The organism is uncultured Mucilaginibacter sp. (assembly GCF_903893715.1).
In the GTDB taxonomy this organism is placed as follows: Bacteria; Bacteroidota; Bacteroidia; order Sphingobacteriales; family Sphingobacteriaceae; genus Mucilaginibacter.
Window position 1 is genome coordinate 1 of the sequence record NZ_CAITNG010000112.1, and the last position, 57,671, is coordinate 57,671.

The 57,671-nt window shown below is 44.5% G+C and carries 52 protein-coding genes (1 of these 52 running past the window's edge); 26 read left to right on the forward strand and 26 right to left on the reverse strand.

Features of this window, described 5'->3' with window-relative positions; all coding sequences use genetic code 11:
- The first annotated feature begins 339 nt into the window (after positions 1 to 339).
- Together QZX97_RS12375 and QZX97_RS12380 are read left to right on the forward strand one after the other, a co-directional pair.
- On the forward strand, positions 340 to 597 hold the full coding sequence (locus tag QZX97_RS12375; protein WP_295650464.1) for a hypothetical protein: 258 nt from the start codon (positions 340 to 342) through the stop codon (positions 595 to 597).
- Positions 598 to 844: 247 nt separating this feature from the next.
- Entirely contained in the window at positions 845 to 2,146 is a 1,302-nt protein-coding gene (locus QZX97_RS12380) for a reverse transcriptase domain-containing protein (protein ID WP_295650461.1), read from the forward strand.
- A 7-nt stretch (positions 2,147 to 2,153) separates the two neighbouring features.
- Here QZX97_RS12380 and QZX97_RS12385 read toward each other — a convergent pair whose 3' ends face one another.
- Together QZX97_RS12385 and QZX97_RS12390 are read right to left on the reverse strand one after the other, a co-directional pair.
- Positions 2,154 to 4,715, reverse strand: a complete 2,562-nt coding sequence (locus QZX97_RS12385; RefSeq protein ID WP_295664686.1) for an FtsX-like permease family protein — start codon at positions 4,713 to 4,715, stop codon at positions 2,154 to 2,156.
- Between the two features lie 51 nt (positions 4,716 to 4,766).
- A complete protein-coding gene (locus QZX97_RS12390) occupies positions 4,767 to 5,468 on the reverse strand; it encodes an ABC transporter ATP-binding protein (protein WP_295650456.1) in 702 nt (233 codons plus the stop codon).
- Between the two features lie 106 nt (positions 5,469 to 5,574).
- On the opposite strand from QZX97_RS12390, the gene QZX97_RS12395 reads away from it, so the two are divergent.
- The 3 genes from QZX97_RS12395 (at position 5,575) to QZX97_RS12405 (ending at position 7,938) form a co-directional block, all read left to right on the forward strand.
- The gene (locus tag QZX97_RS12395) at positions 5,575 to 6,258 is read left to right on the forward strand and encodes an arylesterase (RefSeq protein ID WP_295650453.1); all 684 of its coding nucleotides are present in this window, start codon (positions 5,575 to 5,577) and stop codon (positions 6,256 to 6,258) included.
- Between the two features lie 170 nt (positions 6,259 to 6,428).
- Positions 6,429 to 6,623, forward strand: a complete 195-nt coding sequence (locus tag QZX97_RS12400) for a hypothetical protein (RefSeq protein WP_295650449.1) — start codon at positions 6,429 to 6,431, stop codon at positions 6,621 to 6,623.
- A 58-nt stretch (positions 6,624 to 6,681) separates the two neighbouring features.
- Positions 6,682 to 7,938, forward strand: a complete 1,257-nt coding sequence (locus tag QZX97_RS12405; protein ID WP_295650446.1) for a glycoside hydrolase family 88 protein — start codon at positions 6,682 to 6,684, stop codon at positions 7,936 to 7,938.
- A gap of 28 nt (positions 7,939 to 7,966) precedes the next feature.
- Here QZX97_RS12405 and lspA read toward each other — a convergent pair whose 3' ends face one another.
- From lspA to QZX97_RS12425, 4 genes are all read right to left on the reverse strand, one after another.
- Entirely contained in the window at positions 7,967 to 8,476 is a 510-nt protein-coding gene (lspA, locus tag QZX97_RS12410) for a signal peptidase II (protein ID WP_295650444.1), read from the reverse strand.
- An 84-nt stretch (positions 8,477 to 8,560) separates the two neighbouring features.
- Positions 8,561 to 8,947 carry a hypothetical protein gene (locus QZX97_RS12415; protein WP_295650441.1) on the reverse strand — a complete coding sequence of 129 codons (387 nt, stop codon included), beginning with the start codon at positions 8,945 to 8,947 and terminating at the stop codon, positions 8,561 to 8,563.
- Positions 8,948 to 8,963: 16 nt separating this feature from the next.
- On the reverse strand, positions 8,964 to 10,301 hold the full coding sequence (locus tag QZX97_RS12420) for a TldD/PmbA family protein (RefSeq protein WP_295650438.1): 1,338 nt from the start codon (positions 10,299 to 10,301) through the stop codon (positions 8,964 to 8,966).
- A 14-nt stretch (positions 10,302 to 10,315) separates the two neighbouring features.
- The gene (locus tag QZX97_RS12425; protein ID WP_295650434.1) at positions 10,316 to 11,953 is read right to left on the reverse strand and encodes a TldD/PmbA family protein; all 1,638 of its coding nucleotides are present in this window, start codon (positions 11,951 to 11,953) and stop codon (positions 10,316 to 10,318) included.
- A gap of 281 nt (positions 11,954 to 12,234) precedes the next feature.
- Between QZX97_RS12425 and QZX97_RS12430 the strand changes: the two genes are divergently transcribed.
- The 3 genes from QZX97_RS12430 (at position 12,235) to QZX97_RS12440 (ending at position 16,202) form a co-directional block, all read left to right on the forward strand.
- Positions 12,235 to 13,824: a flavin monoamine oxidase family protein gene (locus QZX97_RS12430; RefSeq protein WP_295664687.1), complete on the forward strand. Its 1,590-nt coding sequence runs from the start codon at positions 12,235 to 12,237 to the stop codon at positions 13,822 to 13,824.
- Positions 13,825 to 13,873: 49 nt separating this feature from the next.
- Positions 13,874 to 15,055: a histidinol-phosphate transaminase gene (locus QZX97_RS12435; RefSeq protein WP_295650429.1), complete on the forward strand. Its 1,182-nt coding sequence runs from the start codon at positions 13,874 to 13,876 to the stop codon at positions 15,053 to 15,055.
- Positions 15,056 to 15,206: 151 nt separating this feature from the next.
- Complete coding sequence (locus QZX97_RS12440) at positions 15,207 to 16,202, forward strand: Hint domain-containing protein (RefSeq protein ID WP_295650427.1); 996 nt, start codon at positions 15,207 to 15,209, stop codon at positions 16,200 to 16,202.
- A 77-nt stretch (positions 16,203 to 16,279) separates the two neighbouring features.
- On the opposite strand, the gene QZX97_RS12445 is transcribed toward QZX97_RS12440, so the two are convergent.
- The gene (locus QZX97_RS12445; RefSeq protein WP_295650424.1) at positions 16,280 to 18,514 is read right to left on the reverse strand and encodes a transferrin receptor-like dimerization domain-containing protein; all 2,235 of its coding nucleotides are present in this window, start codon (positions 18,512 to 18,514) and stop codon (positions 16,280 to 16,282) included.
- A gap of 220 nt (positions 18,515 to 18,734) precedes the next feature.
- Between QZX97_RS12445 and QZX97_RS12450 the strand changes: the two genes are divergently transcribed.
- From QZX97_RS12450 to QZX97_RS12460, 3 genes are read left to right on the forward strand one after another with little or no spacing between them, the layout of a single operon-like run.
- A complete protein-coding gene (locus tag QZX97_RS12450; protein WP_295650421.1) occupies positions 18,735 to 19,532 on the forward strand; it encodes a S1/P1 nuclease in 798 nt (265 codons plus the stop codon).
- A gap of 1 nt (position 19,533) precedes the next feature.
- Positions 19,534 to 20,295: a polysaccharide lyase gene (locus QZX97_RS12455; RefSeq protein ID WP_295650418.1), complete on the forward strand. Its 762-nt coding sequence runs from the start codon at positions 19,534 to 19,536 to the stop codon at positions 20,293 to 20,295.
- Between the two features lie 20 nt (positions 20,296 to 20,315).
- Positions 20,316 to 20,969, forward strand: coding sequence for a 4'-phosphopantetheinyl transferase superfamily protein (locus QZX97_RS12460; protein ID WP_295650415.1), 654 nt, complete (start codon positions 20,316 to 20,318; stop codon positions 20,967 to 20,969).
- On the opposite strand, the gene QZX97_RS12465 is transcribed toward QZX97_RS12460, so the two are convergent.
- From QZX97_RS12465 to QZX97_RS12485, 5 genes are all read right to left on the reverse strand, one after another.
- Positions 20,966 to 22,576 carry a glycoside hydrolase 43 family protein gene (locus tag QZX97_RS12465; RefSeq protein ID WP_295650412.1) on the reverse strand — a complete coding sequence of 537 codons (1,611 nt, stop codon included), beginning with the start codon at positions 22,574 to 22,576 and terminating at the stop codon, positions 20,966 to 20,968. The two genes, QZX97_RS12460 and QZX97_RS12465, sit on opposite strands and share 4 nt — an antisense overlap.
- A gap of 16 nt (positions 22,577 to 22,592) precedes the next feature.
- Positions 22,593 to 23,021, reverse strand: a complete 429-nt coding sequence (locus tag QZX97_RS12470) for a c-type cytochrome (RefSeq protein ID WP_295650411.1) — start codon at positions 23,019 to 23,021, stop codon at positions 22,593 to 22,595.
- 9 nt (positions 23,022 to 23,030) lie between these two features.
- The gene (locus QZX97_RS12475) at positions 23,031 to 24,314 is read right to left on the reverse strand and encodes a PQQ-dependent sugar dehydrogenase (protein WP_295650408.1); all 1,284 of its coding nucleotides are present in this window, start codon (positions 24,312 to 24,314) and stop codon (positions 23,031 to 23,033) included.
- A gap of 27 nt (positions 24,315 to 24,341) precedes the next feature.
- The gene (locus QZX97_RS12480; RefSeq protein WP_295650405.1) at positions 24,342 to 26,024 is read right to left on the reverse strand and encodes a beta-xylosidase; all 1,683 of its coding nucleotides are present in this window, start codon (positions 26,022 to 26,024) and stop codon (positions 24,342 to 24,344) included.
- Positions 26,025 to 26,159: 135 nt separating this feature from the next.
- Positions 26,160 to 27,698: a glycosyl hydrolase family 28-related protein gene (locus tag QZX97_RS12485; protein ID WP_295650402.1), complete on the reverse strand. Its 1,539-nt coding sequence runs from the start codon at positions 27,696 to 27,698 to the stop codon at positions 26,160 to 26,162.
- 208 nt (positions 27,699 to 27,906) lie between these two features.
- Between QZX97_RS12485 and QZX97_RS12490 the strand changes: the two genes are divergently transcribed.
- The 3 genes from QZX97_RS12490 to QZX97_RS12500 all read left to right on the forward strand — a co-directional run bounded on the left by QZX97_RS12490 (position 27,907) and on the right by QZX97_RS12500 (position 30,066).
- Positions 27,907 to 28,059 (forward strand): hypothetical protein, encoded by a 153-nt coding sequence (locus tag QZX97_RS12490; protein WP_295650400.1) that lies wholly within the window; start codon positions 27,907 to 27,909, stop codon positions 28,057 to 28,059.
- Positions 28,060 to 28,209: 150 nt separating this feature from the next.
- Positions 28,210 to 29,259, forward strand: a complete 1,050-nt coding sequence (queA, locus tag QZX97_RS12495) for a tRNA preQ1(34) S-adenosylmethionine ribosyltransferase-isomerase QueA (protein ID WP_295650397.1) — start codon at positions 28,210 to 28,212, stop codon at positions 29,257 to 29,259.
- A 114-nt stretch (positions 29,260 to 29,373) separates the two neighbouring features.
- Entirely contained in the window at positions 29,374 to 30,066 is a 693-nt protein-coding gene (locus QZX97_RS12500; RefSeq protein WP_295650394.1) for a 2-C-methyl-D-erythritol 4-phosphate cytidylyltransferase, read from the forward strand.
- 49 nt (positions 30,067 to 30,115) lie between these two features.
- Here the strand turns inward: QZX97_RS12500 and mgtE are convergent, their stop codons facing one another.
- The 3 genes from mgtE to ribD form a co-directional block, all read right to left on the reverse strand.
- Entirely contained in the window at positions 30,116 to 31,465 is a 1,350-nt protein-coding gene (gene mgtE, locus QZX97_RS12505; protein ID WP_295650391.1) for a magnesium transporter, read from the reverse strand.
- Between the two features lie 61 nt (positions 31,466 to 31,526).
- Positions 31,527 to 32,138 carry a YigZ family protein gene (locus QZX97_RS12510; protein WP_295650389.1) on the reverse strand — a complete coding sequence of 204 codons (612 nt, stop codon included), beginning with the start codon at positions 32,136 to 32,138 and terminating at the stop codon, positions 31,527 to 31,529.
- A complete protein-coding gene (gene ribD / locus QZX97_RS12515) occupies positions 32,128 to 33,180 on the reverse strand; it encodes a bifunctional diaminohydroxyphosphoribosylaminopyrimidine deaminase/5-amino-6-(5-phosphoribosylamino)uracil reductase RibD (RefSeq protein WP_295650387.1) in 1,053 nt (350 codons plus the stop codon). The genes QZX97_RS12510 and ribD overlap by 11 nt, the downstream gene beginning before the upstream one ends.
- A 34-nt stretch (positions 33,181 to 33,214) precedes the next feature.
- On the opposite strand from ribD, the gene prmC reads away from it, so the two are divergent.
- Entirely contained in the window at positions 33,215 to 34,087 is an 873-nt protein-coding gene (gene prmC / locus QZX97_RS12520; protein WP_295650384.1) for a peptide chain release factor N(5)-glutamine methyltransferase, read from the forward strand.
- Here prmC and QZX97_RS12525 read toward each other — a convergent pair.
- Genes QZX97_RS12525 through xerD form a run of 3 tightly spaced genes read right to left on the reverse strand, consistent with a single transcriptional unit; the run spans position 34,062 to position 35,602 of the window.
- Positions 34,062 to 34,457 (reverse strand): type II toxin-antitoxin system VapC family toxin, encoded by a 396-nt coding sequence (locus tag QZX97_RS12525; protein WP_295650381.1) that lies wholly within the window; start codon positions 34,455 to 34,457, stop codon positions 34,062 to 34,064. The genes prmC and QZX97_RS12525 overlap by 26 nt on opposite strands.
- Complete coding sequence (locus QZX97_RS12530) at positions 34,439 to 34,639, reverse strand: hypothetical protein (RefSeq protein WP_295650379.1); 201 nt, start codon at positions 34,637 to 34,639, stop codon at positions 34,439 to 34,441. The genes QZX97_RS12525 and QZX97_RS12530 overlap by 19 nt, the downstream gene beginning before the upstream one ends.
- Positions 34,640 to 34,678: 39 nt before the next feature.
- Positions 34,679 to 35,602: a site-specific tyrosine recombinase XerD gene (gene xerD, locus QZX97_RS12535; RefSeq protein WP_295650376.1), complete on the reverse strand. Its 924-nt coding sequence runs from the start codon at positions 35,600 to 35,602 to the stop codon at positions 34,679 to 34,681.
- Between the two features lie 37 nt (positions 35,603 to 35,639).
- Here xerD and aroQ point away from each other — a divergent pair, with 37 nt between their 5' ends.
- From aroQ to QZX97_RS12550, 3 genes are all read left to right on the forward strand, one after another.
- Positions 35,640 to 36,059, forward strand: a complete 420-nt coding sequence (gene aroQ, locus QZX97_RS12540) for a type II 3-dehydroquinate dehydratase (protein ID WP_295650374.1) — start codon at positions 35,640 to 35,642, stop codon at positions 36,057 to 36,059.
- An 11-nt stretch (positions 36,060 to 36,070) separates the two neighbouring features.
- Positions 36,071 to 38,623 carry a mechanosensitive ion channel domain-containing protein gene (locus tag QZX97_RS12545; RefSeq protein WP_295664688.1) on the forward strand — a complete coding sequence of 851 codons (2,553 nt, stop codon included), beginning with the start codon at positions 36,071 to 36,073 and terminating at the stop codon, positions 38,621 to 38,623.
- A 146-nt stretch (positions 38,624 to 38,769) separates the two neighbouring features.
- Positions 38,770 to 39,972, forward strand: a complete 1,203-nt coding sequence (locus QZX97_RS12550) for an iron-containing alcohol dehydrogenase (RefSeq protein WP_295650369.1) — start codon at positions 38,770 to 38,772, stop codon at positions 39,970 to 39,972.
- 62 nt (positions 39,973 to 40,034) lie between these two features.
- Here QZX97_RS12550 and QZX97_RS12555 read toward each other — a convergent pair whose 3' ends face one another.
- Together QZX97_RS12555 and QZX97_RS12560 are read right to left on the reverse strand one after the other, a co-directional pair.
- Positions 40,035 to 41,066, reverse strand: coding sequence for a glycosyltransferase family 2 protein (locus tag QZX97_RS12555; protein ID WP_295650367.1), 1,032 nt, complete (start codon positions 41,064 to 41,066; stop codon positions 40,035 to 40,037).
- Entirely contained in the window at positions 41,063 to 41,947 is an 885-nt protein-coding gene (locus QZX97_RS12560) for a lysophospholipid acyltransferase family protein (RefSeq protein WP_295650364.1), read from the reverse strand. The genes QZX97_RS12555 and QZX97_RS12560 overlap by 4 nt, the downstream gene beginning before the upstream one ends.
- A gap of 42 nt (positions 41,948 to 41,989) precedes the next feature.
- On the opposite strand from QZX97_RS12560, the gene QZX97_RS12565 reads away from it, so the two are divergent.
- Positions 41,990 to 42,601, forward strand: a complete 612-nt coding sequence (locus QZX97_RS12565) for a WbqC family protein (protein WP_295650362.1) — start codon at positions 41,990 to 41,992, stop codon at positions 42,599 to 42,601.
- A gap of 94 nt (positions 42,602 to 42,695) precedes the next feature.
- Here QZX97_RS12565 and msrA read toward each other — a convergent pair whose 3' ends face one another.
- From msrA to QZX97_RS12580, 3 genes are all read right to left on the reverse strand, one after another.
- Complete coding sequence (gene msrA / locus QZX97_RS12570; protein WP_295650359.1) at positions 42,696 to 43,346, reverse strand: peptide-methionine (S)-S-oxide reductase MsrA; 651 nt, start codon at positions 43,344 to 43,346, stop codon at positions 42,696 to 42,698.
- A gap of 97 nt (positions 43,347 to 43,443) precedes the next feature.
- Positions 43,444 to 45,174, reverse strand: coding sequence for a polysaccharide lyase family protein (locus QZX97_RS12575; protein ID WP_295650357.1), 1,731 nt, complete (start codon positions 45,172 to 45,174; stop codon positions 43,444 to 43,446).
- 99 nt (positions 45,175 to 45,273) lie between these two features.
- Positions 45,274 to 45,492 (reverse strand): DUF3820 family protein, encoded by a 219-nt coding sequence (locus tag QZX97_RS12580; RefSeq protein ID WP_295650356.1) that lies wholly within the window; start codon positions 45,490 to 45,492, stop codon positions 45,274 to 45,276.
- Positions 45,493 to 45,602: 110 nt separating this feature from the next.
- Between QZX97_RS12580 and QZX97_RS12585 the strand changes: the two genes are divergently transcribed.
- Entirely contained in the window at positions 45,603 to 45,842 is a 240-nt protein-coding gene (locus QZX97_RS12585; RefSeq protein ID WP_295650353.1) for a hypothetical protein, read from the forward strand.
- 8 nt (positions 45,843 to 45,850) lie between these two features.
- Entirely contained in the window at positions 45,851 to 46,798 is a 948-nt protein-coding gene (locus QZX97_RS12590; protein WP_295650351.1) for an aldo/keto reductase, read from the forward strand.
- On the opposite strand, the gene QZX97_RS12595 is transcribed toward QZX97_RS12590, so the two are convergent.
- On the reverse strand, positions 46,795 to 48,150 hold the full coding sequence (locus QZX97_RS12595) for a GH1 family beta-glucosidase (RefSeq protein ID WP_295650348.1): 1,356 nt from the start codon (positions 48,148 to 48,150) through the stop codon (positions 46,795 to 46,797). The two genes, QZX97_RS12590 and QZX97_RS12595, sit on opposite strands and share 4 nt — an antisense overlap.
- 501 nt (positions 48,151 to 48,651) lie before the next feature.
- On the opposite strand from QZX97_RS12595, the gene QZX97_RS12600 reads away from it, so the two are divergent.
- A complete protein-coding gene (locus QZX97_RS12600; RefSeq protein ID WP_295650346.1) occupies positions 48,652 to 49,362 on the forward strand; it encodes a hypothetical protein in 711 nt (236 codons plus the stop codon).
- Between the two features lie 70 nt (positions 49,363 to 49,432).
- Here QZX97_RS12600 and lysA read toward each other — a convergent pair whose 3' ends face one another.
- The gene (gene lysA / locus QZX97_RS12605; protein WP_295650343.1) at positions 49,433 to 50,653 is read right to left on the reverse strand and encodes a diaminopimelate decarboxylase; all 1,221 of its coding nucleotides are present in this window, start codon (positions 50,651 to 50,653) and stop codon (positions 49,433 to 49,435) included.
- 247 nt (positions 50,654 to 50,900) lie between these two features.
- Between lysA and QZX97_RS12610 the strand changes: the two genes are divergently transcribed.
- A complete protein-coding gene (locus QZX97_RS12610) occupies positions 50,901 to 52,847 on the forward strand; it encodes a redoxin domain-containing protein (RefSeq protein ID WP_295650340.1) in 1,947 nt (648 codons plus the stop codon).
- A gap of 92 nt (positions 52,848 to 52,939) precedes the next feature.
- Here QZX97_RS12610 and QZX97_RS12615 read toward each other — a convergent pair whose 3' ends face one another.
- Complete coding sequence (locus tag QZX97_RS12615) at positions 52,940 to 53,944, reverse strand: LLM class flavin-dependent oxidoreductase (protein ID WP_295650338.1); 1,005 nt, start codon at positions 53,942 to 53,944, stop codon at positions 52,940 to 52,942.
- A gap of 596 nt (positions 53,945 to 54,540) precedes the next feature.
- Here QZX97_RS12615 and QZX97_RS12620 point away from each other — a divergent pair.
- From QZX97_RS12620 to mnmA, 3 genes are all read left to right on the forward strand, one after another.
- Positions 54,541 to 55,908 (forward strand): NAD-dependent succinate-semialdehyde dehydrogenase, encoded by a 1,368-nt coding sequence (locus tag QZX97_RS12620; RefSeq protein WP_295650335.1) that lies wholly within the window; start codon positions 54,541 to 54,543, stop codon positions 55,906 to 55,908.
- A 61-nt stretch (positions 55,909 to 55,969) separates the two neighbouring features.
- Entirely contained in the window at positions 55,970 to 56,572 is a 603-nt protein-coding gene (locus QZX97_RS12625; protein WP_295650333.1) for a TIGR04282 family arsenosugar biosynthesis glycosyltransferase, read from the forward strand.
- A 243-nt stretch (positions 56,573 to 56,815) separates the two neighbouring features.
- A protein-coding gene (gene mnmA / locus QZX97_RS12630; RefSeq protein WP_295650331.1) for a tRNA 2-thiouridine(34) synthase MnmA crosses the window boundary here: on the forward strand, positions 56,816 to 57,671 show its 5' portion. It continues 233 nt past the right edge of the window; the window shows 856 of its 1,089 coding nt (coding positions 1-856); the start codon lies at positions 56,816 to 56,818; the stop codon falls past the right edge of the window.

Here is a 57,671-nt window from a genome sequence, read left to right on the forward strand (position 1 = left end):
CCCCCCCCCCCCCCCCCCCCCCCCCCCCCCCCCCCCCCCCCCCCCCCCCCCCCCCCCCCCCCCCCCCCCCAAAGTAAGACTATTTTCAAACATACTTTTTTACGCTTTGCGCCCCGCTCCATGCGCTTTGCTCAACCCTACAAGGTACGCAAAAAAGCCCATATTTAAAAATCAAACTACAAAATTCAACCCCATCCTGCCGGCAAAGAAGCTTCGGCCAAAAGCGGGCAAAACAATGGTGGGTACGCCGATTGATTTAAAAAATCTTGTTAGTAAGTGTGTATATGTGGAAAAGTATATATGTACAATTCGAAACCCATATATTATTATTTGCTAAATTTGTTAGTTGGCAGTGCGCGGGCGAACAGCCCAACCATAGCCAATGCGATGGAGCGAATGATGCGCAAAGTCTTGACGGTTATCATCAAGATTTGTATCACAGGCTCACTTATCTGCCCTTACGGAACCATTGTATTTAGCAGACTTGCGATTTCCGTTACAGTGGAGTACCGAATTTTAAAGGGCGGGTGGGAAGCGCAAGTCGAGATTATTTTGAAAAAAGTTGCAAAAGTCAGAAAAAACCTTAAATTTGAGTAAGATGGAAAGTACACCTAAAACGATCGTCTCGGCCAGGTCGCAGGTAGCAACCGAGCAGAGTTGCTACTCAACAGGCAGTGCGCGGGCGAACAGCCCAACCATAGCCAATGCGATGGAGCGAATGATGCGCAAAGTCTTGACGGTTATCATCAAGATTTGTATCACAGGCTCACTTATCTGCACTTAATTTTGTTGTCTGCTAAAGCCATGGCATGGTACGGAACCAGCATTACTAACAAAATAAACTTTGACTCCTCAATCACTTTTGCAACAAATTTCATCCCCGTCATACCTTAAGGATGCTTGGGACAAATTAAATAAGTCCAATAAAGATTCCAGGGGAGTTTCTTCTGAAACTATAAAAGAATTTCAAGATTCTTTAGACGCTCATATTAAAGAAATAAGCAAACAGTTACTGAGTAACACCTATAAATTTAATGGAGTAAGAGCGGTATTATTAAAGAAAAAAACTCCGGGAGAATACCGACCTCTTAGAATAGCAGACATTCGAGATAGACTTGTTCAAAAAGCACTATCAGCCAAGTTAGAAGACCTCTTATCAACAAAGTACAAACTAAATAACCAATGTAGTTTTGCATACCAAAAAGACACTGGTGTAGAAAAGGCTATTGTTAAGGTTATTGAGCATTTCAAAAACGGGAATAAAATCATACTGGAAGCCGATATCAAGAAATTCTTTGATAGTGTAAATAGGAAAAAATTACTTGCCAAAGTATTTATCGAATTGCCGGATTCATCAATTAACTCTTTAATAGAAGAATCTTTAGAACAAAGTGTAGAAGGCCTAGACAAATATTCTCAAGACCTTCATTATTATTTTTCAGAGTCTTTAGATGGAATACCACAAGGCAATCCCCTATCTCCATTGTTGGCAAATATATACTTGTCAGAATTTGACCAGCGAATGATTAGGGAGAACATATGTTTAGTGAGATATGCTGATGATTTTATCGTATTATGTAAATCGGCAAAAGAAGCTGAAAATGCGTTAGCGATTGCAAAAGAAGAATTAGAAACAAACTTAGGTTTAGAGCTTCATCCCCTGCCTTCTCCATCATACCTAAGGGGTTCAAAAACTCGTATCATAGATCCCTTTTATCATGAATTTTCTTTTCTTTCTATAAGATTTGATGGAAAAAACGTTTGGGTGAGCGAAAAGAAAGTTAAAGACCTTTTAGAAAAAATTGATAATATAACTGATATCGACAAGTTTACGAATGATAAAGATTTCCAAGGACTTATAACTGTTATTAAGAGACTTAAGAACTTACTTGAAGGTTGGCTATCTTCTTTTAAGTTTGTCGATGTAGATAGAGAGTTCAATGAAATTGACAATTTTATAAATCACAAACTGCTTCAAGTATTTATTAAATTAGATTTCAAAATAAAATCAACTGCGACTGTTGATGTCAGACTTAAAAACAGAAAAGTAGTACAAGGTTTTTCAAAAATACAGCGCAACAACACAGGTGTACTATCATGTGAGGATTTTATTAAAACCTTAGACAGAAAAAAAATTATTATTTAATATCCTCCTACACATCCCTCCTCAACACCTCCAAAGGTGGCTTATTCAACACCCCGCGGCTGTTCAGCAACCCTATCACAACCGTCAGCAAACTGATAAAGGCCAATATGCCCAATACAGGCAATATTTGCGGGTGAAACGCGGTATCAAATACCCTGCTGGCCAAACCCCAGCTCGCGGCTATGGAGAGTACTACGCCCGTAGCAGCAGCCAAAAAGCCTAAAAAGAAGTATTCCAAAGCCGTAATGGCCAGTATCTGTTTACGACTGGCACCCAGTGTGCGCAGCAGTACGCTTTCCTGCATGCGCTGGTATTTACTGATGCGTACCGATGCGATGAGCACAATCAACCCGGTAATAATACTGAACAGTGCCATAAAGCGGATCACAAAGCCAATTTTGTCCATCAGCTCATCCACCACGCTGATGATGAGGCCTAAATCTACCACCGAAACATTCGGGTATTTTTGCACCACCAATTGCTGAAATTTTGCCGATACTTTACTATTAGGCACACGGCTCAGCAACACGTAAAACTGCGGCGCCTGCTCTAACACCCCTTTCGGGAAAACCACCAAAAAATTGGTTTGTATGCGGTTATAGTTTACGGTGCGTATACTTTTGATCACGGTATTAACCGGCAGCCCCTGCACATTGAAAAGCATTTTGTCGCCTATTTTTAACCGCATGCGGGTAGCATATCTATCCTCTACCGAGATAGGCACCACATCGCCCGGTTTGGCCTCGCCCACCCATTCGCCCGATTTGATGCGCTCGGTATTCACCAGCGTGTCACGGTAAGTAACCCGGTATTCATTCCTGAATGCTCGTTTGGATGGCCCTTTGCCCAAACTATCTGCCTTTAGTTGCGCTCCGGTTTTGCCGTTTATTTCGAGCAAACTCATGGTAACAATAGGTACCTGCGATATTACCGGAAGGCCCTGTTTACGGGTCAGATCGGCCACCCCGGCCTTCTGACTCGCCTGTATATCGAACAAGATCATATTCGGCTGGTTGCCACTCGACGACAGCGTTACACGCTGCATCAGCAAGCCCTGTATAAAAAACAGGGTGCATATCAAAGCCGTGCCCAAACCAATACTCACAATAAGTATCACCGACTGGTTATTGGGCCTGTACAGGTTAGAAAATCCCTGCCGCCACAAATAGCTCCACGAAAACGGGAAGAATTTCTTCACCAAAAACATCAGCAAACGGGCAATTAGCGTTAATATCAAAAAGGCCAGTAACACGCAAACAGTAAAGGCGATGGTTTGTATCACATCCTGCAACTGCAACCATGCAAAACCCGAAATAAAAGCCAAGATAAGCAGGTACACCAGCCATTTGAGCGGGTCGCGTGTCAAGCTGATTTCTTCAGTCGAAATACGCAAAGTATTGAGCGGCGATATATTGCGCACCGAAATGAGCGGCAGCAACGCGAATAAAATAGAAATGAGCACACCCAATACGATGCCTTGCCCAATGGCTCCCCACGAAGTATTGACATCAATGGTAAAGGGCATAAAATCTTTTAACAGCCAGGGCAGTATTTGCTGGATGAAAGTCCCCAAAAGGGCTCCCAACAATGAGCCGATAAAGCCCACGCACACAATTTGGATGAGGTAAATGAGGAACGCCTGCCAGCCGTTAACGCCCAAACAGCGCAGCACGGCCACGGTATTTATCTTTTCGCGTACGTAAATGTGGATAGCACTGGCCACGCCAATACAACCCAATAGCAACGCGATAAAGCCCACCAGCGACAAAAAGCGCGTCAAATCCTCAAATGACCTACCTGTTTGTTCTTTCTGGGTTTGGATGGTCTCGTAATTTACACCGTCTTTCTCCAGTCGAGGCTCAATTTTTTTCACCAGTTTCTCCATATCCGCATTGCCGGGCATCTTAAAATAATAGCTCGAATTGATGCGGCTGCCCTTTTGGGATAGACCTGTCTGCTCCAAATATTGCATCGGTATATACACCACCGGCGCCATGCTCGATGCAATCCCGATGGAACCCGGTGCCTTATCAAGCACACCGGCTATTTTGAAGCTTACCAAACCCACCTTTACCGAATCGCCAACTTTTACATTAAATTGCAGCATCAGCACCTTATCAACCAAAGCCTCTTTACCTTTACGGAAATCCATCCCGGCGGCAACAGGCGTAGTTTCGATACTCCCATAATACGGAAACTTGCCTTCCAATGCCTTCACCAATGTCAAACGTGTACTGCCCGTTTTCGGGAACAGCACCATCGACACAAAGCTCTTTTCTTGCGATTTCTCCGTGCCTAAACTGTCTATCAGTTTTTGTATGGCGGGCGTGGCCGGTTTGTTGGTGCTAAACACCAAATCGGCGCCGATGAGTGTGGCGGCCTGGTCGTCAATATTTTGCCTTAAATTATCACCAAAGGAGTAAATGGCCACCAAAGCCGCTATCCCCAGTATAATCGACGAGATAAACAGAAACAACCGCGACCGGTTGCGCCTGCTATCGCGCCAGGCCATGAGGAAGAGCCAGCCTATATTTAGTTTCTTATTTGATTGATTCATTGCTTTGTTCATGGTTCATAGATCATAGTTCATGGTTAAAAAAGGGATAGGTACTATGAACTATTAACCATGAACCATGATCTTGTCCGTAGGCTCGTCAGACACAATATGCCCACCCTTTATCCTGATGATCCGCTGCGTTTTCGATGCCAGCTCTAAATCATGGGTAACCAAAATAAGCGTGGTACCCGCTTCGCGGTTCAGGTCGAAGATGAGTTTCACCACTTTTTCGGCAGTTTCAGCATCCAGGTTGCCGGTGGGTTCGTCGGCAAACAAGATCTTTGGTGCATTGCTAAAAGCCCTGGCCAGCGATACCCGCTGTTGCTCGCCCCCCGAAAGTTGCGATGGGTAATGGTGGCTGCGGCTCTCCAAACCCACTTTTGCCAAAAGCTCTAAGGCCCGGGGCTTAATATTCTTTTCGCCGCGCAGTTCCAGCGGCACCATCACATTTTCCAATGCAGTAAGTGTTGGTAACAATTGAAAGTTCTGGAATATAAAGCCTACGTGCTGGTTGCGCACATGAGCACGTTGGTCTTCGCTTAGGTTGTCCAAAGCGATGCCGTTCAGTTCCACGGTTCCAGTTGTCGAACGGTCGAGCCCGGCGCTTAAGCCCAGTAAGGTAGTTTTCCCGCTGCCCGAAGGCCCTACAATGGCGGCAGTTGAGCCCGCTTCTATTGAGATATTGATATCGTGCAAAACCGTCAGGGGTTGTCCGCCGCTTTGATAAGTTTTGCTCAGGTTTGTTATCTTCAGTATATTTTCCACTTAATTTTCCCGCATTATAATTCGTTCGTAAAATAGTACAATTACAAAACTAAAATGTTATTTCCTGCTTAAATAATCATCATATTTAACATTAGAAATACAATCCATGCATAAGTTACATTTTTACACCCTCATTTTAGCGTTTTTCTTCGCTGCTTGCAGCAATCCCGCTAAAAACCAATCCGAAACCACCGACAAATCATCCGCTACAGCACCCACCCAAAGCAATACCAAAAGCATATTGGTGTTCGGCGACAGCCTAACAGCAGGCTACGGTTTGGAAGACCCGGGCGCCGATTCCTACCCCTCCGTCCTACAGCAAAAAATAGATTCGTTAAAACTATCCTACAAAGTTGTTAACGGTGGCCTTAGCGGCGAAACATCGGCAGGCGGCCTCGGCCGTATCGACTGGCTGCTGCACCAAAAGGTGGATATTTTTATTTTAGAGCTTGGCGCGAACGACGGTTTGCGCGGCCTGCCCGTTGAACAAACTGAAAAGAACTTACAAGCCATTATGGACAAAGTAAAAGCCAAATACCCCGATGCCAAAATTATCCTCACCGGCATGATGGTGCCGCCCAATATGGGCGCAACCTATGCCAACGCTTTTAAAGCCATATTTCCTCAACTCGCCAAAAAGAACAACGTGGCTCTGGTACCATTTTTACTGGACGGCGTAGCCGGCAACCGCGATCTTAACCAGGCCGACGGCATACACCCCACCCCAAAAGGCGCCAAAATTGTGGCGCAAAATGTTTGGGTGGTGTTAAAAGAGATATTGCATTCATGAAAAAGGCTTATATAATTTTAGCTGTTTTTTTAGTAATCGCGTGCGGCTGCAATCGATGCTCGCACAAATACTTTGATACCGTTAGCCTTTCTGAATACAACAAAACATGTAAGTGCAAACTTTATGTAGAAGTATATCATACCGATTTTGGTTTACTAAAAGCAGATTATTTGACTGATTCAACAAGTTTCAGAATCTATACCGGAACATTCGATGATGAGAACGGATACATTTATTACAAATGCAGGGGTGATAGCATAATTGTTGAGAAGATAGACGAAGACCGGGGAACCAACACACAAAAAACCGTGAGTAAAAAGATTTACAGTGTTAAAGAATTAAAAACGCGCCATATTATGAACTAACAATTGGTTTCCCATCTGTTAAATAATTTTTATAGCTTTAAACACCAATTTAACCTTTATGACTGCTTCACCAATACGCCGCGCTCTTATATTGCTATGGCTTGGTTTTATCATGTTTTCAGCAACAGCACAAACCATCAACACCGAAGAAGTACTCCGCCGTGTGGCTGACCATGTCATCGCCAATACTTCTTTCCAGTTTGTGAACGCCAAAACAGGCGAAAAATATAATTCGACCAAAGGTTTGAGCAACCCCGCCGACATCCATACCGACAGCAAATACAACCGCTGGGAATATGTGAACGGCGTGCTCACCGTAGGCATGATACAAACCGCCGAAGTGCTGAACGATAAAAAGTATTCGGATTACTCTGTAAAGAATTTCGACTTCATCTTCAGCAATGTTGGTTTATTTGAGGACCTCTATAAAAACAAAACGCCCCGCAGTGAATACACCGCCTATTTCAGAATGGGCAGTCTGGACGACGTTGGTGCTATGGCGGCAGGATTATGTGATGTCGATGCGTTATCGCACCAAGCTGCTTACCGCGCTTATTTGGATAAAGCCGCCAATTATATCTCCAAAGGTCAGTTGCGTTTACCGGATGGTACCCTATCGCGCCCCGAACCCCGTTATATGACCCTTTGGGCTGATGATATGTATATGAGCATCCCATTCCTCGCCCGTATGGGGAAAATGACCGGCGATGCCAAATACTTCGACGATTGCATTAAACAGGTCGAAAACTTTAATAAATACCTGTACGACCCTGCTACCGGCCTCTACTTCCACAATTATTACAGCGATGTGAACATGAACGGCGTAGCGCATTGGGGCCGCTGCAACGGCTGGATAGCCCTGGCAACGGTACAATTGCTCAATAACCTGCCCGCCAACCACCCCAAACGGCAGGAACTCATCAACTACCTGCTGCGCCAGATCGTAGGCTACTCCCGCTACCAGGACCAAACCGGCCTGTGGCACCAATTGCTGGACAAACCCGACTCCTACCTCGAAGCCTCGGTTACGGCCATGTTTACCTACGCCATAGCCAAAGCGGTTAACGAAGGCTGGATAAACAAAACCTATATCAACATTGCCCGCCAGGGCTGGAAAGGCCTTGCCGCCAAAATCACCCCCGACGGCCAAATGCCCGACGTTTGCATAGGCACCGGCATTGAAGACGACATCAAATTCTATTACACCCGCCCTGCGGCACTAAACGACACTCACGGCCTCGGCGCGTTCCTGATGGCAGGCAGCGAAATGTTAAGAGCGGAAAGGAATAATTACGGGCCATTGCTGGCGAAATGATGATCCACACATTTAGATTTGACAACTTTTAAAAAGTTTTCAAATCTTTAGCGGGTTGTTCTTTCCTAAAAAACAACACCAACCCAATAGCCCCCGCCGTAATACACATATCGGCCACATTAAAAATACCCGTGCGCAGGTTTTGGATACCTACGTTCATAAAATCGGTAACATGCCGGTCAAAAAAGATACGGTCAATCAAATTGCCCGTCCCCCCCGCGAAGATGAGCGCAAGGCAGATAATTTTGGCGCGGTTCAGTTCGTTTGCTTTTTTTACTAAATAGACCAACAGACCTATCATCAATGCCAAAGGCATCATGCTCAAGGCCCAAAAACTTACGGTTTTTGATAAGTTATCGCCTAAACTTAAAGCCGCGCCCGTATTTTCGGCATACTCCAGTACAATGGTATGGTGGAAATACGATATCTCCGGCCGGTTCATCAAATGGGTTTTGGCCAATTGTTTGGTATAACGGTCGCAACCAATAAAGGCAACGGATACAAGGCAAAAAAGGATAATTTTAAAACGCGGACTCATAAGGCAAAGGTAGCGCTTTTATGGAAGATGGAAGACGGAAAATGGAAGATGTAATTCCATAACATCTTTAAAAACCGCACTCGCTCACGACAGTTTAACAGAACCTTTATGGTCAGGATGCTGCTTCAGCATTGATTTTGGGGCGGTTTGCTGCCATGCTTCGGTAATTACCTGGCGCAACAGGCGGGTGGGTATTACGCTCAATTTTAACAGTACAGCAGGGTAATTATAAAAATGCGGGGTTACAAAAAACATTTCGGGATATTGGTTTATCCAAATGTCGCGGTCGGCAGCATAAACCGATAGGGTGTTGCCATCTTCCTGTAAACGGGCTATCAGGCGTTTTTTGGTGCGGAAGGCCGGCGTACCAAAGCAAAGATATTCTTCGGTACCCGGCAATTGCTTCACAATTTCGCGGATGGTTTCTAAGTAGGCCTGCGTTCGGGCCGAAAACAACACTTGTTTCTCCATAATGACTGTTTCTTATTTATACCGCATCCGATAACGATGAGAACGTAAAATCCCTGATCTTCATCGGTGGTATCAAACCATTCGTACCCGACTCGCCGCTTACCGTACGTTGCGGCTTGCCCAAAGCTTCCAAGTTGTTCAGCATAATAACCGGGCTCTCATTAAATCGGAAGTTTTTTACCGGGAACTTGATCTCGCCGTTCTCAATATAAAACGTACCATCGCGGGTAAGGCCGGTATACAGCAAGGTTTGCGGGTCCACCGGGCGTATGTACCACAGGCGGGTAACCAAAATACCTTTTTCGGTGCCTTTTATCAAATCGGCCAGCGAAGTATCCGTCCCATCCATAATAAAGGCATCAGGTCCCGGTATAGCTTTTACATTTTGCTTTTGCGCCCAATAACGACTGTAGTATAGGTTTTTCACCACACCTTTCTCTATCCAGCTCATTTTTTCCTGCGGGCGGCCATCGCCGTTCCAGTAAGCAGTTGGCAGTTCCGGGTTCCATGGGTCCGAGTAAATATTCACCCGTTCATCCAACATTTTTTCGCCCAATTTGGTTTTGCCACCGGGTTTACTCAAAAAGCTGCGGCCTTCATCGGCCTGGCGGGCATCTAAGCCGCCTATCAGGTTCTCCAGCAAAACAATTCCTGCCGCAGGTTCCAGTATCACGGTGTATTTACCGGGTTCAAGTGCCCTTGCCCCTATCGAGCCCGTGGCTTTTTGGGCGGCAATTTTGGTAAATGCCTCCGCATCAAAATATTTCACATCGTTATAATCCCTGGTAATATAGCCCGAACCTTTGCTGTCGGCTGTGCGCAGCGTTACCGAAAAGTTGATGTCCGTCGAGGTATTATACGCGAACAAGCCTTTCGAGTTCATAAAGGCGCTATAGGCTATTGAATTTTGTACAAAGCCTGCCGCTGTTAGCTTATTGTCTTTGGCAACTTTAAGGCTCAGGTCAACGGCATCAGCACGTAATTTTGGTGTGATGGACGCCGTTTCGGGTACATATTGTTTTGAAGGCGCCGCATAGTCTTGCGGGCCAAGTATCGAAACATATTCCGGGTTTTCGGGGGCCAAATGAGCCAGTTCTTCTGCGCGGATTACTACTTTTTTCAGCGATTCGTCGTCAAATTCGTTGATGGTGGCGATACCCAACTTTTTACCAAATGCGGATGATACCGCCAGACTGTTCTGACTGATAGCCCCGCTGGTTGACACCGAATTACGGGCATAACGTATATTGCCGGCATCCGAACCGTTGATGGATACTTCACATTCGTCGGCTTTTGAATAGCTTAACACCTTTTTTAACAGTGCCTGTGCTTCCTCTTTGCTTAATATTGGCATATAATTTATGTTGATCAGATTTTTCTTTCCGTGTTGATTACATTCACCCCGTTAAAACGCGTAGTGGCCGAGCCGTGCGAAACCGCGCTCACCTGCTCAGGTTGCCCCTTGCCATCAAAGAACGAGCCGCCCAAACGGTAGTCGCGCTCATCGCATATCGCGGTACATGAGTTCCAAAACTCCTGTGTGTTCGATTGATAGGCCACATCTTTCAGCATCCCGGCTATTTTACCTTCTTTTATCTCGTAAAACAGCTGCCCGCTAAACTGGAAGTTATAACGCTGCTGGTCGATAGAGAAAGAACCATCACCGAGGATATAAATACCCTTTTCAACGTTTTTAATGAGTTCCGACGGCGCGAGCGGTGTTTTACCTGGCTGCAGCGAAACATTCGGCATCCTTTGGAACTGTACATTGGCCCAGTTATCCGCATAACAGCATCCCTGCGATTCGTTCAGGCCGATGATATGTGCCTGATCGCGAATGGCCTGATAATTAACCAGTATACCATCTTTAATAATATCCCATTTTTTGCAAGCCACGCCCTCGTCATCATAACCCACAGCCCCCAGCGAACCGGGCTGTGTTTTGTCGCCAACAATATTCACCAGCTTACTACCGTAGTTAAATTTCTTCGATTCCCATTTATCCAAAGTCAAAAAACTTGTTCCGGCAAAATTAGCTTCGTAGCCCAATACACGGTCAAGCTCTGTCGGGTGGCCGGTCGACTCGTGTATGGTCAACCATAAATGCGATGGGTCGAGCACCAAATCGTACTTACCCGCCTCAACCGACTTCGCGGTCAGTTTTTCGCCAACCTGTATCGCGCCTGCTTTGGCATCTTCCAGCATATCGTAGCGGTCGCGGTACAAAGTTGTAGGGCCGCCTTTTATTTTATCGCTTTCGCGGGGAATAATATATTCATAGCCCATACCGCGCGGCGCGCTTAAGGAGTTGCGGGTTTCAAACTTACCGGTCTTCGCGTCAATTTTGGTAATCGTAAACAATGGCCAAATCCGGTGTATGTCCTGGTCAATATATGAACCGTCTGTCGATGCAAAGTATTTCTGCTCATTCACAAAAAATAAAATCGAATCCACATAACTGGCACCGCCTTTCATAGCCGCGTCGTTAACGCTCAGCAGCAGGTCTACTTTCTCTTTAATAGGTACTTCAAAGGCGTTTTTTTCGATAGGCGCTTTCCAGCTTACTTCGCCATAACCTTTTTGAGGAGCCAATTGCACCGGTTCCGATTGCAGACGGGCATTCTCCTTGGCAATCGCAACGGCATCCGCGGCAGCGCGGGCTATACTGTCTTTATCCATCTTATCGGTAGCAGCAAAGCCCCAGCAACCATTGGCAATAACACGTATACCCAGGCCGTAGCTTTCGGTGTTCACAATGTTTTCCACCTTGTCTTCGCGGGTAACCACAAACTGGTTAAGGTAGCGACCAATGCGAACATCAGTATAGGTAGCGCCTTTGCTGCGTGCCGCGTTAAGGGCCACATCCGATAATTGTTTTTTAAAGGCCGGGTCAACCCCGTCTAAAGCTGCCGATGGGTCAATTATTTTCCCGAATGCGGGCACACCCTGCAAAAAGGTGGCGCCGACGCCCATGCCCGTGAGGTAAAGGAAGTTTCTGCGTTTCAAAGTAGTATATTTAGTATCGTAAGATAAAAACTTTTTTATTGATAAAAGAAAAAAAGTTTAGCGTTCTAACTAAATGATGTTCAACAATATATATAGGATTTGTAGATTAAATTAAATATTGTTAATCAACTCCCTGGAAAAACGCCGCCAAAGTGCTTTTTATCACATTTTTTGTATTGAAAATTATGGTTCTGATAAAAAAACGCATCCATCTGCAATAAATAATAAAAAAAGCTACCTTTAAATTAACATTAACTGAATAATTACCTCCATTATATCATTTGGAAAATATATCACGACGTAGTTTTTTAAGCAAAGGCGCTATGCTTGCCGGGGGTACTTATCCCGCCATGATGGCTTTGGGAATGTTACGCCCTGCTCCTGCTTACTCCTTTAATTTAACGGGCAGCGGTAACGGCAAAAAAGTAATTATACTGGGCGGTGGCCTTGCCGGGATGACCTGCGCCTACGAACTGAACAAATTAGGCTACCAATGCACCATCCTCGAGGCACGGCAGCGTGCGGGTGGTCGTTGCTGGAGCATACGCAACGGCAGCACCAATACCGAAACTGATAAACCCACCATTACTGCGCGCTTTGACGAAGGCCTGTATTTTAACGCGGGCCCATCGCGCATACCGCACCACCACGAACTGACATTGCATTACTGCAAAGAATTAGGAGTACCCATACAGGTATATAACAATGTAAACGAAGGCGCTTATTACTTCGCCGAAGGTAAAGGGCCGCTTTCCAATAAAAAAGTTCGCGTCCGCGAAGTACATAACGATATGCGCGGCTATATGACCGAAATGCTGGCCAAAAGTATCGACCACGGCGCATTGGATGCCGCTATGACCAAAGAAGATGCCGAAAAGGTGCTCGAATACCTGATGGCCGAAGGCGGCCTCGACCCTGATAAACTGTACAAGGCTTCCGCCCGAAGGGGTTATATTGAACAGCCCGGCGCAGGCGATAAACCCGGTAAAATAGGCGACCCGCATAAACTGATCGATATGTTACAATCGGGTTTGCTGGACCCTGATTTTTATAATGTAGCCGAATACACCTATGAACTACAGATGACCATGTTTCAGGCCGTTGGCGGGATGGACATGATCGCCAAAGCACTGCAAACCAAGGTAGGGCCAATGTTAAAGTTGGGCGCCGAGGTAACTAACATAACCAACCTGCCTGATGGCGTAAAAATCACTTATAAGGATGCCCTTGGCGAACATGCACTGCAAGGCGACCTCTGCATCTGTACCCTACCCCTGCCCGTATTGAGCAACGTAAACAATAATTTTTCGGGCGATGTGAGCCGGGCGATAGATTATATCGCCTACATGCAAACCGGCAAAATAGGCCTGCAGTTTAAGCGCAGGTTTTGGGAAGAAGACGACCATATTTATGGTGGCATCACCCATACAAATAACGATCTGACACAGATATTCTACCCCTCGTACGATTACTTGGGTAAAAAAGGCATCCTGATAGGATACTATAATTTTAACGACAAGGCGGTACGTACCGGCTATTTGAGCTATGCAGATCGCGAAAAGCTGGCTTTGCAAAAAGGCAGGCTGATACACCCGCAATACGATGCCGAGTTTGAAAACTCGTTTTCGGTAAGCTGGCACAAAACAAAATACAACCTGGGCGGCTGGGCTGTGTATAGTACCGATACCCGCCGCGACCAATACCCGGTACTACTAAAGCCCGATAAGAACGTATATTTTGCCGGCGAGCATTTAACGTACCTGAACGCCTGGATGGCCGGGGCATTCGAATCGGCACGGAGTACGGTGGCGGCCCTACACGGGCGGGTAACCGAACAACGGCTGGCCTACCCCGCTTCAACAAAAGGATAATAACCACATGAACTCATAAAAAACTATTCAAACAAAAAACTTAAAAAAGATGTCAAACTCAATTAACCGTAGAAACTGGATAAAATCCAGCGCGATGATGGCCGGCGGACTGGCTTTCCTCTCGGGGACGTTAGACAAGCTATCTGCTATGCCTGCGGTACGTAAAGTAACTGCCAGCATAAAAGGCGCTACCGACCAAACCGCTATCATGAGCATCCCGCCAAAATTTGGCCCGCTTAAAGCCCGGTTATTAGCTAACGAAAACCCTTTCGGTCCGTCGCCGGCTGCAAAAAAAGCTATACAGGACGCTATCGACACCGGATATCAATACCCCTTTCAGCAAATCCCTGTTCTGACAGGAAAGATTGCAGCATATGAAGGCATAACTCCCGATAATATTGTTTTAGACTCGGGCTCAACTCCCTTATTGCTTGCTGCTGCTATGCATTACAGTAAAGGTGGTAAAGAAATCATCACAGGCGATCCTTCTTACGATGACTTGCCAACACACGCTCAACTGTTTGAAGGCAAATGGGTAAAGGTACCCCTAACAGCTGATTACAAACTTGACCTGGACGCGATGGAAGCTAAAATAACCGACAAAACCGGGCTGGTTTACATTTGCAACCCCAATAACCCTACCGCAACCGTTTTAGATACGCAGAAGCTGAAGGCATTTTGTGAGCGCGTATCGAAAAAGGTAACCGTATTTATTGACGAGGCTTATATTGATTACCTGCCTGACCCTCAAGGCGCAACAATGATTGGCGCAGTAAAAGCCGGACAAAATGTAATTGTAGCCCGTACATTTTCCAAATTATATGGCTTTGCCGGTCTGCGTTTGGGTTACATTATTGGTCAGCCGGATGTTTTAAGCGCGTTATCAATATACACTTCCGGTTCATTTAACCTCTCAGCAACAACACTTGCTGGGGCAATTGCTGCTTATCGCGAAACAGAGTTTTTGCAGGATGCTTTGAAAAAAACACTGGCGTCAAAAGAATATCTCTACTCCGTATTAAAAGCTGAAGGGTACGAGTACATCCCATCTTCAACCAATTTTGTTATGTTCCCTTTAAAAATGGATGGCAAGCAATTTGTGCAGGAAATGATGAAACGTGGTGTTGGTGTTCGTAACTGGAAATTCAACAATAAAGACTGGTGCCGTGTAAGCATCGGCAAAATGGAAGAAATGCAATACTTTGCTGATGCCTTTAAGCAGTTATCGTAACACAATTATAAATTTGTGTCATGCTGAACTTGTTTCAGCACCCCATCAGAACGATAAGCGAGCGATATATAATTCGTTACTTAGCGTGTGAGGTGCCGATCCGTTAGCCAACGGACGGCATGACCTTTTTTTTAATATCTAATCTATACCAATGCGTAACCTACTATTTACTACCCTCATACTGTTTATCGCGGGCTTTAGCCGTGCCCAAACCACTACCACTAACCCTCGCCCCTTAACCATGGACGAGTATACCAAGGCCCTCACCTACACTATTGCCGACCTTGATAAAGATACCTACGTTAAATTCGACAACGCCTATGTGCTCGACCGTTACGAAAACCGCAAACCATACTTCATCACCGGCAGCGACGGGCTCAAAAAACGTATCGACCTGTATAAGCTTGTCGCGAAAGCAGGTTTGCAGGAAATAGGCCTGATGGTTTTTTATACCAACGAAACCGGCAAAAGGTATCAGGCTTTAGTACCCGATTTTACCGCCGATGCCCAAGTTTGGGATAAATATTTCAACGATATCGATAACATCAATAAGGTGGAGAAGAATTTTATCCTCAAGTTATCTTATGTCCTGTCGAAAGAAATGAGCTTTCAGCAATACAAGGTACTGAATGGCGGTAAGGACATGAAGGAAGAAGCTACCTACGGTAACGACATCTGTTTCCCCGGCGATGAAGAGGTAACCATGGGCGATGGCAGTAAAAAGCTGTTGAAAGACATCAAAACCGGCGACGTCGTAGTTACCGTCGACCCGGAAACCAACAAGGCATCGGCCACCAAAGTAAAAGAACTAACCATGCACCCTGCAAAAAACTATGCCTTAACGCAATTGGTGTTGGTATCGGCAAATGAAAATAATACGACAACAGGTTTGAATATCAACCTTAACACCAAAGTATTGAAAGCTACCCCTAACCATCCCATGCAAACTGTACAAGGCAGAAGCAAAATGGGCGACATTGAATTGGGGCAGCAAGTACTATGCTTTAACGACCAAACCGGTAAATACGAAACCTATACCGTTCTGCAAAAAAGCGAACAAGGCGAGGGCGTTCAAAAAGTGTACAACATTGTTGCCGATAGTGGCAGTACGCTGCTGATGAACGGCGTGATGGTGAAGCAGAAATAAATCTGATCTCAAATCTTATCCAAATAAAAACGCCCCGCTAAGCACCGGGGCGTTTTTGTTGATAAGCAATTCCTGTTTTATGGTGTTGGTACAACCGTTCCTGATGATAAATAATCGGCCAAATACTCAATACTTTTCGCGGCAATGGCAATTTGCTGTTGTGCTTCCATCCAGTTGCGTTGCTCAATCGCCTCGCGTATCCCCGGAAGGGTTTTTACCCCATAGCCTGTATAAAAGCCCGGCGCGTATATGGTGTGTTTGTACCATCCGCGGCGTGGTAAACCATCAACCGAAAGCAATTGCTGCTCGGCCTGGTACAGTTTTTTGTTGAAGGCATCATGGTCGCCGCCGGCTTTTACGGTTTTGGCCCAGGTATCGGCCAGATCACTTGTGCTTTTATCCAGCTTATGCAGCGCGTTTTGCAGCGGCGCGAAATCAAGATAAGGCACTTCGGCCTTGGGTGATGGTGTTTTGAGGCCTTTAGCCGGGTCGGCAGCCAACTGGAAGGTATTGGATTTGATCAATTGGTTCTCCAAAGCGGTATTGGTTCGCATCTGCTCGGCCATATCCATCACTTCGGTGTTGTAGGTATTGATGGTTTTCGCCAGGCTGCGGAAATCAAATGGCAGCACATCCGCATCGGCCATCCGCAACACCGCGCGTCCAGCAGTTGACGCAAGGGCTACCCCATAAGCAAACGTCGGGTCTTTAAACCGGCGGTAATCGTCGTACGAATCGTAAATGGAATGGTATTCGCCACCCGGATCTTCACCGCCAAAGCCAAAATCGAGGGTGGTAATGCCCAAATGCTGCAGGAATGAAGAATAATCCGAACCGGAACCTAATGCGCCCAGTTTACCACCTTTACGGGCCATGATATCCGTTTTGGCTTTCGCCGTAGCGGCGTTCACTATTTCGGATGCTTTTTTGCGCTCACCAACCGGCACTTTAGTTTCCGGGTCGATAACAGTAGCGGCTATCTCATCAACAAAACCTTCCAGCGCATGCGAACCTTCAGCATTTAAAAAGCCGCGCCCGTTTCCGTCCGAATTGATATAAACAACCGCTTTTTGTTGTAATTCCTTACCATGGTCCTCGGCCCATTCAGTCGAACCCATCAGGCCGGGCTCTTCGCCATCCCAGGCGCAATAAACCAATGTACGTTTAGGCTTCCAGCCTGTTTTTAGCAGATCGCCTATGGCTTTGGCTTCATCGTCCATAGCAGCCTGACCGCTAATAGGGTCGCCGGCACCGTTTACCCATGCATCGTGGTGATTGCCACGCACTACCCATTCATCCGGATAGGAAGAACCTTTCACCATCCCAATCACATCATAGGCCGGCACCTGGTTCCAATTAAACACCATTTTTAAATGCACAGTAGCTTTACCCGGCCCTACATGATAGGTATTGGGTAAGCCACCACGCCAGTCAGCAGGTGCAACTTTGCCATCAATAGCGGACAGCAACGGCTGCGCGTCATGATAGCTGATAGGGATAACCGGTATCTTTAAAATGGTCGGCGCTTCTTTGCGATCTAACCTAACGGCATCTTTGGTGGCGCCAACACCAGGTGTGAGCGGGTCGCCGGGATAGATTACCATATCCATCACCGAACCCCGCTGCACGCCGTATTCATTTTTAAACGCACCTTTAGGGTACACATCCCCAACCGAATAACCATCATCCTGCGGGTCGGAGTAAATGATACAACCCACAGCGCCATGCTCCTGCGCTACCTTTGGTTTAATGCCCCGCCACGAACGGCCGTATTTGGCTATCACAATTTTGCCTTTTACGCTGATACCCATCGCATCCAGTTTTTCGTAATCATCGGGCAAACCGTAGTTCACGTATACCAGTTCGGCGGTAACGTCGCCATCGGCGCTCCAGGCATTGTAGGTTGGCAGTTGACCATCCTGCCCGCTGGTAGCATCCTCCTTTAAAGCCGGTTCTTTAAGCAGCGCTATATATTTTGTGGGGCCTGTCAGTTCAAGTACCCGTGTTTTTGGTGTCGGGAAAAGCACGTAATAAGTATCGATTCGGGCATCCATGCCATAGCTTTTAAACTTTTGCAGGATAATATCGGCAACAGCCTTGCTTCCCGGCGAACCGATATGATGCGGCACGGCTGACAGTTGTTTTATCGTCTCGCCGATGCGTTCGGCGCTAAGCGACTGGTCGAACTGCTGCTCGACTTTGAGCTGTTCGGCAGAGCTTTGCTCGGTAAAACCGCCGATAGGTTTTTGCTGGGCCTGAGCATATTGGCCGGCCAATAGCATACTAATTCCCAAAGAGAGAAATTTCTTCATGTTGTGTTAATAGAGTCAGTTAATACGAATGGTAAGATAGCGTTTTTAGCGCTTCGTATCAAGTGTGTGGGCAACTATCCCAAAATATTTTTTGTCTAATGTCGACTTAAGTGTAAACAATCAATATTTTTATAGTAAACAATTGTTTATAAAAATAATCTTACATTTATTATTAATTATTGCCCTTTAATTTTTTCGTTTTAAACCTAAATTCTATATCTTGAAAAAAAGAATTATTGCTTTATCCTTAGCTGTTATTACGCTGTTCGGGTCGACTGAAAGTTTATTTGCCTGGGGCAAACAAGGCCACCAAATGGTTGCCGAAGTTACCTTTAGTTATCTGGATGCAGCTACAAAAACAAAAGTGCTGGCCGCGCTAAAAAATTATACCATTGAACAGGCCGCTACCTGGATGGACGATATGCGCACCAACCCGCAACTGCAATACTTAAAAAGCTGGCATTTTGTGAATATGGATAAGGGCAAACCCTATGCACCAACTACTACCGATGCTGTTTACCAGTTAAACAAGGCTATTACCGCTTTAACCCTACACAGGGCTACATTGCCCCCTGATACCGTTCAGCGCGACCTTTTCATCCTTTTCCACTTAATGGGCGACCTGCACCAACCCCTGCACGTAGGTTACGGGTCTGACTATGGCGGTAACAAAATATCCGTTTCGGCACCGGGAAACACGCAAGACAACCTGCACCACGTTTGGGATGATGACGTAATAGCCAATGAAAAAATCACACCTGCCATGTGCATACAAATGAACAAAGCCTATACCCCCGCTCAAATTAAAGCGATAGATCAGGTAAACGTAATGACCTGGTTAGGCCAATCGCGAGCATATTTAACCACCAATATTTACAGCTTTTCGGGTGGCACCGTAGGACAAGGCAGCACCATTACCCAAGCGTACCTTGACCAGGCCGCGCCCGTAGTCGAGAAACAAATAGGTATTGCCGGCTTAAGGTTGGCTGCTGTATTGACTGCTGCGTTTAAAAATTAAAATGGATTATAATCCGGTAAAATATTTGTGCTTTGTAGCATTGCTGTTCATCGGCAATTACTGCAAGGCACAATTGCCTGTACATGATGATTTTGAAGGCCCAACACTCAGTAAATTATGGGATACGAGCCGGTTAGTGATGAGCGCAGTAACCATGCAGTCGGCTATTGTGCATAGCGGACATGGCGCGATAAAAATCACTTTACATACCGGCGATAAATATGAGGCTGGCAACGATTCGAGCAAAGTATCGGAGCGCGACGAGTTGATGGAGGCCCGCAACCTGGTAAGCAAGGAAAATAACAGTTACGAATATGCTTTCAGCATGTTTATCCCGGCCGATTTCCCGATAGTGCCTACACGGCTGGTAATAGCCCAATGGAAGCAATATTGCAACAATGAAGCCATTTGTGGGGATGACTCTCCCGTATTGGCTTTAAGATACACGAATGGCATATTGCAAATCACCACACAAACAGGCCTGCACCGGACCGTCGTTTATCAAACTAAAGACGACATTCGAAACAAATGGACGAGCTTTCGATTCCAGACTCATTTTACACGTACAGACAGCGGCTTTGTTAAAAGCTGGATAAATGATGAACAAGTACTTGACTATAAAGGCAAAACCTGCTACGGAAGCGAGCGCGGCTATAACAATAATAGTTACCTGTATTTTAAAATGGGCCTTTACCGGGATAAAATGGAAGAACCCATGACCATTTATATTGATGATTACAGCAAAAGAAAGCTGGATAATTGATTATTGGATATATTTGGTCAATGCTTGTCGACTTCAAAATACCCAGCCCTCCTTTCACATCCATTTTCACCGATGAATTTGTTGGCCGGGAATCACTCAGCAAGCTTGAAGAATTATTTGTTGAGCGTGCTGTTGAGCAACGCGTAAAGCATTTTAGCACAGGCCGCCTTTGTGCCAAAAAAGCTTTGGAAAGTTTAAATATCACAGATGTTGAAATATTGATGAATGAGGACAAGGCCCCCGTTTGGCCCGAAGGTGTGGTTGGCTCCATCAGCCATTCAAAAAGCATGGCAGGTGCTGTTGTTGCGTTTGCCAACAAAGTATCATCCATCGGTTTGGATATCGAAACCATTGGCGGCGTCAACCCCGATATGTGGGATATGTTATTTTTGGCATCAGAACAAGCATTTCTGCAGCAATTTACCGGCGATAAACTGACATTTTACACCACGCTGTTGTTCAGCGGCAAAGAGGCTTTTTACAAATTCCAGCACCCGCTTACCAAAACCTTTTTAGATTTCACAGATGTAGCGATGAATTTGATTGAAGGTCAATTTGAGATAGCTGTGCTCAAGGACTTTCCCGGAAAAGAATTGCTGCCTGTTAGTACTCCTATCTATTTTACACAACAAGGCAACCAGTTGATTACCCTATGTTACCACGAAAGGGTTTAATTGTGGCTGTAATCGTAATGGAAAAAGTCGACATCAACGTAGCCGGCATCTGCATTGTTATTAAAGTTAAAGATGCCAACACGGTCGCCGCGATATGAACCCCAGGCTAATTGATAGGGTGCGCCAAAATCGGTAAAGGTTTTACCATCGAGGCTGTAGGCATATTGGCTCAGGCCGTCAAGCCCCCAGGTCGATCGTAGCCAAATCATATTCAAAGTAATCACTGCACCCGCGATAGCATCCGCACCAACGGTTTTATACTCCAATGTTTTCGTACTGCCCGAGCACTTAATGCCCAATGTGGCAAAATGCGCCGGGTTATTAAAGTGGCACAGTCCCGTTATTTCTCCATCGGCCATGCCTGCAAGGTCGAGCTTAATGATAATCTGGTTGGCTCTTGTCCGCAAAACGCGCTGAGTTAACGTGTTGCCGGCCTTAAGCAAATTATTAGGTTCAATGGGCTTAAAGGCTGTAAGCCTCAACCATCCGGGGCGCTGGGATAAGCTCCATTTATCTGCCCGGGGTTGGTAGTTCCACTCCCATTGTGGTGGCAGGACGCTTTCGTTAAACTCGTCGCTACTTTGCGGCGTGAGTATTTTGGTGCCTTTTACGGGCATTTTACCTATCCATTTCATCCGGCCAACGCCGTCGGCTCCCACTTCACCTATAATTGGCCAGCCATCTATCCAGGTAACGGGCAACAGGCTATTAATACGGCCCGACCAATCTCCGGAGCCGTGGTGGGTATAAAAATACCAGTCGCCATTTTGGGTATCCACCAATCCGCCCTGGTTGGGTTCGTAATATTGTTTTTCGGCATGGTTTACTTGTTTTACGTCATCATAAGGTCCCCAAATGCTTTTGGAACGTTCCATCATTACGGCGCGGCCTTCGGGCCTTACTTCGCTAAAAAAATGGTAATACCAGCCGTTTATTTTGTATAGTTTATTGGCTTCGCTTCCGCGCGATTGGTGTATTACCTTATCCGATTCTTTAACAATGTCCCTTCCATCGGCTGTCAGTTTAAATAAGTGTATTTTATAGGCATCGGCGTAGTTTGAGCCCACAAGGTAACCCTGTCCGTCATCATCCCAAAAGGGGCAGCAATCGTCCCATCCTTTAGCGCTCAACACCGTATGCAGCGGTTCCCATGGGCCGGAAATATTTTTGGCCGAACTCATAAAATATCCCTCATCGGGCGTACCAAAATACACCCAGAATTTATTGCCGTGATAGCGGACAGACCCGGCCCAAATGCCCTTGCCGTAGCGGTTCATCTTATCCCAGTTCATTTCGGGACTAATTTGGTTCAAATCGTTCACTACATGGCTGGCTATGGTCCAATTCACCAGGTCTTTGGATTGTAGGATTATCATACCGGGCGAAAACTGGAAGGTTGATGAAATGGCATAGTAGTCAGAGCCAACCCGTATACAATCAATATCGCTGTAATCGGACGGCAAAACAGGATTCACATAAGTGCCATTGCCCTGATCGCCCCAGGTTTGCCAATCGCCCCATTTGCGCGCATTACCATTACCATCTGTTTGGGCAATGGCAGCCTTGGCAAACAACGCCAACACCATGCAAGCCAATAGGTATCTCATCCTGTTAACGGATAATTCATTTGTTTTTTGCCCGCACCGCTTTAACCGATGCAGCGGTTATGGCTGAACCTTTATTGCCAAAGCTATTGCGCACGTAAGTCAAAACATCGGCAATATCCTGATCTTTCAAAAAGTTGTGAGGTGCCATCACATTGGTGTACGACTCGCCGTCAATATCAACCGGCGCCGGGAAGCCATTTAACACCACTTTTATCAGTCTTGTTTTGTCGCCGCTTATCCAGGTTGTTTTTGACAATGGCGGATTCATGTTGGGTACCCCGCCGCCGTCAATTTGGTGGCAGGCTAAGCAATATTGTTTATAAACCAATGCACCCCTTGCTATAGATGCTGCAGGTGCCGCACCTACAGTTTTTGGTTTTGTTTGTGCCGATACACAAAAACTAATTGATGCTAATAGTAAAAGCGCGGTTAAAACTCTATTCATACAGTATGCTTATTTTTTAGTGTAGATGATCCGATAAATAGTGCCGTGGTGGTCGTCAGTTACGTACAACGAACCATCAGGTCCTTGTGCCAGACCGCATGGGCGGTGTACAGCTTCGTTAGGCGATTTGATATCAGTAGTCATAGCCGAAAAGCCATCGGCAAACACTTCCCAATCGCCAAAAGGTTTACCGTTTTTAAACGGTTGGAATACTAAAAAATAACCTTTTTGAGGCTCAGGCGCACGGTTCCATGAACCATGGAAAGCAATAAAAGCGCCGTTTTTATACTTTTCAGGGAACATATTGCCGGTATAAAACAACAAACCATCTGGTGCCATGTGGCCGGGATAAGCGGCTACAGGATCGATAAAATTACCCACGGCTTCTTTTTTGCTGTCGCCGCCATATTCAGGGGCCATAATCTTTTTGTGCTGTATCTGGTCATAGTACATATACGGCCACCCGGCATTGTCGCCCTGTTTCAGGGCGTACATACACTCAGCAGGCAACTCAGCAGACTGCTTTTCGGTATACATATCCGGAAATATCGAGTGCAATTGGTCGCGGCCATGCTGCATCACAAACAGTTGGTTGTTTTGCTGGTTCCAATCCAAACCAACCACATTGCGCAGACCGGTGGCGTAGCGTATACCATCCTTATATGTTTGGTTTGGCTTGTTGATCTTAAACCGCCATATACCTGCCGCCGAATCCAACAACGGGCAGCCCGGGATACCCATTGAGGCAAACTGCCTGTCTTTTACCTGGCAGGAGTTGGAGTTTACACCGATATTGACGTAGATGTCATCCAGGTTATCGAAAACAATGGATTTCGACTCATGTTGACCGGTTTTTAAGCCTGTTATTATCCTTTCGGGATGATCGGCATCCAACACTTCCTTGTTGGCATCAATTTTATAACGGAACACCTCAGTATTTGATGAAGCATACAGATAATCATCCTTTAGGTTCATCCCGGTACCGGGATAGTCGCCAAAACTTTTGCTTAGTGTTCCTTTGCCGGCTGCATCGGTTTTATAATAATAAATGCCTTTGCTGCCGTTTCTCACCCGAAACATTTTTACATAGATATTGCCCTGCGGTGTTACCACAATATGGCGGGGTTGAGCGCCGGTTTCGGCCACAACCAGGGCACCAAAGCCCTCGGGTAGTTTTAGCCCTGCGTTATCTTTGTCGGCAACCGGGCCGACATTGCTTTTTATCGCGTACAATGACACACTCGCAGCAATCAGCACGGCTGGAACGATGTATTTTATTAGTTTAGTTTTCATTTGCTTTTTTTGGATGTTGACCAACATTTACCATTCGAGTTTTAAAAGTGTTACTCCTTGTCTTGGCAGTGCAATATTAACAATTGCCGTCCCATTTTTTATGCCCAGTTTGTCAGGCCTACCTAATATTTCCAATTGCCCGGCCTTTTCGAGGGCTTTAATTTGCTCGGCGGTAGGGTTTGCGGGCGAGCCCATCTTTTTCCATGCTTCGTACGAGTTGCTATGTTCGTTGTCTATCCGGTATTGGGTTAGCTTTGCCGATGACACAGGTATGCCGTTAATGGTCACCGCAATGGGTTCGGCAGGGCCTTGTTTGTCTTCATCATGATAATTCCAAACCATAACGGTGGCTAAACCTTTATCTGTAGATGCCAAAGCGCCTACATCATTTTGCTTACCGCGGATGCTCGAATCAAGCACCATTTTGAGAGCATACATCTGGCTGCCCTGTACTTCCACCCTGTTGCCCTTCATCATACCAAACATGCGGAACACGTTCAATACGGGCTTATCCACCCCATTGGTGGCCAGATCGCGGAAACCGGCAAACCAAGGCTGGTCTTCAAACTCGAACGACCAGCTAACCGCGCCTATTAAATTGGCTTTGTATTTATCCATCAGTTCATACTTACGCGCAAAAGCGGCAGCTGTATAACTGGAATACATGGTACCGTTACGATATGAGTTTTCGGGGTTAGTGGCCATACCACAGGCCGCGCAGCCTTCCGGGTCCGATTCACCTATTACCATCAGGATATTCTCAAGGCCCGGTATGGCTTTTACCGAGCGCATATGGTCATTAATATTGCGCAATTGCTGGCCAATGTTCATTACTACGGTTCCGTTTACTACGCGAGGAGAGCCCTTTGCGTGGAACAACACTAAATCGAGTGGTGAACCCATTTTGCCGGTGGCGTAGTTAGTATCAGTTAAGCAATGCTTGATGAAGGCGGCTTCCCACTTACCTGCCCCACCCGTTACATTGGCGCCGCCGATGCGTGCGGTAGGCAGCGCTTTTTTCACACCATCGGCAGCATAATCATACAATTTATAAAACTCGGGCACGGTGCCTTTCCAGTAGGCGCCGTTGGGTTCGTTCCAAACTTCCCAATACCAACTTTCCACTTCGGCTTTGCCATAACGGGCAATACAATGTTTTACCCATTGGTAAACCAGTTCGCGCCATTTGTTATAATCTTTTGGCGGGTATGCCCAGCCAGTCTCAATCGCACTATAGTTAACACCTGGTTTCCAATGGTGCTGGTATGGTTCGGGATGTGTCGACAATGCTTCGGGCATAAAACCGATCTGCGCAAGTGGTTTCATATGCCGGTTTACATAGGTATCGAAAATACTGTCGACAATATGAAAATTATACACCGGGTTGCCTTTCGCGTCTTCGGTATAGATATTGGTAGAACCCCATTTTAGAGCAGGCACACCATCACCCGATGTCAACAGGTTATGCGTACGCACATAAACAGGCACCGGGCTTAATGCCGAAATCTCGGATAGGAGTTTGCGGCCATCTTTCATATAGGTAAAGTTTGGCTCGTCGTAACCAAACCATGCCCATATGGGGCGCATAGCGGCTATCGGTTTGTTCAGGTCAACCTGTATGGTTGCCGGCGTGGTGGTTTGCGCTTTCGCGGAAATGCAAAAAACAACACCAATTACCATTAAAACAATGGCCGTTTTAAATATTTTCATAGGTTTAAGCTTTGGTTGAGCGCTCATTCAACAATGTTGAATGCGAAGATATGATTTGTAAATGGTGAATTGCGAGTAGTAAATAAAAATTTTTTTTTCTTATCCCGCAACACAATTCACCATCTGCCCTTGGATTTACAAAACCTTACCATCCGCCTCAGCCAACTTGGTATTCGGCAGTTGCCCGGTGTTGCTCACACTAAAATTCTTCACTTTATTGAGCATAAAGGTTGCCGCACCTGCACCTAATTGCGAACGTATATGCTGAAAATCGGATCCATCAACCTGCTCCAGATAATACGCCGGCCGGAAATCGTTGCTTAAAAAGCAGGTTTCGATATTGCTCATTTTCAGATCCTTTACCTGACTGATGTAAAAACCATACGATGGCGTTACACCAAAGTTTTTAGGCTCGGGATATAGTTTTGTTTGGTCGGGCACAACGGTTGAGGCTTGCTCTTTGGTGCCGCCTCCGTTAAAATAGATGTGGATATTGTCTAAAGTCAAATCCTGTATTTCGTTACCAGGCAGGCCCGCAATAATAGCGGCTTGGGTGCCATCCACATTATAAGCCATTACATTACTGATGAGGATACGTTTTGCGGTACCGATAGCAGCATTTGCGGGACCGCGCATGCGGGCGCCCAAACGCACAAATAGAGGCGCATTTACAATATCGCGCATGGTGATGTTGGTGATGCTAATATCTTCCATGAGGGCGCCATCCACACTCTCGAGCGCCAGGCCCCGGCAATACACAAAGGTGCAGTTACTGATGGCGATGTTTTTATAGCCGCCGTTTGATTCGGTGCCAAATTTAATACGACCGGTTGGCCCGCCGTTGTATTTTACAGTGCGTTTGTACGTTCCATCCAAAAACGAGCCTTCATCAAAACCACTTACCTGGCAATTGGTAATAGTTACATTTTCGGTAGCTCGGGCAGTGTTTAAACCGTATGAGCTTTTGAGGCATATCCCGTCATCATAAGGTGAGTTAACGCTGCAATTGGAAATATGCACGTTTTGGCAACAATCAATATCCATCCCGTCGCGGTTGGTATCCATCTTCACATTGTCTACGGTCAGGTTATCAGCGGCAGTAGCTAACAGCGCGAACCAACCACCGTGCAGAATAGAAATATCTTTGATATTGATATTGCGGCACTGGTACAGCGCTATGGTTTTATTGGGTTTAGGATTGGTTTCATCGTTCATTTTGTCGATGGTGTTGGTGCGCTCAAGTCCCTTGCCCCAAATGGTCCCCTGGCCAATAATGGAAACATCATGGATGTTTTCGCCCCATATCAGGCTGTTATGCCAATGCCTGTGGCCAAAATCCTCGTACAAAAAATCTGTTTTCTTTTCGGGCAGGTCATAACCGGCTTCTTTAACCGGGTCGGCGGCAATAAGTGTAGCACCCTGATCAATGTACAAAGTGATATTGCTTTTTAAACGGATAGAGCCAGTCAAATAATTCCCCGCCGGGAAATAAACAGTGCCGCCACCTGCTGCGGCAGCAATTTCTACGGCTTTATTTATGGCCTCCGTGTCAAAAGCTATATTGTCGCCTTTGGCACCATACTTTTTAACATTATATAAATCGGTTTGCGCATAAGTGCCATAAGCACATAACAACATAAGGGCAGCCAGTAAACTGCTAAATCGCTTTTTCATGGTATGTAAAATAATTTGGTTTTTGTTAGATTATAGAAGCAAGTACGCAAAAACAATGCACAACCACCAATATTTAGGCCACTATAATTGTGCAAACGTTACCAAAAGTCAACGCAGCAAATAATTTGTCAAACCAAAACAAAAAAAATCAGTTTAAGGTATAAGTATAAAGCTTCATTTATTTGTTCACCACCCGAATTACCAACCTATGAAAACCGCCGTTATTGTTTTTATCATAGTTGTAGCAGTGGCGTTTATTGCACTATTGGTCTGGAAAAACCTGAAAGACGAGGAGGATATTGCCCCCGACCTGACTGATGAACTGGAAAACGACGAAGATGAAGAACAGTTTATTAAGTGAATGAGCTAACATAAGTTAAATAAAGTTGCTTCGGGCTAACCTTAATTCCCATCCCAAGGTGTTTTGTTTATAGGATATTCTTATTAGTTACTAAACTTGCATTAAAAAAATAATTCGTACATTTGCGCCCTAAAATTCTTTTCTCAAAATATGAAATTATCTCAATTCAAATTCAATTTACCTGATTCGTTAATCGCACATTCGCCTGTTGAAAACCGTGATGAATCTCGCCTGATGGTTTTGCACCGCGACTCGGGAAAAATTGAACACAAAATATTTAAGGACGTACTTGGTTATTTTGATGATAAAGACGTAATGATATTGAACAACACCAAAGTGTTCCCTGCTCGCTTATATGGCAATAAAGAGAAGACCGGTGCCACCATTGAAGTATTTTTATTACGCGAACTGAATAAAGAATTACGTCTGTGGGACGTGTTGGTTGACCCGGCACGTAAAATACGCGTAGGCAACAAATTATATTTTGGCGATGACGATTTGCTAATTGCCGAAGTTGTGGATAATACCACTTCGCGCGGCCGTACCATCCGCTTTTTGTTTGATGGTACCGACGAAGAGTTCCGTCGTAACGTGGAAATATTGGGCGAAACACCGCTTCCTAAATATATCAAGCGTAAAGCTACCGAAGAAGATAAAGAGCGTTACCAAACTATTTTCGCCAAAAACGAAGGCGCTGTGGCCGCCCCTACTGCCGGCCTGCACTTTAGCCGTGAGTTGATGAAACGCCTTGAACTAAAAGGTATTGAGTTTGCCGAAGTTACCCTGCACGTAGGTTTAGGCACTTTCCGCCCGGTTGAGGTGGAAGACCTGACCAAACATAAAATGGATTCGGAACAGTTCATCATCGAGCAAAAGCAAGCCGATATAGTAAACAAAGCTATTGAAGAGAAACGCCGCATTTGTGCCGTTGGTACTACTTCAATGCGTGCTATCGAGTCGGCGGTGTCGGCCAATAAAACATTGAAAGCCGCTAACGACTGGACCAGCAAATTCATTTTCCCGCCATACGAGTTTAGCATCGCTAATTCGATGATTACCAACTTCCACACGCCTGAGTCGACTTTGTTGATGATGATTTGTGCTTTTGGTGGATACGATGAGGTAATGAACGCCTATGAAGTGGCCATAAAAGAAAAATACCGCTTTTACAGCTACGGCGACGCGATGTTGATAATTTAAGATATGTATTTAGTAGTTAGTACATAGTATTTAGATGAATATCGATACGTACTTTTACGATATTGGATATAGCAAAAGTCTAAATACTAACTACTATGTACTAACTACTCAACTATGAGTCTAACAACCCCCAACAAAACTTACGCCATCATCGTTGCCGGCGGCATAGGCAGCCGTATGCTGAGCGACATACCCAAGCAGTTTTTATTGCTGAACAACAGGCCGATGATGATGTATACCATCGAGGCATTTTACCATTGCCAGGCACATCCTGAAATTATTGTAGTACTCCACCCCGACCATCACGATTATTGGCTGCAATTATGCGTTGCTCATAACTTTGTGATACCCCATCAATTGGTTGGTGGTGGCGATACACGTTTTCAATCGGTAAAAAATGGCTTAAACGTTATTGATGGTGATGGTATCATAGCCGTGCACGATGCCGTAAGGCCTCTGGTGGATGTAAAAGTTATCGACCAGTCGTACATGGTCGCTGCCGAAAAAGGCAACGCCATTGTAGCTGTACAGAGCCGCGATTCGATACGGCAACTGAAAAACAACCAAACGGCAGCCGTGCCCCGAGATGAGATATACCTGGTGCAGACCCCGCAAGCCTTCCACTCGGATATTTTAAGAAAAGCCTACGAGCAGGATTACCATAGCAATTTTACAGATGATGCGAGCGTTGTGGAGCTTTCGGGTGTTGATATCCATTTGGTGAACGGCAACCATACCAATATCAAGGTTACTTTCCCCGAAGATATCGCGATAGCGGAAATGCTGTTAGGCAAAAGTGCACGCTGAGTATATTTAAATAGAAAAAACAGGGTAAAAGCTTCCTAATGTAACTCGCTTACAGCAACAGCTTACTTGCCAGCCACAAGGTAAAGAAGAACCCGAAACAATCAGTAAACGTAGTGATAATAATGGACGACGCCACTGCGGGGTCAATACCGACCCTTTTTAGCAATAAAGGAATAGAAGCCCCGGTCAGCCCGGCTATGATAAGATTCCCCGTCATAGCTAAAAAGAGCACCACGCCCAGCATTGGGCTCGCATCGTAAAATAAGGCCACCACGAAAACGATCAAGCCATTAGCCGCCCCATTTATCATCCCAACCAAAAACTCTTTTACAACAGTAGCGTAAGCCTGTTTATCGTTCAGGTCGTTTAGCGATATACGCCTTACCGTTACCGCTAGGGCCTGTGTTGCGGCATTACCGCCCATACCTGCGATAATGGTCATATAAGCCGAAATAATGGATAATTTAGCCACCGTCGAATCAAAACCCCGGATAACAGATGCCGCTAAAAACGCTGTACCCAAATTGATAATAAGCCATGGTAAACGACTTTTTATCGCCTCGATATAGTTACCACTCAGTTCCTCATCCTGCGATACGCCACTGATCTTTAAAATATCCTCGGTATTCTCTTCCTCCATTACGTCGATGATATCATCAACTGTAATGCGGCCTAAAAGCCTCATGGTATCATCCACAACCGGTATGCTGTTCAGGTTATATTGCGAAAACAGTTTGGCTACATCTTCCTGGTCCATGTCTGCCTTTACATATACCGGTTCTGTTTTTACGAGGTCGGCCACGCGGGCATCAACTTTGGCCTTTATGACATCCTTGATGGAAAGGATACCTTTTAATATATCTTTATCGTCGACCACATAAATGGTATAAAACTCCTCCATCTCTTCCGATTGATGAATGATTTCGTCGAGCGCTTCCTTTTTATCCAGTTTGATATTCACCTTGATCAGGTCGGTGTTCATCAAACCACCGGCGGTATCTTCGTCGTAACTTAACAGTGTTCGTATCTCCGAAGCATCTTCCTCGTCAACATCCTTTAATATTTCGTGCTGCTCATGCTCTTCCAGTTGCGATATCAGGTCGGTCGCGTCATCATAATCCAGTTCTTCGATGATGTCGGAGCGTTTTTCCGGGTCGAGGTTAAAAAGGATGTCTTCCGGGTGATGCTCCTCATCCATTTCCGAAATTACTTCCGAAGCCAGCTCGACCGACAATACGTTTACAATACGTTCGCGCTCATCCGGGGTTAGTTTTTCGAAAATAATGGCAATTTCCGAAGCATGGTAATCTTCCAGCACCAGTTTCAGTTCGGCGTCATCTCCCTCCAATGCAAGGTGGATGCGTTCAAGGTCGGCTTTATTGATTTCGAAAGATTCCATATACGACTAATGTACAAAAATATGGAGCAAAGCAGAATAAAAACCAAAAAGACACCGGTTTTTAGATAGGCATCCATTTTATTTCAACCCCATGCAAGAGATGAAACAATGGCAATACTCGCTCAACGTGGCTTTTCCTTACCCCAACATGCAGTTCACATCGCTCATCAGATAGCTGCCGCAACACTTCCAACCCTTCCTGCTTTACTACGCGCATCACCTCGTTCATCAAAGCATAATCAAACCTGATACTGTACACGTCGGTAACTACTTTCTCAATAATATTAGAAACTTTAATCGCCTCTTCGGCAGCGTTTTTATAAGCATTGATTAAACCGGGAACACCTAATAATGTACCACCAAAATATCGCACAACCACAATAATTATATTGGTTAAATTATGCGACAATAAAGCGTTCAAAATAGGCCTGCCCGCTGTGCCCGATGGCTCCCCATCATCGTTTACCCGAAAAACCGACCGGTCAGGACTCAAACGCATTGCCCAACAATGGTGGTTGGCTTTGGTATGTTCGGCTTTTAATTTGTTTACGATGGCTTTGATATCCCCTTCTGATGTTATGGGATAAGCAAAGGCGATGAACTTGCTGCCCCTGTCTTTAAAAGTTCCTTCTGCGGGTTTCGCTATGGTGCGATAAGTATCTTCAAACAACATAAGGTTTTATTATTCGCAGGGTATCTTCTCCCACCTTATCAACACTTATTATATCACCTTGTATAACAGGCGCTTTGATACCTTTGGTTAAATTCACATTACCGGTAAACACGCGTGCTTCATCCCATAAACCGGCATCAATAAAAGCCTGCAGGGTTTTGGCCCCACCTTCGATGATGAGCGATTGCACATCCTGCAAATACAACTGGAACAAAATATAATGCGGCACAAAATTGTCGAAATCTTCCAGCGAAATGTATTTTACTTTTCCATCAACGTCGGTTTTAATGGCATTAAAAACAAAAGTCTCTACCGATTGGTCGAACAGGCGCAAATCCTTTGACAATTCCAGGTTACGGTCTATCACTACCCTTTTTGGCGATTTACCCAAACCATGCCGCACATTCAACAACGGGTTATCAATTAAAGCTGTATTCTTTCCTACCAAAATGGCGTCTTCTTCGCCGCGCCATTGGTGCACCAACCGGCGCGAAATCTCCCCGGTTATCCAAAGCTGACTGCCATCATCCGGCGCGAAAAAGCTATCTTCGGTCTGCGCCCATTTTAGTATAACGTATGGCCGTTGCTTTTGAACGCGGGTAAAAAAGCGTTTGTTAAGGTCAATACATTCAGCTTCCATCACGCCCAATACCACCTCTACCCCTGCCGCCATTAACTTCTCTATTCCCTTGCCGTTCACAGCTTCAAAAGGGTCGCGGCAACCCACAATTACTTTAGGGATGCCGTGTTTAATAATGAGATCGGCGCAAGGCGGCGTTTTACCATAATGCGCGCAGGGCTCCAGCGTTACATAAATAACCGCTTCCTTTAACAAAATCGCTGCATCAGGGTATATTGTCAACACGCTATTCACGGCATTCACCTCGGCATGCGCCTGCCCGTACCGTTCGTGATAACCTTCACCAATAATGCCATCATTGTGCACAATAACAGCGCCCACCATAGGGTTGGGGCTAACAAAACCTGCGCCCAAACGGGCAAGCTCAAGGGCACGCTGCATGTATAATTGGTGTTCCGCCATTTTTGCAAAGGTATAATTTATGTTTCTTTGCAGGATGATTACTATTGCACAGGCCTTAAAAATGTTCGATACGCTTTCCAACCTGTACGATCAGCCCGAAGTAGACAGCATCAAATACCTGGTATTGAGCGATGTATCGAATTTATCAAAAACCCAGCTCCGCGCTTTTCCGGATAGAGAATTAGATGGGCAAGCGATCCAAAAAATGCAAAACATCATCACCCGGCTGCAAACCGGAGAACCGGTACAATACATATTGGGCCATACTGAATTTTATGGCTTGGCGTTCAAAGTAAATCCATCGGTACTCATCCCAAGACCCGAAACAGAGGAACTGGTGGAATGGGTGTTGTCGGAAGTCAGAGGTCAGCAATCGGGGGTCAGAAACATTTTAGATATTGGTACCGGCAGCGGGTGCATCCCTATCGCATTAAAAAAACACCTTCCTCAAACCCAGCTAACAGGGTTAGACATATCACCCGCGGCTTTACAAACCGCCCGCCAAAACGCGCAACTGAATGAAGTTGACGTTGATTTTATTGAAGCCGATATATTAAACCCGCCCATCGCAATACGCAGTACGCAATACGCAATACTCATCAGCAACCCACCCTACGTCACCGAACACGAAAAACTGGCTATGCATCAAAACGTGCTCAACCACGAGCCGCATAATGCACTTTTCGTACCCGATACCGACCCGCTGCTGTTCTACCGCGCCATTGCTGATTTTGCCCTACAAAACCTGCAACCCAACGGCTTGCTCTTTTTTGAGATAAACGAAAACCTCGGCAAACAAACCGTTGAATTATTGCACGATAAAGGCTTTAAGGATATTGAGTTAAGACAGGATATTCGGGGGAAAGATAGGATGATAAAAGCTAAGAAATCAATTTTGAAGGGTTGATATACTTCAATTCGGTTACCTTTTTGAAATCCTTATCATTGTCTGCAACCAGCGTCATATTATTCACTAAAGCGGTCGCCGCAATTATGGCATCGGGTAGTTTTATGTTATGCGTTTTTCTTATTTCGATGGTTTTTGAGATGATGCTGCTATAAATACCAATAACATTTGAATTATCTATAAATAATTTGTAAACATCCAGATCTATATCATGTGGCAAGTTCCATGCTAGCAATTCGATCTCTGTTATGAAGGAAATATTTGATTCTTCATCAAGGATATTATCCAAAAGTGAATTTCCTTCGGCAGGCAATATTTCTTTAAGATATTTAATTACAACAGAGGTGTCAATCAAAAATTTCGCTGCCATTCTCCACGTAATTCTTTTAGTTGAGCATCGATCTCTTCGTTGCTCATCGACGATGTTAGTTTACCTTTCAGGTCAGATATCTTAACTTTTTTCTTGATCACTTTTATAAGGTTCAACTCTTCCATATCCTGCAAAAGTTTGTAAGCCTTACTATTAGTCAATTCTATTACAAGTGTTTCCATTATTGCATCCTCCGATATAACAAATATACGTTTTTTTATTTATTCATCCCTCGCCTTTCTCCCCGAACTCCGTGGATGATGGCTGATAATCACACTCTTTAAATACTCCCTATCCAAATGCGTATAAATTTCGGTCGTAGTAATGCTCTCATGGCCCAGCATCTCCTGTATGGCGCGCAGGTCGGCGCCGCCTTCTATCAAATGGGTTGCAAATGAATGCCTGAACGTGTGCGGACTAATGCTTTTCTTCAACCCTATCCTTTCGGCCAGGTCTTTTATCATCAAAAACACATATACCCTTGATAATCTTTTGCCACGGCGGTTCAAAAAAACAATGTCTTCTTCCCCATTTTGTACGGGCACATGCACCCGCACTTCTTCCAGCCATAGCTTTAAGTATTTAACGGCTTGCGAGCCTATCGGCACCAGCCGCTCCTTGTTGCCCTTTCCGGTTATCTTGATAAAATCAATCTCGAGGTACAGGTTCGATATCTTCAGCGTTGTTAACTCCGTAACCCGCAAGCCGCAGCCATACAATACCTCCAGCATCGCTTTATTACGTGCGCCTTCCGGTTTCGATAAATCAATGGCATCGATTAATTTATCAATATCCGCGAGTCTTAAGGTATCCGGCAGTTTACGGGTCAACTTAGGTCCTTCTATCAGTTCAGAGGGGTCGCTATGTATCTGGTTGTCCAACAGCAGGTAGCGGTAAAAAGCCTTGATACCCGAAATGACCCTCGCCTGCGAAGAGGGTAGCATACCCAGCTCATTCACCCAGCCGATAAAATCGCTCAAATCGCGGTGACCGATAGTTTCTGGTTTTAGCGGCACCAATTTACTGTCGGCAAATTGAATCAGCTTATCCAGGTCGCCCAGATACGCATCCACCGAATTGTTGGACAGCGAACGCTCCAGCTTTAAATACGAACGAAAACCTTTTTTTGCCGCTTGCCAATCCACCTTTTTGTTTTGCTGTTTTATGATTATGTTTGAACTGATGAAGATACAAATTATCAACGGACCAAATTTAAACTTACTTGGCGTGCGCGAAACATCTATTTACGGCAGCGCTAGCTTTGAAGATTACTTAAAGGACTTAAAGGCACAATTCCCGGCAGTACAGATAGACTATTACCAAAGCAATGTGGAGGGCGAACTGATCAACAAACTGCACGAAGTTGGTTTTAGCTACGATGGCATCATCATGAACGCGGGTGCTTATACCCACACGTCCATCGCCATTGCCGATGCCATTGCAGGCATAAAAACCCCTGTTATCGAGGTGCATATATCAAACGTTTATAAGCGCGAGGAGTTTCGTCATCAATCTATGCTGGCCGCCAATTGCAAAGGCGTGATAGTCGGCTTTGGTATGGATTCGTATCGCCTCGGAATAGAATACTTCATAAAACAATAATATTGTAAGCCATGCGTATCCTGTTTAAACTCGTATCCGTTTTCCTGCTTAGCGGTCTGTCATTTGCCGTCGTTCAGGATGTGCAAGCGCAAAAAGTTGATACCCAAAAGGTAGTAAAAACAAAAACAGCGAAGAAAAAAGCAAACAACTCGCTCCGCGATTCACTTCGCAAAAAACAGTTGCAGCGCGACGCGATGATACGTACGTTCAAACATTCGGATGGGGCGCTCAACGATTTGCTCAACAAAATAGAGCTTTACACAAGCTCATACGTCGACATCAATTCCGAGATAAGCACGGGCTTCGATACGCTCGATATGAGCCAGCGCCTACCTGCGATTGAAAAACGCCTGGCCGTGATGAAAACCACCATCGAAAAATCGGGCACTATGGGCTATATCGTCACCATTCGCGACATGATAGACCACCTGACCGAGCAAACGGACCAGTGGCAAGAGCAGATAAATACCTATAACGATGCGCTGGATACCGTGCGCTCGAAAATTTACGCCTTTAATAACGATACTACATTAAAAGTAATACCTACCGACAGCGCGTTGATGGTAAAATGCTTTTTGCAGATACAGGATTTAAAGCAAAAATGGAAGGCGATAGACCTTGCTAACCAAAAAGGCTATATCAGGATTGGGAAATTAGCCGACAGGGTTTCGGCATTGTCCATCTTACTCATCGACCTGGATAACAAAGTCGATTTGAAAATACACCAGTTCGCTTTAAACACGCTGACCAACGAATATGGCTACCTGTGGGACATGAGTGCCAATAAAGGGACTGCAAGGTTAGATTCAGCTATTGTACAAACATCCAAACTTAACGCAAACCTATACAAGTACTTTTTTATCAGCCGGTCAAACTATTGGCCGCATGCAATAGGTATATTACTGCTGATAGTATTTTTTGCATGGATATTCAGCACGAGACGAAGGTTGATGCGTACCAAGGATGAGCATAAAAACATATTCGACCAAATACACTATGTTGTAAAATACCCCTACTTTGCCACATTGGTAGTAGTTTCGGTAGTCGCTCCCTATTTTTACGACCATCCTGCGCAAATATTTGCCCAAACAATGTTGTTCATCATGATGATAGCGTTAGGACCCCTCATCAAAAGCAACTGGCCAAAACCGTTATACAATTTGTGGATAGCCTTACTGCCATTGGCATTGTTGTTCACTATTAGCAACTTGATGATATTTATCACCAATGCCGACAGGTTGTTGGTATTGCTGCTCTCGGCCGTAGCCATATATGTTTCGTTGCGATTGTTAAAACATTTAAAAGGCGCTCCTGAAACTTATCCACCATATTTGGGCCTTTTCGTTAAAATATTCATCGGTTTGCACGCTTTATCCATCATACTAAACGTTTTTGGGCGCTTTAGCCTGGCAAAAATAATCGGGGCAACGGCAACCTTTAATCTGTGCCTCGCAATGGGCCTTTACGTCTTGGTACAAGTACTGATGGAAGGCTTGTTTTTACAACTGGAATCGAACAAAAAACCCGGAAGCCTGGATGTAGTTTCCTTTCTCGATTTCAAGGTGCTGCAAAAAAAATTCAAAGACATCCTGATCAAAATAGCTGGTATACTATGGCTGGTAGCTTTGGCCAAAAACCTTACCATCGACGATTACCTGTTCGACGAAGTCAAGGACCTTTTGACCCAACAGCACACCATTAACACCACACCCTACACCTATGGGCAAATATTGCTGTTTTTCTTCGTCATTTGGTTGTCGGGTCTCATCGCGCAGATTATCAGCTATTTTTACGATTTTTCGGCGCAGCAACAAACTAAACTCACTCCACAGGCCAAAAAAACCCGCTCCTCTATCCTGCTCATCAGGCTGACAATTTTTACAGCAGGCTTTTTTATCGCTATTGTGGCCGCGGGCATACCCATGAGCGAGGTAACTTTGGTTATAGGCGCATTGGGTGTAGGTATTGGGTTTGGTTTGCAAAATATAGTAAACAACCTGGTCTCGGGTTTCATCCTCGCCTTTGAGAAACCGGTGCAAATAGGCGATGTAATAGAAATTGGAGGACGCTCGGGCACTATAAAAGAAATCGGTATCCGCTCCAGCAAAATCAATATTGGCGATGGCTCCGAACTGATCATCCCCAATGGCGAACTGATATCGCAGCAACTGATCAACTGGACTTTGACCGACAATAACCGCCGCATCGAACTTATCATAAAGGTTGAATATGGCACCGACCTGCTAAAAGCGGAAGAAATACTGAAGGACATCATCAACAACCATGATGATGTGATGAAAGCACCGGCGCCATCTGTTTTTGTCCACAATTTCAGTGATACCTCTGTCGATTTCAGGTTGTTTTTCTGGGCCGAAGACATCAATAACTGGCTAAGGCTGAAAAGCAGCGTTTTAAGCAAAATATATTCGGAATTTGCAAAACAAGGCATTGAGATACTTCACGGTACAAGCCCCGTACAGGTATTGATTTCCGATGAGTATAAAACCGGATCGATTAAAAAAGCCGACAAAACCCCGCCTGCTCTGCCCGATAAAAACGGCTGATCATCACATTTTTGGTAGATAAGTACTTATTTGAATATCAACTTACAGATAAGTATCATCTTCTTCTATGACGACGGTTATTTATCCCCCAATAGCGTCCGCTTATATTTGCTTTGTTACAAAAAAAGCATTTAAAAAATTATATTATGGACACTATCAGGCGAATATACTGGCCGGCAATTAACTTAATTGGGCCGGGAGCGGTTAAAGAAATTGGCACCGAAATCAAAAAACTAAACTTCAAAAAAATACTGTTGGTTACCGATAAAGTATTGCGCGCTGTGGGCGTGGTAAACAATGTAACTTCTGTTTTAGATAAAGCCAAAATTGACTATGTAATATTTGACGATGTTGAACCTAACCCTACCTGCAAAAACGTTAACGACGGCTTGGCAATATTTAAAGCAAACAATTGCGATAGCTTGTTATCAGTCGGTGGTGGTTCGCCGCAAGATGCCGCAAAGGCAATCGGTATATTATTTACCAATGGCGGTAACATTGTAAATTATGAGGGTATTGGCAAATCGGCAAAAAAATCAGTACCTATCGTTGCGGTTAATACTACTGCAGGGACAGCATCAGAAGTTACCGTGAACTACGTAATTACAGATGAGGTACGCAAAGTAAAAATGGTAATGGTCGACCCTAACTCATTAGCTACCGTGGCTGTAAACGATCCTGAATTAATGGTGAAAATGCCGGCCGGATTAACCGCTGCCACAGGCATGGACGCATTGACACACGCCATCGAGTCGTATATTTGCAGGGGAGCTTTCAGGCTATCCGAAACATTATCATTAGAAGCTATTAAGCTCATCGGCGAGTCGCTCGAAAAAGCGGTTACTGACGGCACCGATATTGAGGCGCGTTCAAAAATGGCCTGGGCATCATATGTGGCCGGCCTGTCTTTCTCAAATTGTGGTTTGGGCATTGTGCACTCCATGGCGCACCAGCTCGGCTCCGAATACAATTTGCCACATGGCGTAGCCAATTCTATATTACTGCCCTATGTTGAGGAGTTTAACTCGATTGTGTGTGTTGAGAAATTTGCCAAAATAGCAGAGGCACTGGGTATTGATACCAGTGAAATAAGTGAAGAAGAAGCCCGTCGCGAAACGATCACTTACCTGGCAAAAATGGCGGCAAAGCTAAATATCCCTAAACTATCCGAAACTGCGTTCAACATAAAAGACATCGATAAGCTTGCCGCGCAGGCGATGCTTGATGTATGTACCGGCGGTAACCCGCGCGATGTAACTATCGACGATATCAAAACCATCTACAAGCATGCTTATTACGAAATCCTGTTTGCTAAACGCACTTTAGAGCATTCGGGCCTGGCTTACTAAACAGTATTTTCCAACCAATCTACCTAAAAAAGCCATTTTACTTTAGTTAAGTGGTTTTTTTGTTACATAAAGTCTTGGCCGTCCAAATCGGTAAAATGTTTCTTGTGCTTCAAAAAGAACGCGATGATAACGCTCTTTTTGTACATGCCGTGCAGGTTATAGTTCCGCTCGCTCGATTTTACCGTCGTTACGCTTTTATTGAACAGCCTCGCGAAAAAGCTTTGGTGCGCGCGGCTTACCGCCCAGGCATCTTTGCGCTTGCCTTCGCTTAAAAAACGCAGCAAAGCGATAAAGTCAAAGCACAACCTTATGGGGATGATACAGAGCGCCCTCCAAAACGGCAGGTTTTTTTTGAGCAACGTAAGATTATTCCTAAAGTTGAGATAGGTTTTAAAAGGATTTTCCGCGTTCAAAGTGCCGCCGCCAACATGGTACACTTCCGATTCGGCACAGTACATTACTTTCAGTCCCATGTTTTTTAAACGCCAGCACAGGTCAATTTCTTCCATGTGGGCAAAAAAGCGCTCATCAAAACCGCCGCACGCATCCCAATATTTCTTTTTGATGAACAATGCCGCGCCCGACGCCCAAAACACCTCTTTCGATTGGTTGTACTGGCCCCTGTCCTCCTCAATGTCAAAAAATATACGGCCCTGGCAAAACGGATAGCCAAAATGGTCTATAAAGCCCCCTGCCGCCCCTGCATGCTCAAAATGAGTTTTCTCTTTAAACGATTTGATTTTTGGTGCCGCCGCCGCTATCAGTTCGTCGCTTTTCATGAGGTCGATGACGGGCTCAATCCATCCTGGCACCACTTCAATGTCTGAGTTGAGCAGGATGTAATAGTCGGCATCTACATGCTCCAGCACCCGGTTATAGCCTCCGGTAAAGCCATAATTCGCATCGTTTTGCACGATGACGATACCAGGGTATGTTTGCTTTAAAAATTCAACAGAACCATCCGTAGAAGCATTGTCGCCAACAACGATGTTAAAGTTGGGATACGTGGATACCAATACCGACGGTAAAAAATCTTCGAGGTATTTTTTTCCGTTCCAGTTTAATATGACGATGGATACTTTGGGATGGCTCATCTGTTCAGGTCCTCCGGTTTATATTTCCATCGCCTGTGCGACCATAACCAATACGCGGGTTCACGTTTTATCATATCCTCCAGGTGCTTAACATAAAGTTCGGTTATTTCGTTAGGGGCTGTTTGCTTTGGGTTTTCGGCCAGCGGCACAAATGTATATTCATAATAGCCACGTTTCAAATATTTTACATCTCCAAACAAAACAACACTGTCAAACATAATCCCCATTTTTTCGGCACCCATAAAAAATGCTGTAGGCTGGTTTAAAAATCGTGTAAAATATTGTGCCTCGTGTTTAACCGGCGCCTGGTCTGATGCCAAAACAGTGAAAGTCAATTCGTTTTTCAATTCAACCAATTTACGTAAAGTATTGCGCATAGGCACCAGCAAAACACCAAAACGGCCCCGCATTTTCTGATAGTAATTGTCCGATTCCTTGTTATTCAAGGGCTTGTAAACCATTATTTTTTTGTACTGAGGTATCAGGCTGAAACGTAATACACACAATTCCCAATTGCAATAGTGCCCTACAGCTGCAAACATGCTCCTGCCCTCTTTACAATATTTTTCAACCAGCTCCGGGTTGGTTAACGGCATACGGCGCAGTACTTCCTTTTCGGAGATGGTGAGCATTTTTATGGTTTCAACAATCAGATCGGCCATGTATTTGTAGTACCGCTTTTCTATGGTTTTCAGTTCGTTTTCATCCTTTTCGGGAAAAGAGTTACGCAGATTGCTGCTTACGGTTTCGCGCCGGTAGCCTGTAATGTGGTAAAGGATGAGGTATATCAGGTCGGCCAATAAATAAAGCAGCCAAAAGGGCAATAACGATATCAGGTATAAAAAGAAGAAAACTAAACCTGAAAGCCCTTTTTTAATCATTATTTTTGCAAAATAACCAGATCACAAACATAAAAAATATATATGTACCACGAAGGCGCTGTTTTGCCAATGTTTTATTTACCTCCGGTCGCTTATTTTGTAGAGCTGAACACGCACAAGACTAACCTGTTAATTGAAAAAGAAGAACACCTGATAAAACAAACCTACCGCAACCGTGCGCATATTTACTCGCCAGATGGTATGCTGGCCCTAACCGTTCCTGTTGTAAAAGGCTCAAAATTGCATACCAAAATAAAGGATGTGAAGATAAGCTACGATTTTAAATGGCAGCGCCTGCATTGGATGAGCCTGCAAAACTGCTACCGCCGCTCCGCCTACTTTGAGTTTTATGAGGATGATTTTGTTCGCTTTTATACCGAACGTTTCGAATACCTTTTCGACTATAACGAGCAATTGTTGAGGTTAATATTAAAGCTGCTGAAACTTAAACCCGGGTTAACATTTACAGAAACCTACGAAAAGCAATATCCCGAAAGGGCAGATTTAAGGTTAAGCATCACACCAAAAAAGGAAAGCAATTTTAACCAAAAACCATATTTCCAATTATTCGAAGAGCGTCATGGGTTTCTAAAAAACCTGAGCATTGTAGATTTGCTGTTTAACCAGGGGCCGCAGGCGATGACCTACATATAAACCAGCCCCCTCTAAATCTCCCCCGGAAGGGGGAGACTTTCGAAAGCTTTTATTTAAAGCCCTCCTTACCGGGGAGGGTTTGGGTGGGGCTGGCTTATTTAGCAAACTCCGGTTTCAACAAATTTGGCACCGCTTTACGCATCTTCATCACTTTAGGTACCGAAACACTTTGTATGTAGCCGCTTTCGGGGTGTAGGCGGTAATAGCCTTGATGGTAAACTTCGGCAGGATAAAACACTTTGAAAGGCTCAACCTTGGTAACAATGGCAGCACCGTAATGATGGCTCGCGTTCACCTTTTTTATTTCGTCCATCACAATGGCCTTTTCTTCAGGTGTGCGGTAAAATATTTCCGAACGGTAGTCGTCGCCTTCATCGGGGCCCTGGTAGTTTAACTCGGTCGGGTTGTGTGCGTAAAAAAATGCCTCCACTAATTGCTGATAGGTAATTACTTTCGGGTCGTAATAAATCTCAACCGACTCGGCATGTTCCGTGTTTTTCTCACAAACCTGCTCGTAAGTTGGGTTTTTAACTGTACCGCCGCAAAAGCCGGCAACCACCTTGTTCACGCCTTTTAATTCGCTCATGGCCTCGCTCATGGCCCAAAAACAACCTCCCGCAAAGGTGGCTAACTTCTCGCCTTCTTTTGGGGCAGGTAACTTAGCGAACGAATGGTCTTCCGATTGGCCATTAGCGCAACCGCAAAACAATAATACACCCAATAAAAACAAACTTAAATTTTTCATATTCTCTTAATTCTTAGTACAATTTACGTATTTAGACGGGGTGCAGTTGCTAACCTTACAAAACAAATTGTCATTTCGGGCTCCTTTTTACTACGCCCTATTGCGCGTCCAATGGTTTGTCGTTTATTTCGAGTTTTACAACATCGTACATAACGCCGCCGCCAGGCTTTACATTTGGCATTTCAAAGGTAATTTTATTACTACCCGTTTTTAATAAGTCTGCTGCAAACTTAACCTCTAACTTCTGATAATAACCACCCTTTATTGCCGAGCGGTATATACTTGCATCGTTACCAAAATAATACTTACCCAATTTAGCACCGTTTAACAAAACATCATACTGGGCGTTTTTGGTAGCCCCTGCTATGCCAATTGTTAAAACACCTTCGCCCTTGTATTCCTCTTTCACATCAAAAATAATGTTCCAACTACCGGGCTTTGTCTGCGCGTAATACCAATCTTCATCAGGTTTGCTTTTTCCAACGATATAATCCAAATGGGCCGGAACTTTTGTAAAAACATCATAATATCGCTTGTGGTCGCTCAATTTAAAACCATCGGTAAACCTGTCTGCAATTCCTATCTGCCACAATTTTCTGTAATTCTTGGTCGCCCATAAAATATCACCTAAATCGGTTTCTTTATCAACAGTAACGCTGACGTTATTCATAGTAAGATCATCCGTGATGTTGGTACAATAGCTGTACAAGCTGTAATTTCCCGGCCTAACGTTCTTGATTATAAAACTACCATTAGCATTGGCCGTAGTATACCACATATAACCTCGTTGCTGTGCCTGCCAATCCATTCCAGGTGCACCAATAATAACATGGGCATTGGCCGCAGGCTTACCGTCGGCAAACTTTAGTACCCCTTTTATTAAGCCACGCTCCAACGGATACTCCGAATTATTCATCCATTTATATGGCCATTTGCTTATTTCTTCGAGGCATTGTTTCTTTGCATCGGCCCAAACGGTATTCACATCCTTTCCTGAATTGATATAAAGCAGGAACGGCCCACTCAACTTCACCCAATCGCCCGTTATCTTGCTGTCGTCAGGTCTTTTATCCGACAAGAAATGACCATCGTTAAACATACAGATGAGGTATGGCGTGGCATGAACTGTTTGATATTGTTTTGTGGGCCCACCTTGCAAATACTCGTGGCTCGATTGTATAATAAATATACCATAGCCCGACTTTTGCCCGGCCATACCATGTACATGCCTTCCTTCAATATATTCTGCATAGTCGTATTTGGTGTAATAAGTACTATCAGGAAACCGAAATGTCCAATCCTGTACCTGGTTGGTCAGTGATGCCATTTTGGGCATAGGCCCCTGATGGTTGTCGCCTACTAAATGGTAATCAAACAAGTTTTCATCGGCACTTAAACCCCAGCGGGTCTGCCCGTAATCGCCTAATGGGTCTTCTTTTTTATGGCTCTGTATCAAAAAACAATACGGACCGGATATTCCTGAGCGCAACACATAATGCAAATCGTACTGAAAATGATTACTGCCAACATGGTAAAAGCTAAGCTCAACCATATCTGGCGTTTGTTTAACAATGCTAAACGTTGCCGGCCACATAGAAAAGCCCGGGCCTAATAAATATCCGCGGCCTTTGGCTCCAAGCAAACTAACGCCGTTCTTTTTTATCGATATCAGGTCGGCGTTGCTTTTATTCCAGGTCACTTCAACAAGACCGTTAGCAAGGGTTATCCTGTTATCATCCTGCGATACCACAACAGAATCGGCGGCTAACAAACTTGCGGATAAAAGCATTCCCGCCACCAGGGTGATCAAAAATAATTTAAGGCGCATTACACTAAAATTGGTTTTACAATGGGAACATAAACTTACGATAACGACAGGATTAAACTGTTATGATCTGGTATAAAACTATGCAACATTTATGTTAGGTTATTTTGCCTTTCCACGCAGCGGGAACAACAAATAATCCAGACCGTTGATTTTTATTTCGTGTATGGTATGCAGCAACATCCCCAAATTACCCGGAGGGAAACCTTTGGCATACAGCCATTCCAGGTAGTAAACCGGCAGGTCGCATATCATGCGCCCTTTATACTTGCCATAAGGCATAGGGGTTATCATTAGTTTTTTTAGTATTTCGGGGTTCAAGGTAAATGTATATCGTTTCCTTGCAAATATAACAGAGCACAGCAAATTAAGTACTCTTCTATCAAAACAGAATGACATAGCCCGTGTTGTAACCGATATAAACAGAACCAATGAAAACCTTCGAAACCACCCTGACCGGTACAGATGATATGATAGATGGCATAGTGAGCCAACTGCCCGATTCGCCATACCCTGAAACCTACAAATTTGATGCGATAGACAACTCCCTGCACATCATTATTGCTAAAGATATCAATGGTGATTGGATACGCATTGACGGCTCAGAGCCATATCTGTTAGGTTGGGTTGACGAATTGGCGGATAAAATTGCTACCTTACAATCAAAATAAATATCACCATGGATATGCATAATTTGGGTAAGTCGGGCATCACAGTTAGTCCCGTTTGCTTCGGTTGTAATGTTTTTGGCTGGACGATTGATGAAGCCGCATCGTTTAAACTATTGGACGCCCTTACCGATGGCGGTATCAACTTTATCGACACGGCTGATGTGTATAGCACCTGGGCACATAACGGCATGGGCGGACAATCAGAAACCATCATCGGCAAATGGTTGAAACAAAGTGGCAAGCGCGATAAAATAGTTATTGCCACCAAGGTGGGTATGGACATGGGTGGCGAAAAGAAGGGCTTATCGCGCGACTATATCTACCGCGCCGTAGAAGACTCGTTAAAACGCCTGCAAACCGACTATATCGACCTGTACCAATCGCATACTGACGATGCCCATACCCCGATGCGCGAAACATTGGAAACTTACACCGAATTAATAAAAGAAGGGAAAGTGCGGGCCATTGGTGCATCCAACTACACAGGCGCCCGTTTGGCTGAATCGCTTGAAGTAAGCAAGCAGTTTAACCTGGCCGAATATCAAACGCTACAACCTTTATATAACCTGTACGACAGGGAGGTGTTTGAAAAAGACATGCTGCCCGTTTGCCTCGAAAACAATATCGGCGTTATCAACTACTATTCGTTAGCGAGCGGATTTTTAACAGGAAAATACCGCACCGAAGACGATTTAGCCAAAACAAAACGCGCAAGCAATAAAAAATACTTTAACGAGCGCGGCTTTAAAATATTAAAAGCTTTGGATGCGGTATCTGCACAATACGGCGCTAACCCTGCGCAGGTAGCCATGGCCTGGTTGCTTGCGCGCCCGGCAGTTGTATCCCCAATCGCAAGCGCAACAAGCGTAGCGCAGCTACAGGATATGTTTAAAGCAATGGAATTGAAATTGGATAGTAAAGCGTTGACGTTGTTGGATGATGCTTCGGCGTATTAACCCTTCAAAAACTCCCCATACCACTTACCGGATGATTTAATGGTACGTTTTTGCGTTTCAAAATCCACATGGATAATACCGAAACGAGCGTGGTACCCTTCGGCCCATTCAAAGTTGTCCATCAGGCACCAAATAAAGTAACCGGCAACTTTCGCGCCTTCGTTTTTTGCCTTTAGCACCTGTGCCATATGTTGTTGCAGATATTCCAGGCGTTGAGCGTCGTCAACTTCACCATCAATAACCATATCCGGAAAAGCAGCTCCATTTTCGGTGATGATGATTTTTTTTACCTCAGGATAGGCACTGAATTTTTTTATGACCTCGTAAATAGCCGGCGGGTATACTTCCCAACCCATGGCCGTTTCGGCCACTTTGCGTTCTTTCGCTTTTACCAGTTTCGCTCCTATATACGGGACAAAAATAGTTGATTTGACTATTTCGCGCGTGTAATTTTGGATGCCGATGAAATCAAAATCAAACTTCATCAGTTCGGCATCGCCGGGCTTCATAAATTCTTTTATCTCGCTAAACACCTTCACCTCTGTTGGGTAACCCATACCCGACACGGCTTCGATAAAAAGGCGGTTGATAAAGGCATCGGCACGTATTGCAGCATCAACATCGCGTTTGTTTTGCGAGTATGGCTCTATATAAGAGCAAGAAAATGTGGTACCTATTTCGGCATCGGGGCACATTTCTCGTAATATTCGTCCGCCTATACCCATAGCCAGAACCGCATGGTGCACTGCGGGTAAAAAATTACGAATACCTGTACGCCCGGGGGCGTGTATGCCTAAAAAGTAACCGGCACCAACAAACACTGCAGGTTCGTTCATCACCATCCAGTGTTTTACACGATCGCCAAAGTGTTGGGCGCAAATACGCACATAATCGCTAAACCAGTTCAGTATCTCGCGGTTGGTCCAGCCGCCGCGTATTTCCAGTTCGTAAGGCAAATCCCAATGGTAAACTGTTACCCAAGGTTCAATACCTTGTTCGAGGCAAAAATCTATAATACGGTTATAGTAATCAATACCGGCCTTGTTAACCGTGCCCATACCTTTAGGTAAGATGCGCGGCCATGAAATGGAAAACCGATAGTTGGGAATATTTAGTTTTTTGATGAGGAGGATATCCTCGCGGTAACGGTTATAATAGTCGCAGGCTATCTCTGGCGTATCGTTATTGAGTATCTTGCCTTTTTTTGCAGAAAAAACATCCCAAACTGATTCTCCCCTGCCATCAACATCGGCGGAACCTTCTATTTGTTGTGCAGCTACTGAAACGCCCCAGGCAAAATCATCGCCGAAGTGGGCTTTTTTAAGGTTATTATTTTCGATATCAGCACTCATTAACAGTCCGGGCAAATCAATTTTGTGCCTAAACTCTAAATTTTAATTCAATATCAGACAGAAAAAAATTAATAAATTCAGTTCAGTGCATAAATGACGAACGCATGCTCCTCAAAAAGAGCGCTTTTTTGATAGTCCTGATCAGCATGAAGATGTTTAAAGATAATTTCATTGTTGTTGTTTAAATATATAAAATTAACCGTTACTTATTAAGCCAAGATGAAAACAACGTCATTTGTTTGTTAACAAACGATTGGACAGAAAACAGGTATAAATAAACTATTACCGGGAGTAGATGTGCCGGGCACACATCGAAACAATTAGCAAAAAATTAGGGGAAGTACTTTTTGCTTGATAAATATACATTTTACAGGCTGTATTTTTTCAATTTGAGATAAAACGACTTTTAATTGACGTTGGTATGACTGTAATAGCTTTTTAATCGTGTCTGCAATACTTTTAAAATAAAAACATTAAGTTAGTGTACTTAAAATCTACCCGATGAAAAGAATTATTACGACATCACTTTGTATTATATCATTGCTATTTTGTGCCTGCAACGACCATATTTATGCCCCTGCCCTCTACAAAAGCGATATTGCCTACCAGTACAAACCAATGTCGTCCGACTCGGTAAAGAATGCCAATTATGTTTCGGGGGCTATCAGTATAGGCAGTGGTGTAAACCAGCAAGATAATGTATTAATTGGTCATGCAAGCTTTAGCCGTGCAAATACCTTTCAAAATTTCAACGTTGCGTATGGTGGTTATGGCTTTTTTGGAAACTATCAAAACACCTCGATACCAAATTATCAGCCAGGTTATTTTACCAATAAATACCTTTCTGGCATTGGCATCAGGGGCTCGGCTAATGTTTACACACCTTCCGGCCGGACCGACCTGCGACTATTGGGCATCGAGGCTTCCTACAGTAAAGAATTTGGTGCTTATGCGGGCTTTAGAGAATACGCCCAAAGTTTACCGGGCTTTTATACCAACGCCAACACGGGATTGTTAACTGTAGGCCTAACCAGCGAAATTATTTGGCATAATCAAAGAGACCTGAACACACAATATGGGTATAGGTTGTTTATCGGTTCAGTATTTGGAAATCAAAATTTATATAACTCGAACGACCCAAATGGTTTTTATAATACAACTACCGATAATAGGGATTATTGCATATCCGGTGCTTTTTTTCTTCAGAGTTAACCGTGTGCATTTTGTTGCTGAAGTTCAGAATTTCTCTACCCTCACGCTTGGCTTCGGTTACAGGTTGTAATTACTCCGAGTATACGCTCGTAACCCTGTCGCGCAGGTTATAGCCGGATGCCATTACCTCGCCATAAGCGCCTGCGGTACGGATGACAATCAGGTCGCCACGAAACGATTCGGGCAATTCAACATCCTTGCGGAAACAATCCGTGCTTTCGCAGATAGGGCCTACTACATCGTATTTTGTTCGAGTAAAGAGTCCGGAATCAAGAGTCAGGATATTTTTTTCCTCATTCTTGATTCTAGATTCTTGATTCTCGATTCTGCCTGCGGCACTCAAATTTTCAATCTCGTGATAAGCCTGGTACAACATCGGGCGAATCAGTTCGGTCATGCCTGCATCCAATATCAAAAAGTTTTTGTTAATGCCGTTTTTAACATACAGCACGCGCGATATCAGCGAAGCTGATTGCGCCACGAATGCCCTTCCCAGTTCAAAATGCACTTCCTGGTTTGGTTTGATGTCTAAATTGTCATGGAACACTTTGAAGTAGCTTTCAAAATCACCTATAGGATTTTCATCCGGATTGTGATAATCCACACCCAAACCACCACCCAGGTTTAACACTTTAATGGCTAATCCGTTATCTAAAAACCACTGTTGCAACTCGTTTACTTTGATACACAGGTTTTTATAAACTTCCATATCGGTAATTTGCGAACCGATGTGAAAGTGGATACCCAAAAACTCAAGGCTGTCGCACTTTTTTAAAGCATCAACCACCGCCGGCAACTCCCATGTGTTTACCCCAAATTTGTTCTCCTCAAGCCCGGTAGTGATGAAATGGTGCGTGTGCGCGTCAACGTTGGGATTGATGCGTATAGCCACGCTGGCCATTTTGTTTTTGGCTTTCGCCAGATTATTGATAATGCCCAGTTCCTGCACCGATTCCACATTAAAGCAAAATATATCACGGTCTAGCGCCTCGTTTATTTCCTTGTCCGACTTACCTACCCCGGCGAATACTATTTTGCTCTTATCAAAACCATATTGAATGGCCGCCTTCACCTCGCCCCCGCTCACACAATCGGCACCAAAACCATGCGATTGTACCAGCTCCAACACTTTGGGATTAAAATTGGCCTTCATGGCATAATGCACATGAAAGTTATACTTAGCCGAAGCAGCGCTGCAGGACTCCAGGGTTTTACCCAAAAGATTTAGATCGTAATAGTAAAAGGGTGTTTCCAATTGCTGAAAACGTGTAAGGGTATGAATATTGAACATTTATTTGACGTAATATGGACGATAGAAAATGGAAGATATATATATTGATTTTACTGAAGCGGCAAAATTAGGCTTTTAGAAGGTAAAGGGGAAATTAAATTTGGAAACCCCATTAATAGCTTAACGTTACCCGAAAACGCCATTTTACACAACAACCTACTCATTATCAGCAGGCTATTTTTAATATTTCACAAATATTACTTGACATTCTCAAATAAATATTTTACCTTAACTAAAAAAATAGTTTATGAAAAAACATACCTTGCTGTTCGTATTGCCCTGCATGATGGCGGTACAAGGCGCGTTCGCCCAGTCGGATGCGCATTTAAAGCTTTCGGTCGAGCAGCCTGCTCCCGGCTCAACAGTAAATTTCACCTACAACCCGACGGGTTCCCCGCTTGATGGTAAAAAGATCACGGTAGCCGAGGTCCATTACATTGACGGCAAAGATTACCCTGTTGACGATATTAATTTAAAACCTGCAGGGGGCATGCTAAGTGGCAGCATTAACATACCGGCAACCGCAAAGGCTTTTTTTATAAAACTGGCGACAGATGACAATACAATAGATAACAATAACGACAAGGGCTATATGTACCTGCTCTACAAGCGGGGTAAGCCCGTTGAAGGCGCTTATGGGGCCGAAGGTTATACGCTGGGCAGTGGAATGGGCATGGGTTTAGCAAAGATCAAAGGCGATGCCGCTAGTGCCGCCGCGCTTTACAAAAAGGAATTTGAATTGTACCCTGATAATAGTTCGGACGCGGGAATGTATGTTTCGATGCTCATGGCATCGAAAGATGATGCGAATATTGCGCTTGCCAAAACCGAAGTGAACAAACTTGCCGCAAGCGGCGATGAAAAGAACATGATACTTGCCGGAAACTTGTATACCAGGCTTAAAATGCCTTCGGCTTCCGACTCTATAAAAGCCATTATAAAAGCAAAATTCCCCGATGGCGAAATGGTGAAGAATGCGGCAGGCTTAGCATTTAACATGGAAAAAGACCCTGCCAAAAAAGAAGAGCTTTACGATGCTTACATTAAAAAATATCCTGAGAGTAGCGATAAGGGAACCATACAGGATAATTTCAGGGTACAATTAGCTTCGGCTTACCTTGCCAAAGGCGATATGGCAAACTATAACCGCATTGCCGCCCAGGTAAAAAACAAGATCAATCTTGCTCCCGGTTTGAATAACCTGGCCTACGACCAAGCTAAAAAGGGTGAAAAGCTGGATGAAGACGAGGCTATGATTAAACAGGTGCTTACATATACCACAGAGCGAATGAATGGTCCGGCACCTTTTTACACAGCTGAAGCAAACAAAAAGAGAATGCAGGGCACTTACGATGGCTATGCTGACAGCTATGCCTTCATTTTATATAAAGAAGGCAAATTTGCTGAAGGGCTGGCCGTAATGCAAGCGATATTTGATCATGCACCAAAACAAGATGCCGAAGTTACAGGGCATTATGCCATGCTGCTAAAAGCCACCGGTGATACCAAAAAGGCAACTTCGGTAATGGAAGATGCGGTGAAAAATGGTAAATCATCAGAAGAAATGAACGCGGCGCTTAAAGAAATGTATGTTAAAGATAAAGGATCGGACAAGGGGTTTGATGATTACTTCGCAGCGCTTAAAAACACTTCGGACCAGACCTTGAAAGCTAAGCTTGCCAAAGAGATGATTAAACAGCCTGCCCCTGCCTTCGCACTGAAAGACCTTGACGGCAACGAAGTATCTTTAGCATCGTTAAAAGGCAAAATAGTGATCGTTGATTTTTGGGCTACCTGGTGCGGCCCTTGCAAAGCATCGTTCCCTGGCATGCAATTGGCTGTTACCAAATTTAAAGATAACCCCAACGTAAAATTCCTGTTTGTTGATACCTGGGAAAACGGCGATGATTACCTTCCCGGCGTAAAACAGTTTATAGCCGATAATAAATACACTTTCCACGTATTGATGGACGAAAAAAACGCTGATGGCAAACAAGCCAAAGTAGTTACAGCGTTTGATGTACAAGGCATTCCTACCAAATTTATTATCGATGGGCAGGGGAATATTCGCTTTAAACATGTTGGCTTCTCGGGCACAGCCGAAGGTTTGCTCGACGAGGTTTCGGCCATGATCGACATGACATCGAACCCTGATCAAAAGGTGTCGATGAACGTGAAGACAGAAGAGAAGTAAACAGGCTTGATAACTTATATAAAAAAGGGCCGGCATGTTATGCCGACCCCTTTTTTTGCGGCTAAGTTTTGCCGGGCTAATTATTAACCTGGTCAATACAGATCAAACTCCTTCGCTAATAACTCAAACGAACGTATTTTGTCTTCGGGTGCAAAAGTTATTGTTGCAGCCATTATTTCGTCGGCATCGCAATTCTCTGCTAAATCAATTATCTGTTGTTTTACCTGTAGAGGCGTGCCAGCTATCAGTCTGTTACTGTGCTGCTCCATGCGCATGCGATCTTGTATGGTATACGGATAGTCCTTTATTTCATCATAAGGCGGCATACCTGTGCGCACCTCACCTTTTTCCATCTGTAAAAACACATGCAATAACGATCGTTTTAGTTCTTCGGCCTTTTCTTCGGTATCGGCACATAAAACCCATATAGCGATAATTACTTCGGGCTTAGGGAAAATATCTGACGGAACAAAACGAGTGCGGTATGTTGTAATGGCCTCTTTTACGCCATTGGCCGCGATAAATTGGGCAAAAGCTAAGCCCAAGCCCATATCTGCTGCAGTGTAGGCACTGCTACCGCTGGATGTCAGCATCCAGATGGGTGGTTCATCATAAACCACCGGTATAGCCTTTACCGACCCGAACTGCGTTTGCACCTGGTCGTTAAAATACATTTGCAACTCATTAACCTGTTGTATATAATCCTCTTCTTTAAAACGATTGCCTGGATTTAACAGCGACGCCGTTATCCTGTCGCCTCCCGGCGCACGCCCTATGCCAAGGTCAATACGACCGGGAGCCATGGTTTCGAGCAGTCTGAAATTTTCGGCCACCTTAAGCGAGCTATGGTTTGGCAACATGATTCCCCCTGAGCCAAGTCTGATATGCTTAGTAACGGCGGCAAGATAAGCGATGAGAACTTCGGGAGCAGACCCTGCTATGCTTACCAGGTTATGATGCTCCGATACCCAAAAGCGGTGATAGCCCCAACCTTCGGCCTTTTGAACTAATTGGATGGTATGCTTGATGGAATCAATAGCCAATCCGCCCTTGCTGATGGTTGACTGATCAAGTATACTGAGCTTAATATTTTTCATGAAAACGTAGCACTATTAAACACAGCAAATTGAATGATCTAGAACCAATAAAAAGTAATGGCTGTATCATAAAACCTATGGGATGATACATAATGACACAAATTTACTAAAACAGAAAAGGGTAACAGCCCTGTTGGCCATTACCCTTTTGTTTCATCCAGATTTACAATCAATCAGATCAGGTAATTAACAAGTCCCGCGATACCGATAACCAGTACCGCAAAGCCCTGAATTTTTTGTTCGAATGTTAGATTTAATTTCATGCTATAGTTAATTAGGATAAACAAAGTTACACAAAAACAAGAGGTCATCCATACAAAAAAATATTTTTATTAATTTTTAAGCAATATTTACTTTACATTGAATACAATTGAATTTGATGTTTTATTCATTAAAATATTAATAAAAAGAACAATGCTTTGTATATTGTTGTTATACAAAATACCAGCACAAATCCGTGAAAAATGCACATATTCTTTACAAATTATCATTAAGGCAAGCTGCCCAGAGTTGCGATGATGCGATTTATTTTATTGCGCTTGCTACTACGGCTAAGTTTGTTAACAACATATTTTTAGGTAACAATTAATTTATATATGAATATATTTTCAGTTAACCCGGTAAACGGAGAGGTTATTAAAAAGTACCAACTGGACAGCAATAAAGCAGTCTTCAAAAAAATAGAAGAAACCCACGCGGCATGGCTCAAATGGAAACAAACCACTTTTGTCCAACGTGCCGCGCTGTTAAACCAAATGGCCCTGGTTTTGGATAGCCAAAAAGCCGAACTGGCAAAACTGATGGCATTGGAAATGGGCAAACCTATAAAGCAAGGCATAACCGAAATTGAAAAGTGTGCATCGGTGTGCACTTATTACGCGCAAAACGCTGAAAGTTTTTTGAAAGACCAGACCGTTAAAACTGAAGCTGCAAAAAGCTACGTTACGTTTCAACCGATTGGCGTGGTGTTGGCTGTTATGCCCTGGAACTTCCCTTTTTGGCAGGTGTTCCGCTTTTTGGCGCCTGCGTTAGCGGCAGGTAACTGCGGAGTACTCAAACACGCCTCAAACGTTCCCGGCTGCGCTTTGGCTATAGAAGATATAGTTAAACAAGCCGGTTTCCCGGATAATGTTTTTCAAACCCTGCTCATTAGTAGTGCACAGGTAAACAAAGTAATTGAAAACCCGCTGATAAAAGCCGTAACCTTAACGGGAAGCACCAAAGCCGGTATACAGGTAGCCCAAAAGGCAGGGGCGTTGCTAAAAAAAACGTTGTTGGAATTGGGCGGCAGCGACGCCTACATCATAATGGAAGATGCCGACCTGGAACATGCCGCCGAAACTTGTGTAAACAGCCGCCTCATCAACAACGGGCAAAGTTGTATAGCGGCAAAACGGTTTATCGTTGTTAAAACCGTTGAAAAAGAATTCACCCGGCTGTTCCTCGAAAAAATGAAAGCCAAAACCATGGGCGACCCTTTAACGGATGGAACGAATGTTGGCCCACAAGCCCGTGTTGACTTGCGCGATGAATTGCACAAACAAGTTAAAAAGTCAGTTAGGATGGGAGCAAAATGTATTCTGGGTGGTGTGGTACCCAAAGATAAAAGTGCCTTTTACCCGCCAACCATCCTAACCAAAGTTAAAAAAGGGATGCCTGCTTATCATGAAGAACTGTTTGGACCCGTAGCTGCCATCATAAAGGCCCGTGATGAAGCCGAGGCCATAACTATTGCGAACGATAGTATATTTGGCTTGGGTGGCGCCATATTCACGCAAAATAAAGTGAAAGGCAGGTTTATTGCTGCCAAGTTAATGGAGGCAGGTTCGTGCTTTGTTAATACGATGGTAAAGTCGGACCCGAGACTGCCTTTTGGCGGTATCAAACAATCGGGTTACGGGAGGGAGCTCGGTATGTTTGGAATACACGAGTTTGTGAATATAAAAACGGTGTATATTGCTTAACATTAGTTTATTGCTAATTTAAAATCGTATATTTAGCATATCTGATTTATCGTACTAAAAAATGAAAAAGGCCGCTATCATCATCTTCATTAAAAACCCCGACCTTGGCCGGGTGAAAAAACGATTGGCCCAAACTGTTGGTGATGAGGCGGCACTCGAAGTATATAAACAAATGCTCGACCATACTTTGCTCATCACAAAATCATTAAGCGTCGATAAGTTTTTGTATTACGACAGGGAAGCTGTTACCAATGATAACTGGCCTGATGACCAGTACAAAAAAAACCTGCAATCGGGGCCTACCATGTCGGCCAGGATAACCAATGCTTTTAAAGAAGTATTTGATGCGGGTTATGAGCATGTGGCCATTATTGGCAGCGACTGCTTTGACCTGGAAGAGCGCATCATCCGTCTGGCCTTCCGCCAATTGGACCATTTCGATGCTGTACTCGGCCCAACAAAAGATGGCGGCTCTTACCTGTTTGGTCTCACCAATTACCAATCTGATGTGTTTAATGTCGGCGGTTGGGGAACACCCACTTTATCCCGGGAATTACAAAAAGCTATACAACGATCAAAAAAAAGTTGCTTTTTGTTATCAGAATTGCCCAGCATAACTACAGTTGAAGATTTGACCGATGATTTAAAGAGTTTAGTTAAGTGATTATTGCAAGTATTTGATTAGCAATATATATTAACTTAAAGTTTAATCAGATATATACCGTTATCGCCTTTCTTGTTTGCTAATAATTGTGGCCACTAGGACGCGAAATCGCTAAATTCCACTTGCGCTCATGTACACCTTCCGTCTTCCACATCCCATCTTCCCTCCTATTCTATTTACCTTATACTGACCATCCCCCTACCCTTTTGCTATTTTAAATACCTACTTTTGCGCTTTGAAACAATGAGCAAGCACGGTAGAATTTTGGTAGCCATGAGTGGCGGGGTTGATAGTTCGGTTGCGGCAGTGATGCTGCACGAGCAGGGCTATGAGGTAATTGGCTTGACCATGAAAACCTGGGACTACGCCTCATCGGGCACCAACACCAAAGAGACCGGATGCTGCAGTTTGGATAGCATTAACGATGCACGGGCTTTGGCTGTTGGCTATGGTTTCCCGCATTATATACTCGACATCCGCAGCGAGTTTGGTGATTTTGTGATAGACAATTTTGTTGACGAATACCTTGCGGGGCGCACCCCTAACCCATGTGTGTTGTGCAATACCCACATCAAATGGGAAGCTTTGTTGAAACGGGCAGATAAGCTTGACTGCGAGTTTATTGCCACCGGGCATTATGCCAACATCCGCCAGCATGATAATGGCCGATACGTCGTATCAAAGGGTTTGGATGAAAACAAGGACCAGAGTTATGTGCTTTGGGGCGTATCACAACAGAACCTGGCGCGTACCCGGTTCCCGCTGGGTAGTTTCGCCAAGGCGGAAATAAGACAAATGGCCAAAGATATGGGTCAGTTGGAATTGGCCAACAAAAGCGAAAGCTACGAGATCTGTTTTGTGCCTGATAATGATTATCGCTCCTTCTTACGTCATAAAGTAGCCGATTTGGAAGAACGCGTTGCCGGTGGCAATTATGTTTTAACTGATGGCACGGTTGTTGGAAAACATCAGGGATATCCGTTTTATACCATTGGCCAGCGCAAGGGTTTAGGCATTGCATTAGGCGAACCGATGTTTGTAACCCAAATATTGCCCGAAAGCAATACCGTAGTACTGGGCCGTGCCGAAGATTTGGAAC

What these genes read in the sequence shown, in the direction of transcription:
- QZX97_RS12385 (WP_295664686.1), bottom strand. Translation starts at nt 4,715, where the DNA reads ATGAACAAAGCAATGAATCAATCAAATAAGAAACTAAATATAGGCTGG.
- QZX97_RS12395 (WP_295650453.1), top strand. Translation starts at nt 5,575, where the DNA reads ATGCATAAGTTACATTTTTACACCCTCATTTTAGCGTTTTTCTTCGCT.
- QZX97_RS12405 (WP_295650446.1), top strand. Translation starts at nt 6,682, where the DNA reads ATGACTGCTTCACCAATACGCCGCGCTCTTATATTGCTATGGCTTGGT.
- lspA (WP_295650444.1), bottom strand. Translation starts at nt 8,476, where the DNA reads ATGAGTCCGCGTTTTAAAATTATCCTTTTTTGCCTTGTATCCGTTGCC.
- QZX97_RS12415 (WP_295650441.1), bottom strand. Translation starts at nt 8,947, where the DNA reads ATGGAGAAACAAGTGTTGTTTTCGGCCCGAACGCAGGCCTACTTAGAA.
- QZX97_RS12420 (WP_295650438.1), bottom strand. Translation starts at nt 10,301, where the DNA reads ATGCCAATATTAAGCAAAGAGGAAGCACAGGCACTGTTAAAAAAGGTG.
- QZX97_RS12435 (WP_295650429.1), top strand. Translation starts at nt 13,874, where the DNA reads ATGTCAAACTCAATTAACCGTAGAAACTGGATAAAATCCAGCGCGATG.
- QZX97_RS12440 (WP_295650427.1), top strand. Translation starts at nt 15,207, where the DNA reads ATGCGTAACCTACTATTTACTACCCTCATACTGTTTATCGCGGGCTTT.
- QZX97_RS12445 (WP_295650424.1), bottom strand. Translation starts at nt 18,514, where the DNA reads ATGAAGAAATTTCTCTCTTTGGGAATTAGTATGCTATTGGCCGGCCAA.
- QZX97_RS12455 (WP_295650418.1), top strand. Translation starts at nt 19,534, where the DNA reads ATGGATTATAATCCGGTAAAATATTTGTGCTTTGTAGCATTGCTGTTC.
- QZX97_RS12460 (WP_295650415.1), top strand. Translation starts at nt 20,316, where the DNA reads ATGCTTGTCGACTTCAAAATACCCAGCCCTCCTTTCACATCCATTTTC.
- QZX97_RS12465 (WP_295650412.1), bottom strand. Translation starts at nt 22,576, where the DNA reads ATGAGATACCTATTGGCTTGCATGGTGTTGGCGTTGTTTGCCAAGGCT.
- QZX97_RS12470 (WP_295650411.1), bottom strand. Translation starts at nt 23,021, where the DNA reads ATGAATAGAGTTTTAACCGCGCTTTTACTATTAGCATCAATTAGTTTT.
- QZX97_RS12475 (WP_295650408.1), bottom strand. Translation starts at nt 24,314, where the DNA reads ATGAAAACTAAACTAATAAAATACATCGTTCCAGCCGTGCTGATTGCT.
- QZX97_RS12480 (WP_295650405.1), bottom strand. Translation starts at nt 26,024, where the DNA reads ATGAAAATATTTAAAACGGCCATTGTTTTAATGGTAATTGGTGTTGTT.
- QZX97_RS12485 (WP_295650402.1), bottom strand. Translation starts at nt 27,698, where the DNA reads ATGAAAAAGCGATTTAGCAGTTTACTGGCTGCCCTTATGTTGTTATGT.
- QZX97_RS12490 (WP_295650400.1), top strand. Translation starts at nt 27,907, where the DNA reads ATGAAAACCGCCGTTATTGTTTTTATCATAGTTGTAGCAGTGGCGTTT.
- queA (WP_295650397.1), top strand. Translation starts at nt 28,210, where the DNA reads ATGAAATTATCTCAATTCAAATTCAATTTACCTGATTCGTTAATCGCA.
- QZX97_RS12500 (WP_295650394.1), top strand. Translation starts at nt 29,374, where the DNA reads ATGAGTCTAACAACCCCCAACAAAACTTACGCCATCATCGTTGCCGGC.
- mgtE (WP_295650391.1), bottom strand. Translation starts at nt 31,465, where the DNA reads ATGGAATCTTTCGAAATCAATAAAGCCGACCTTGAACGCATCCACCTT.
- QZX97_RS12510 (WP_295650389.1), bottom strand. Translation starts at nt 32,138, where the DNA reads ATGTTGTTTGAAGATACTTATCGCACCATAGCGAAACCCGCAGAAGGA.
- ribD (WP_295650387.1), bottom strand. Translation starts at nt 33,180, where the DNA reads ATGGCGGAACACCAATTATACATGCAGCGTGCCCTTGAGCTTGCCCGT.
- prmC (WP_295650384.1), top strand. Translation starts at nt 33,215, where the DNA reads ATGATTACTATTGCACAGGCCTTAAAAATGTTCGATACGCTTTCCAAC.
- QZX97_RS12525 (WP_295650381.1), bottom strand. Translation starts at nt 34,457, where the DNA reads ATGGCAGCGAAATTTTTGATTGACACCTCTGTTGTAATTAAATATCTT.
- QZX97_RS12530 (WP_295650379.1), bottom strand. Translation starts at nt 34,639, where the DNA reads ATGGAAACACTTGTAATAGAATTGACTAATAGTAAGGCTTACAAACTT.
- aroQ (WP_295650374.1), top strand. Translation starts at nt 35,640, where the DNA reads ATGAAGATACAAATTATCAACGGACCAAATTTAAACTTACTTGGCGTG.
- QZX97_RS12545 (WP_295664688.1), top strand. Translation starts at nt 36,071, where the DNA reads ATGCGTATCCTGTTTAAACTCGTATCCGTTTTCCTGCTTAGCGGTCTG.
- QZX97_RS12550 (WP_295650369.1), top strand. Translation starts at nt 38,770, where the DNA reads ATGGACACTATCAGGCGAATATACTGGCCGGCAATTAACTTAATTGGG.
- QZX97_RS12555 (WP_295650367.1), bottom strand. Translation starts at nt 41,066, where the DNA reads ATGAGCCATCCCAAAGTATCCATCGTCATATTAAACTGGAACGGAAAA.
- QZX97_RS12560 (WP_295650364.1), bottom strand. Translation starts at nt 41,947, where the DNA reads ATGATTAAAAAAGGGCTTTCAGGTTTAGTTTTCTTCTTTTTATACCTG.
- QZX97_RS12565 (WP_295650362.1), top strand. Translation starts at nt 41,990, where the DNA reads ATGTACCACGAAGGCGCTGTTTTGCCAATGTTTTATTTACCTCCGGTC.
- msrA (WP_295650359.1), bottom strand. Translation starts at nt 43,346, where the DNA reads ATGAAAAATTTAAGTTTGTTTTTATTGGGTGTATTATTGTTTTGCGGT.
- QZX97_RS12575 (WP_295650357.1), bottom strand. Translation starts at nt 45,174, where the DNA reads ATGCGCCTTAAATTATTTTTGATCACCCTGGTGGCGGGAATGCTTTTA.
- QZX97_RS12585 (WP_295650353.1), top strand. Translation starts at nt 45,603, where the DNA reads ATGAAAACCTTCGAAACCACCCTGACCGGTACAGATGATATGATAGAT.
- QZX97_RS12590 (WP_295650351.1), top strand. Translation starts at nt 45,851, where the DNA reads ATGGATATGCATAATTTGGGTAAGTCGGGCATCACAGTTAGTCCCGTT.
- QZX97_RS12595 (WP_295650348.1), bottom strand. Translation starts at nt 48,150, where the DNA reads ATGAGTGCTGATATCGAAAATAATAACCTTAAAAAAGCCCACTTCGGC.
- QZX97_RS12600 (WP_295650346.1), top strand. Translation starts at nt 48,652, where the DNA reads ATGAAAAGAATTATTACGACATCACTTTGTATTATATCATTGCTATTT.
- lysA (WP_295650343.1), bottom strand. Translation starts at nt 50,653, where the DNA reads ATGTTCAATATTCATACCCTTACACGTTTTCAGCAATTGGAAACACCC.
- QZX97_RS12610 (WP_295650340.1), top strand. Translation starts at nt 50,901, where the DNA reads ATGAAAAAACATACCTTGCTGTTCGTATTGCCCTGCATGATGGCGGTA.
- QZX97_RS12615 (WP_295650338.1), bottom strand. Translation starts at nt 53,944, where the DNA reads ATGAAAAATATTAAGCTCAGTATACTTGATCAGTCAACCATCAGCAAG.
- QZX97_RS12620 (WP_295650335.1), top strand. Translation starts at nt 54,541, where the DNA reads ATGAATATATTTTCAGTTAACCCGGTAAACGGAGAGGTTATTAAAAAG.
- QZX97_RS12625 (WP_295650333.1), top strand. Translation starts at nt 55,970, where the DNA reads ATGAAAAAGGCCGCTATCATCATCTTCATTAAAAACCCCGACCTTGGC.